This is a genomic window from Bradyrhizobium betae (assembly GCF_004123905.1).
Classification (GTDB): domain Bacteria; phylum Pseudomonadota; class Alphaproteobacteria; order Rhizobiales; family Xanthobacteraceae; genus Bradyrhizobium; species Bradyrhizobium betae_A.
Genome location: NZ_MZXW01000041.1, coordinates 114,193 through 171,863, shown reverse-complemented (window position 1 = coordinate 171,863; position 57,671 = coordinate 114,193). Strand labels below are relative to the sequence as shown.

The 57,671-nt window shown below is 63.7% G+C and carries 46 protein-coding genes (2 of these 46 only partly in view); 25 read left to right on the top strand and 21 right to left on the bottom strand.

Features of this window, described 5'->3' with window-relative positions:
• The 4 genes from B5V03_RS30035 to B5V03_RS30020 form a co-directional block, all read right to left on the bottom strand.
• A protein-coding gene (locus tag B5V03_RS30035; protein ID WP_206736203.1) for a L,D-transpeptidase family protein crosses the window boundary here: on the bottom strand, positions 1-748 show its start. Its footprint begins 749 nt before the window's first position; the window shows 748 of its 1,497 coding nt (coding positions 1-748); its start codon is at positions 746-748; the stop codon falls past the left edge of the window.
• A gap of 488 nt (positions 749-1,236) precedes the next feature.
• The gene (locus B5V03_RS30030; RefSeq protein ID WP_129274002.1) at positions 1,237-2,199 is read right to left on the bottom strand and encodes an acetyl-CoA carboxylase carboxyltransferase subunit alpha; all 963 of its coding nucleotides are present in this window, start codon (positions 2,197-2,199) and stop codon (positions 1,237-1,239) included.
• 188 nt (positions 2,200-2,387) lie between these two features.
• Positions 2,388-3,362 (bottom strand): site-specific tyrosine recombinase XerD, encoded by a 975-nt coding sequence (xerD, locus tag B5V03_RS30025; RefSeq protein WP_129274001.1) that lies wholly within the window; start codon positions 3,360-3,362, stop codon positions 2,388-2,390.
• A 17-nt stretch (positions 3,363-3,379) separates the two neighbouring features.
• Positions 3,380-3,526, bottom strand: coding sequence for a histidine kinase (locus B5V03_RS30020; protein WP_092030859.1), 147 nt, complete (start codon positions 3,524-3,526; stop codon positions 3,380-3,382).
• A 182-nt stretch (positions 3,527-3,708) separates the two neighbouring features.
• Here B5V03_RS30020 and B5V03_RS30015 point away from each other — a divergent pair, with 182 nt between their 5' ends.
• Genes B5V03_RS30015 through B5V03_RS30005 form a run of 3 tightly spaced genes read left to right on the top strand, consistent with a single transcriptional unit; the run spans position 3,709 to position 6,811 of the window.
• The gene (locus B5V03_RS30015; protein WP_129274000.1) at positions 3,709-4,332 is read left to right on the top strand and encodes a shikimate kinase; all 624 of its coding nucleotides are present in this window, start codon (positions 3,709-3,711) and stop codon (positions 4,330-4,332) included.
• Complete coding sequence (aroB, locus tag B5V03_RS30010; protein ID WP_129273999.1) at positions 4,329-5,477, top strand: 3-dehydroquinate synthase; 1,149 nt, start codon at positions 4,329-4,331, stop codon at positions 5,475-5,477. The genes B5V03_RS30015 and aroB overlap by 4 nt, the downstream gene beginning before the upstream one ends.
• Positions 5,478-5,506: 29 nt before the next feature.
• Positions 5,507-6,811 carry an HlyC/CorC family transporter gene (locus B5V03_RS30005; RefSeq protein WP_129273998.1) on the top strand — a complete coding sequence of 435 codons (1,305 nt, stop codon included), beginning with the start codon at positions 5,507-5,509 and terminating at the stop codon, positions 6,809-6,811.
• 38 nt (positions 6,812-6,849) lie between these two features.
• Here the strand turns inward: B5V03_RS30005 and B5V03_RS30000 are convergent, their stop codons facing one another.
• Positions 6,850-7,119: a BolA family protein gene (locus tag B5V03_RS30000; protein ID WP_129274133.1), complete on the bottom strand. Its 270-nt coding sequence runs from the start codon at positions 7,117-7,119 to the stop codon at positions 6,850-6,852.
• 105 nt (positions 7,120-7,224) lie between these two features.
• On the opposite strand from B5V03_RS30000, the gene B5V03_RS29995 reads away from it, so the two are divergent.
• A complete protein-coding gene (locus tag B5V03_RS29995; protein WP_129273997.1) occupies positions 7,225-7,863 on the top strand; it encodes a J domain-containing protein in 639 nt (212 codons plus the stop codon).
• Between the two features lie 50 nt (positions 7,864-7,913).
• Here B5V03_RS29995 and B5V03_RS29990 read toward each other — a convergent pair whose 3' ends face one another.
• The gene (locus tag B5V03_RS29990; RefSeq protein ID WP_164988380.1) at positions 7,914-8,840 is read right to left on the bottom strand and encodes a response regulator; all 927 of its coding nucleotides are present in this window, start codon (positions 8,838-8,840) and stop codon (positions 7,914-7,916) included.
• The gene (locus tag B5V03_RS29985; RefSeq protein WP_129273996.1) at positions 8,824-12,195 is read right to left on the bottom strand and encodes a hybrid sensor histidine kinase/response regulator; all 3,372 of its coding nucleotides are present in this window, start codon (positions 12,193-12,195) and stop codon (positions 8,824-8,826) included. The genes B5V03_RS29990 and B5V03_RS29985 overlap by 17 nt, the downstream gene beginning before the upstream one ends.
• A gap of 168 nt (positions 12,196-12,363) precedes the next feature.
• Between B5V03_RS29985 and urtA the strand changes: the two genes are divergently transcribed.
• The 9 genes from urtA (at position 12,364) to B5V03_RS29940 (ending at position 24,623) form a co-directional block, all read left to right on the top strand.
• Positions 12,364-13,623: an urea ABC transporter substrate-binding protein gene (gene urtA, locus B5V03_RS29980; protein ID WP_129273995.1), complete on the top strand. Its 1,260-nt coding sequence runs from the start codon at positions 12,364-12,366 to the stop codon at positions 13,621-13,623.
• A gap of 133 nt (positions 13,624-13,756) precedes the next feature.
• Positions 13,757-14,683, top strand: coding sequence for an urea ABC transporter permease subunit UrtB (gene urtB / locus B5V03_RS29975; RefSeq protein WP_129273994.1), 927 nt, complete (start codon positions 13,757-13,759; stop codon positions 14,681-14,683).
• A gap of 17 nt (positions 14,684-14,700) precedes the next feature.
• A complete protein-coding gene (gene urtC, locus B5V03_RS29970) occupies positions 14,701-15,843 on the top strand; it encodes an urea ABC transporter permease subunit UrtC (RefSeq protein ID WP_164988379.1) in 1,143 nt (380 codons plus the stop codon).
• A 64-nt stretch (positions 15,844-15,907) separates the two neighbouring features.
• Positions 15,908-16,663: an urea ABC transporter ATP-binding protein UrtD gene (gene urtD, locus B5V03_RS29965; protein WP_129273993.1), complete on the top strand. Its 756-nt coding sequence runs from the start codon at positions 15,908-15,910 to the stop codon at positions 16,661-16,663.
• An 11-nt stretch (positions 16,664-16,674) separates the two neighbouring features.
• Positions 16,675-17,364, top strand: a complete 690-nt coding sequence (urtE, locus tag B5V03_RS29960; protein WP_129273992.1) for an urea ABC transporter ATP-binding subunit UrtE — start codon at positions 16,675-16,677, stop codon at positions 17,362-17,364.
• Positions 17,365-17,391: 27 nt separating this feature from the next.
• Entirely contained in the window at positions 17,392-18,621 is a 1,230-nt protein-coding gene (gene fmdA, locus B5V03_RS29955; protein ID WP_129273991.1) for a formamidase, read from the top strand.
• A gap of 90 nt (positions 18,622-18,711) precedes the next feature.
• The gene (locus tag B5V03_RS29950) at positions 18,712-19,089 is read left to right on the top strand and encodes an FmdB family zinc ribbon protein (protein ID WP_129273990.1); all 378 of its coding nucleotides are present in this window, start codon (positions 18,712-18,714) and stop codon (positions 19,087-19,089) included.
• Positions 19,090-19,133: 44 nt separating this feature from the next.
• Positions 19,134-20,174 carry an aliphatic amidase gene (locus B5V03_RS29945; protein WP_129273989.1) on the top strand — a complete coding sequence of 347 codons (1,041 nt, stop codon included), beginning with the start codon at positions 19,134-19,136 and terminating at the stop codon, positions 20,172-20,174.
• Between the two features lie 492 nt (positions 20,175-20,666).
• Positions 20,667-24,623: an autotransporter outer membrane beta-barrel domain-containing protein gene (locus tag B5V03_RS29940; RefSeq protein WP_164988378.1), complete on the top strand. Its 3,957-nt coding sequence runs from the start codon at positions 20,667-20,669 to the stop codon at positions 24,621-24,623.
• A gap of 3 nt (positions 24,624-24,626) precedes the next feature.
• Here the strand turns inward: B5V03_RS29940 and B5V03_RS29935 are convergent, their stop codons facing one another.
• The 5 genes from B5V03_RS29935 to B5V03_RS29915 all read right to left on the bottom strand — a co-directional run bounded on the left by B5V03_RS29935 (position 24,627) and on the right by B5V03_RS29915 (position 32,215).
• Positions 24,627-25,457, bottom strand: coding sequence for an MlaD family protein (locus B5V03_RS29935; RefSeq protein WP_129273987.1), 831 nt, complete (start codon positions 25,455-25,457; stop codon positions 24,627-24,629).
• 155 nt (positions 25,458-25,612) lie between these two features.
• On the bottom strand, positions 25,613-27,826 hold the full coding sequence (locus B5V03_RS29930; RefSeq protein ID WP_129273986.1) for an acetate--CoA ligase family protein: 2,214 nt from the start codon (positions 27,824-27,826) through the stop codon (positions 25,613-25,615).
• 238 nt (positions 27,827-28,064) lie between these two features.
• On the bottom strand, positions 28,065-29,045 hold the full coding sequence (locus tag B5V03_RS29925) for a glycosyltransferase family 2 protein (protein ID WP_129274130.1): 981 nt from the start codon (positions 29,043-29,045) through the stop codon (positions 28,065-28,067).
• 124 nt (positions 29,046-29,169) lie between these two features.
• The gene (locus tag B5V03_RS29920; RefSeq protein ID WP_129273985.1) at positions 29,170-29,739 is read right to left on the bottom strand and encodes a class GN sortase; all 570 of its coding nucleotides are present in this window, start codon (positions 29,737-29,739) and stop codon (positions 29,170-29,172) included.
• A 211-nt stretch (positions 29,740-29,950) separates the two neighbouring features.
• Complete coding sequence (locus tag B5V03_RS29915; protein WP_129273984.1) at positions 29,951-32,215, bottom strand: marine proteobacterial sortase target protein; 2,265 nt, start codon at positions 32,213-32,215, stop codon at positions 29,951-29,953.
• A 185-nt stretch (positions 32,216-32,400) separates the two neighbouring features.
• Here B5V03_RS29915 and B5V03_RS29910 point away from each other — a divergent pair, with 185 nt between their 5' ends.
• Together B5V03_RS29910 and B5V03_RS29905 are read left to right on the top strand one after the other, a co-directional pair.
• Entirely contained in the window at positions 32,401-33,162 is a 762-nt protein-coding gene (locus B5V03_RS29910) for a helix-turn-helix transcriptional regulator (protein ID WP_164988377.1), read from the top strand.
• A 54-nt stretch (positions 33,163-33,216) separates the two neighbouring features.
• Entirely contained in the window at positions 33,217-34,662 is a 1,446-nt protein-coding gene (locus B5V03_RS29905; RefSeq protein WP_129273983.1) for a glycosyltransferase family 2 protein, read from the top strand.
• 50 nt (positions 34,663-34,712) lie between these two features.
• On the opposite strand, the gene B5V03_RS29900 is transcribed toward B5V03_RS29905, so the two are convergent.
• Positions 34,713-35,933: an ABC transporter substrate-binding protein gene (locus tag B5V03_RS29900; protein WP_129273982.1), complete on the bottom strand. Its 1,221-nt coding sequence runs from the start codon at positions 35,931-35,933 to the stop codon at positions 34,713-34,715.
• Positions 35,934-36,020: 87 nt separating this feature from the next.
• Positions 36,021-37,571 (bottom strand): acyl-CoA synthetase, encoded by a 1,551-nt coding sequence (locus B5V03_RS29895; protein ID WP_129273981.1) that lies wholly within the window; start codon positions 37,569-37,571, stop codon positions 36,021-36,023.
• Between the two features lie 270 nt (positions 37,572-37,841).
• Here B5V03_RS29895 and B5V03_RS29890 point away from each other — a divergent pair, with 270 nt between their 5' ends.
• From B5V03_RS29890 to B5V03_RS29855, 8 genes are all read left to right on the top strand, one after another.
• Positions 37,842-38,978, top strand: coding sequence for an acyl-CoA dehydrogenase family protein (locus B5V03_RS29890; RefSeq protein ID WP_164988376.1), 1,137 nt, complete (start codon positions 37,842-37,844; stop codon positions 38,976-38,978).
• A 133-nt stretch (positions 38,979-39,111) separates the two neighbouring features.
• The gene (locus tag B5V03_RS29885) at positions 39,112-40,278 is read left to right on the top strand and encodes an acyl-CoA dehydrogenase family protein (RefSeq protein ID WP_129274128.1); all 1,167 of its coding nucleotides are present in this window, start codon (positions 39,112-39,114) and stop codon (positions 40,276-40,278) included.
• Positions 40,275-40,931 (top strand): glutathione S-transferase family protein, encoded by a 657-nt coding sequence (locus B5V03_RS29880; RefSeq protein ID WP_129273979.1) that lies wholly within the window; start codon positions 40,275-40,277, stop codon positions 40,929-40,931. Before B5V03_RS29885 ends, B5V03_RS29880 begins: the two co-directional genes overlap by 4 nt.
• Positions 40,932-41,105: 174 nt before the next feature.
• Positions 41,106-41,906 (top strand): helix-turn-helix domain-containing protein, encoded by an 801-nt coding sequence (locus B5V03_RS29875; RefSeq protein WP_129273978.1) that lies wholly within the window; start codon positions 41,106-41,108, stop codon positions 41,904-41,906.
• Between the two features lie 197 nt (positions 41,907-42,103).
• On the top strand, positions 42,104-42,970 hold the full coding sequence (locus tag B5V03_RS29870; RefSeq protein WP_129273977.1) for a 3-keto-5-aminohexanoate cleavage protein: 867 nt from the start codon (positions 42,104-42,106) through the stop codon (positions 42,968-42,970).
• Positions 42,971-43,084: 114 nt separating this feature from the next.
• Positions 43,085-44,701, top strand: a complete 1,617-nt coding sequence (locus tag B5V03_RS29865; RefSeq protein WP_129273976.1) for an acyl-CoA carboxylase subunit beta — start codon at positions 43,085-43,087, stop codon at positions 44,699-44,701.
• Positions 44,698-46,686 carry an acetyl-CoA carboxylase biotin carboxylase subunit gene (locus B5V03_RS29860; protein WP_129273975.1) on the top strand — a complete coding sequence of 663 codons (1,989 nt, stop codon included), beginning with the start codon at positions 44,698-44,700 and terminating at the stop codon, positions 46,684-46,686. The genes B5V03_RS29865 and B5V03_RS29860 overlap by 4 nt, the downstream gene beginning before the upstream one ends.
• Before the next feature lie 205 nt (positions 46,687-46,891).
• A complete protein-coding gene (locus tag B5V03_RS29855) occupies positions 46,892-47,698 on the top strand; it encodes a hypothetical protein (RefSeq protein WP_129273974.1) in 807 nt (268 codons plus the stop codon).
• Here the strand turns inward: B5V03_RS29855 and B5V03_RS29850 are convergent.
• From B5V03_RS29850 to B5V03_RS29820, 7 genes are all read right to left on the bottom strand, one after another.
• Entirely contained in the window at positions 47,670-48,656 is a 987-nt protein-coding gene (locus B5V03_RS29850) for an ABC transporter ATP-binding protein (RefSeq protein ID WP_129273973.1), read from the bottom strand. The genes B5V03_RS29855 and B5V03_RS29850 overlap by 29 nt on opposite strands.
• Positions 48,653-49,657: an ABC transporter ATP-binding protein gene (locus B5V03_RS29845; RefSeq protein ID WP_129273972.1), complete on the bottom strand. Its 1,005-nt coding sequence runs from the start codon at positions 49,655-49,657 to the stop codon at positions 48,653-48,655. The genes B5V03_RS29850 and B5V03_RS29845 overlap by 4 nt, the downstream gene beginning before the upstream one ends.
• Positions 49,657-50,550, bottom strand: coding sequence for an ABC transporter permease (locus B5V03_RS29840; RefSeq protein ID WP_129273971.1), 894 nt, complete (start codon positions 50,548-50,550; stop codon positions 49,657-49,659). The genes B5V03_RS29845 and B5V03_RS29840 overlap by 1 nt, the downstream gene beginning before the upstream one ends.
• 9 nt (positions 50,551-50,559) lie before the next feature.
• Positions 50,560-51,507, bottom strand: coding sequence for an ABC transporter permease (locus B5V03_RS29835; protein ID WP_129273970.1), 948 nt, complete (start codon positions 51,505-51,507; stop codon positions 50,560-50,562).
• A 30-nt stretch (positions 51,508-51,537) separates the two neighbouring features.
• Positions 51,538-53,136, bottom strand: a complete 1,599-nt coding sequence (locus tag B5V03_RS29830) for an ABC transporter substrate-binding protein (protein WP_129273969.1) — start codon at positions 53,134-53,136, stop codon at positions 51,538-51,540.
• Between the two features lie 161 nt (positions 53,137-53,297).
• Positions 53,298-54,848, bottom strand: coding sequence for an AMP-binding protein (locus B5V03_RS29825; RefSeq protein ID WP_129273968.1), 1,551 nt, complete (start codon positions 54,846-54,848; stop codon positions 53,298-53,300).
• Between the two features lie 19 nt (positions 54,849-54,867).
• Entirely contained in the window at positions 54,868-56,022 is a 1,155-nt protein-coding gene (locus B5V03_RS29820) for an iron-containing alcohol dehydrogenase (RefSeq protein WP_129273967.1), read from the bottom strand.
• 427 nt (positions 56,023-56,449) lie between these two features.
• Here B5V03_RS29820 and B5V03_RS29815 point away from each other — a divergent pair, with 427 nt between their 5' ends.
• Complete coding sequence (locus B5V03_RS29815; protein WP_164988375.1) at positions 56,450-57,655, top strand: efflux RND transporter periplasmic adaptor subunit; 1,206 nt, start codon at positions 56,450-56,452, stop codon at positions 57,653-57,655.
• Positions 57,652-57,671: the beginning of an efflux RND transporter permease subunit gene (locus tag B5V03_RS29810; protein WP_129273965.1), read on the top strand. It continues 3,148 nt past the right edge of the window; 20 of the gene's 3,168 nt are visible here — the first part of the coding sequence; its start codon is at positions 57,652-57,654; the stop codon falls past the right edge of the window. The genes B5V03_RS29815 and B5V03_RS29810 overlap by 4 nt, the downstream gene beginning before the upstream one ends.

The following is a 57,671-nucleotide window of genomic DNA, read 5'->3' as shown; positions in this document are numbered from 1 at the left end:
CATAGGCCGGGCACTTTGCCGAGGCGTCGAACACCGGATCGCGCTTGGCGTCGGGCGCCTTGGCTGCGTCGAAGACGTACTTCTTCTCGCAGAAATCGACCTTCGGCTCCTGCCGCGTCACCTCGAAATGATCATAGCCTTCCTTGATCATCTTCCAGAACGGCATGTTCGGATTGTTCCGGTGCTTGGCCATGTTCACCGGCGTCATCTTGAACGGATAGGCCTGGAGCTGGAACGCCTTCTGGCCGCCGAAGAAGGACTCGCGGCCGAGTGAATAGATCTCGGCGATCTGCTCGTCCGTCATCGCGTAGCAGCCGCGTGAAGAACAGTCGCCATGCACCATTAGCTGCGAGCCGCTGCGCCCCAAAGCCTTGTCGAAGGCGTTCGGATAGCCCGTGTTGAACGAGAGGTAATAGGCCGACTGCGGATTCATCTGGCTCGGATTGATCGAGTAGAACCCTTCCGGCGCCTGGCGGTCGCCTTCGCGCACCTTCGGTCCGAGATCGCCGGACCAGCGGCAGATCGGATAGGTTTTGAGCAGCACGAACTGGCCGTTGCGAGCCTGCTTCCAGACCTCGAGCTCGGCCTCCTGCTTGAACAGGCGCACCAGGATCGGCGATTGCAGATCCATGTCCTTCTCGACCATCGCGGCGAGAAGCTTTGGCGGCACAGGCTGGTTGGCCTTGGCGTTGGTCGCGAGCGAAACCTGGTCGGTATCGCAGCCGGCCAGCAGAACACTGGCCGTCATCAGCGCAACCGAAGCCAAGAGCGCGCGAGCAAGCGAACGAGAAATCAAGATGGACCCCACACCGTGCCGGGCATCGCGCCAACCCCAATCTCGAAGCATGATCCGACCGGACATCCGGACCCGTCGTGACGGGCTTTTTTTAAGACCACGCTCCAGCGCTTATGCCCTGAAGCCATTGATTAAAATTCTAACCTCTGGGTCATGTGGTCGCAACCCGAGCTGGGATCACGAGCCCGTTGGCCCAGTGGCATGGTCAACGAAGACTAAATGGACGCGACTTTGGGCCGTACTTGGGCCTTTTGGCCAAACCGGTACTGAGATCGCTGATTTGGGCAAAAAAAGGGTTAATGCGGGGTTACCGGGGCGCTCTGGGGGAGGTCTCGTAGGTGGGCAAAGCGAAGCGTGCCCACGACTTCCTTCCGCCCGACAGTTCAGTGGGCACGGCGCTTTGCGCCTTTGCCCACCCTACGGCACCGAATCCAGCCGAATCAGCCCAGTTTCCGGCCGATATCGAGGAATTTCTGCCGCCGCTGCTTGCGGATGGCGTCGCCGTCGAGGCCGCGCAGCTCGTCGAAGGCTTTCGCGATGGCATCGCCCGTGGTGGCGATCATGGCGGCGGGGTCGCGATGGGCGCCGCCGACCGGCTCCTTCAAAATGCTGTCGATCACCCCGAAGCGGAGCATGTCCTGGGCGGTGATCTTCATGTTGTTGGCCGCTTCCTGCGCCTTGGAGCCGTCGCGCCAGAGGATGGAGGACGCCGCCTCCGGCGAGATCACGCTATAGATCGCGTGCTCCAGCATCAGGACCTTGTTGGCGGTGGTGATGGCGATGGCGCCGCCGGACATGCCCTCGCCGGTGATGATGGCGACGTTCGGCACCGTCAGCGCCATGCAGGCATCGGTCGAGCGCGCGATGGCTTCGGCTTGTCCACGCTCCTCGGCGCCGATGCCGGGATAGGCGCCGGCGGAATCGGCGAGCGACAGCACGGGCAGGCCGAACCGCTCGGCCATCTCCATCAGCCGCACGCATTTGCGATAGCCTTCCGGCCGCGCCATGCCAAAGTTGTGCTTGATGCGACTCTCGGTGGAATCGCCCTTTTCCTGGCCCATCACGCAGATCGCCTCGCCGCGGAAGCGGCCGAAGCCGGCGACCAGCGCCTCGTCCTCGCCGAACTTGCGGTCGCCGGCAAGCGGGGTGAATTCGGTGATCAGGCCCTTGATGAAATCGTTGAAATGCGGCCGCTGCGGATGCCGCGCCACCAGCGTCTTCTGCCACGGCGTCAGGTTCAGATAGAGGTCGGCCAGCGCCTGCGCCGCCTTGTCCTCGATCCGGCCGATCTCCTCGGCAATGTCGGTGCCGGAGGCGGCCAACGTGCGCAATTCGTCGACCTTGGAGTCGAGCTCGGCGACGGGCTTTTCGAAGTCGAGATAGCTGCGCATCTGATCTGGCATCAACTCAATATAGGGGGACGGGGCTTGAGAGCGAAGCGAGGTTGAGGTCGCGGAAAGAAGTGTAGCTTCTTCAATGAGTTGGCTTGTGTGCTCGTGGCAGCTCACCAAATCATCCGTGAGGTCCCGGCTCTTTCTGCGGAGATGTGGCCGAAGTCAAGGCGGTTTCGCCCGCCGCTGCACGGCGGCGGCTACTTCTCCGCCAGCGGGTGCAGGTCGCGCACCAGGCTCTTCAGCCGCTCCTCGACCACATGGGTATAGATCTGGGTGGTCGAGATGTCGGTGTGGCCGAGCAGCGTCTGCACGATGCGCAAGTCGGCGCCATTGTGCAGCAGATGGCTGGCAAAGGCATGGCGCAGCACGTGCGGGGAGACCAGGCGGGCCTGTAGCCCCGAGGCGACCGCGAGCTCCTTGAGGTCGCGAGCAAAATGCTGCCGCGTCAGATGTCCGCTCTCGCCGAACGAGGGGAATAGCCATTTCGAGGCGGCGAGGCTGTCTTTTTTCTTCTCCGTCTTCGCGGCTTCCGTCGCGCCGAGATAATCCGCCATCGCCTGCCGCGAGGCCTCGTTGAGCGGCACCAGCCGTTCCTTGTTGCCCTTGCCGCGCACCACGATCATGCGCGCGTCGCGCTTGGCGGCCGTGCGGGGCAGCGCCACCAGCTCGGAGACGCGCAGGCCTGTGGCGTAGAGCACTTCGAGCAGGCAATACAGCCGCAAGGCGCGCAGCCGTTTGGAGGGCGAGGCATCTTCCGCCTCGCTCAGTTCCTTGGCGCAGCGGAGCATGCGGTCGACATCCGCGATCGACAGCACCTTTGGCAGGCCGCGGCCACGCTTGGGACCGGACAGGATCGCGGCGGGGTCCTCGGTGCGAATCCGCTCGTTCAGCAGGAACCGATAGAGATGCCGCATCGCCGACAGCCGCCGCGCGACGCTGGTGGATTTGAAGCCGCGGGTGTCGAGATCGGCGAGATAGTCGCGCAGGGTCTGCGTCTCCGCATCCGCGAATGTATGGCCGACACGGCCAAGAAACTCCGAGAAATCGGTGAGGTCGCGGCGGTAGGCATCGAGCGTGTTGGGGCCGGCGCCTTGTTCCGCCGCGAGCATGTCGAGGAACAGGCCGGTGAGTTTTGTGTCTGAGGGCTTGTTAGCGGAAGATTTGGCACGCATGCCCCGCAAGCTAGCTCCTATTTCTTGAGAAACTTATCCGGCGGGATCGTCACCGTCATTTCCCGCGACTTCGGACTGACGAAGTTCGCCAGCGCAAAGACCACGCCATAGACGATGCCGGCGATCACGGCGACGGCCGTCAGGAAGCGGAACAGGCTGGGCATCGTGCTGGGTCTCGGTCGGGGTCTTGGTAGGGGGTCTTGGCGGGCAAATTAACTAATGAAATCATCCAACATGTTCGCCGTTTCGTGGCAAGAGTCCTCTGGCGAGGGTCCCTTTGGGGTCGTATAGGTGGCCAAAGGGCGCCGCCTCTGGCGGCACATTGAGCGAATCCAGAGCAAGGTTCATGTCCGACGCCGCGCTGCCGATCCAAGCTTCGCCTGAGGCCGACATCCTGTCGGCGCTCGGGGCGCGCTCGATCGTGCTCGTCGGCATGATGGGGGTAGGCAAATCCACCATCGGCCGCCGCCTGGCTCTCAGGCTCAAGCTGCCCTTCGTCGACGCCGACACCGAGATCGAGGCGGCGGCCGGCATGACCATACCGGAGATTTTCGAGCGCCACGGCGAGGCGCATTTCCGCGACGGTGAGACCCGGGTGATCGCGCGCCTGCTCGACGGCGGGCCCATCGTGCTGGCGACCGGCGGCGGCGCCTTCATGCGCGAGGAGACGCGGAGCCGGATCGCGGCCAAAGCGGTCTCGATCTGGCTCAAAGCAGACCACGACGTCATCATGCGCCGCGTCCGCCGCCGCGCCGACCGCCCGCTGCTCCAGACCGCCGACCCCGAAGGAACCGTGACGCGCCTGCTCACCGAGCGCGAGCCTGTTTATGGCAAGGCCGACCTCACCATCGCCTCGCGCGACGTGCCGCACGACAGAATCGTCGACGAGACCATCGAGACGCTGCGCGCCCATCTTTGCAGCGAACAGGCCGCCCCACCACCTGCCGACGTCGCGAGTGCCGTACGATGACTGCGCCCTTGAAACATTCCGACCCTGTCAACGTCGACGTCGCGCTCGGCGATCGCGCTTATGACATCGTCATCGGCCGCGGCGTGCTGGCCTCGCTCGGCGAACGGGTCGCAGCGTTACGCCCCGGTGTGCGCACGGCGATCGTGACCGATCGCACTGTCGCGAAATACTGGCTCGAGCCGACCGAGGCCTCGCTCGCGGCCGCCGGCATTCCGACCTCGCGCGTCGTCGTCGAGGAAGGCGAGATCTCGAAAACCTATGCCGGCCTCGAAAAGGTCAGCGAGGCCCTGATCGCGGCCAAGATCGAGCGCAACGATCTCGTCATCGCGCTTGGCGGCGGCGTGGTCGGTGATCTCGCCGGCTTTGCGGCGGCGATCCTGCGGCGCGGCGTCGATTTCGTGCAGGTGCCGACCTCGCTGCTGGCGCAGGTCGATTCCAGCGTCGGCGGCAAGACCGGTATCAACTCGCCGCAGGGCAAGAATTTGCTCGGCGCCTTCCATCAGCCGGTGCTGGTCATCGCCGACACCGCCGTGCTCGACACGCTGTCGCCGCGGCAATTCCGCGCCGGCTATGCCGAAGTTGCCAAATACGGCGTACTCGGCGACGAAGCCTTCTTCACCTGGCTCGAAAAGAACCATTCCGACATTTTCAAGGGCGGTTCGGCGCGCGAGCACGCAATCGCGACCTCCTGCCGCGCCAAAGCTGGCGTCGTCTCGCGCGACGAGCGTGAGACCGGCGAGCGCGCGCTGCTCAATCTCGGCCACACCTTTGGGCACGCGCTGGAAGCCGCGACCGGATTCTCCGACCGTCTGTTCCACGGCGAGGGCGTTTCGATCGGCATGACGCTGGCGGCGCAGTTCTCGGCGAAGCTCGGCATGATCGGCGAAGCCGAGGCGGCGCGCATTGAGCGGCATCTCATCGAGGCCGGCCTGCCGACGCGTTTGCAGGACATCGCGGGCTTTGCGCAGGAAGGGCTTGCGGATGCCGACGCGCTGATGGCCCTGATGGCGCAGGACAAGAAGGTCAAGCGCGGCAAGCTTACCTTCATCCTGCTGGAGGCCGTCGGGCGCGCCGTCATCGCGAAAGACGTCGAGCCGACTCCTGTGCGCGACTTCCTGAAAGAGAAGCTCGCGCAAAAGGCCTGAAACGCGGCTGAACTTCTGTTGAGTGCCTCATGGACTGGCTTGGCTTCACCATCGTCATTCTCTGCCTGCTCGTCTCGGGCTTTTTTGCCGCGAGCGAGACCGCGCTGACCGGCGCCTCGCGCGCCAGCATGCTGCGGCTCTCCAAGCAGGGCAATCACGACGCCGACGTCGTCTCCCAACTGCTCGACATGCGCGAGCGCTTGATCGGCGCGCTGCTGCTCGGCAACAACATCGCCAATATCAGTGCCTCAGCGCTCGCCACCAGCATCTTCACGGGCTGGTTTGGCGATGTCGGCGTGCTCTACGCCACCGGCGTGATGACCGCGCTGGTCGTGATCTTCGCCGAGGTGCTGCCGAAGACCATCGCCATCAACGCCCCCGATCGCATGGCGCTTGCGGTCGCGCGCCCGATGCGGCTGACGATGTACGTGCTGGGCCCGCTGCTGCGGATCGTGGAAGTCATTGTCCGCCTGTTGATGCGGCTGTTTGGTTTGGCCGGCGAGCACCAGGCGATCCTGTCGCCGACCGAACGCCTGCGTGGCGCGGTCGACTTGCTGCATCACGAGGGCAAGGTCGAGAAGCAGGACCGCGACATGCTCGGCGGCCTCCTGGACCTGCGTGAGCTCCAGGTCTCCGACGTCATGATCCATCGCACCGAGATGATGATGATCAACGCCGATCTGCCGCCGGAAGATCTCGTGCGCGAGGTGCTGGCGACCGAATACACCCGCATTCCCCTGTGGCGCGAGAAGCCGGAGAACATCATCGGCGTGCTCCACGCCAAGGATCTTTTGCGCGCGATACGGGCGTCGGACGGCGATACCTCGCGTATCGACGTCTCTACCATCGCGCTGCCGCCCTGGTTCGTGCCGGAGATGCGGCCCGTGTCCGAGCAGTTGAAGGCATTCCGCCGGCGAAAAACCCATTTCGCGCTCGTTGTCGACGAATACGGCGAAGTTGAAGGTCTTGTGACGCTGGAAGATATTCTGGAGGAGATCGTCGGCGACATCTCCGACGAGCACGACGTCGTGGTCGCCGGCGTGCGGGCCCAGCCGGACGGCTCGGTCGTGGTCGACGGCTCGGTGCCGATCCGCGATCTCAACCGTGCCATGGACTGGCACCTGCCCGATGAAGAGGCAACGACGGTGGCCGGCCTCGTCATTCACGAGGCGCGCTCGATCCCCGACCGCGGCCAGAGCTTTACGTTCCACGGCTTCCGCTTTCGTGTCCTCCGCCGCGAACGCAACCGCATCACCGCGCTCCGTATTTCACCGGTGCCGCGTGATGCCGAGATGGAAGAGGCCAAGCCGAGGCGGGCGGGGACGTCGTTTTGATTTCTTTCCTACCTCCCTGGAGGGGGAGGTAAGAAAGATCAACCTTCCCCTGGCGCCTGCGCGTGGATCGCCAGCGCGTGCACGCTGCCGGAAAGTTCCGCGGCCAGCGCCGCATTTATCATGCGGTGGCGGTCGACCCGGCTCTTCCCTTTGAAGGCGGCAGACACGATATAAACCCGGAAGTGTGTCTCGCCGCTCGGCCGATGGCCGGCATGGCCCTCGTGCAAATGTGACTCGTCGACGACCTGGAGGCTTTCCGGCGTGAAAGCTTCCTGCAACTTGTTGCTGATAGTGTCTTTCATAACCATGAGGGCCATTAAGGCGCGTCGTCGCACCCCGTCAATGCCCGGGGTTGGTAGCTAATTGCAATGTCAAGACTTGAAGGTTTTTGCATTGCGTAGTCAAAGTTGGTCATGCCGATCGATTCATCAAAGTTCTTCGACTCCATCCGCGTGAAGCCGAAAGGCAAGCAGCCGGAGGTGAAGCCGCGCGACACCGTGGTCAATTGCGAATGGACCGGGTGCCAGAACAAGGGCGCCCATCGCGCGCCCAAGGGGCGCGATAACCAGCGTGAGTACTGGCACTTCTGCCTGAACCACGTGCGCGAGTACAACCAGAACTACAATTTCTTCTCCGGCATGAATGCGGACGCCGTCGCACGCTACCAGAAGGATGCGCTGACCGGCCACCGTCCGACCTGGAAGATGGGCGCCAATGGCGGCGTCAAGAAGGGCGCGGAAGCCGAGATCAATGGCGCCTTCGATCCGTTCAGCATGTTCCAGGAGCTCAACGGCCGCACCGGCTGGCGGAAGGGTCCAGAGGCCACCCAACCCAAGGCCGAGACGCGCAAGGTGATGAACGCCGAGCGCAAGGCGCTCCAGGTCATGGGTCTCGGCCCCGATTCCACGCTCGCCGACGTCAAGAGCAAGTACAAGGCGCTGGTCAAGCAGCACCACCCCGACGCCAATGGCGGCGACCGCTCCACCGAGGACCGCCTGATCGAGATCATCAAGGCGTATAATTATCTGAAGACGGTGGTGCGGGAGGCCTAAGGTCTCCAGCCAAACTCGCGGTGTCGTTCCCGACGCGCTCTCACAGCGGGCTACGAATTCCTTCTCGTCGCATTCGTGGCAATCGCCGCCGCCGCGGTCCGGTTCTCCACGCCGAGCTTGGCGTAGATCTGCTCGAGATGCTTGTCGACCGTGCGCGGGCTCAATCCCAGAATCTGCGCGATGTCGCGGTTGGTTTTGCCCTTGCTGAGCCAGGCCAGCACTTCGCCCTCCCTCGTGGTGAGGCCCAGCTCGCTGGTGAATTCGGGCGGTAGCGTCGTGCCGGCTTCCTTGGAGAGCCGCAACAGAAATTCGTTCGGCGCGGTTTCGCCCATGTAGTAGAAGCGGAGTTGCGGATTGTCGGGCAGTGTCGCGGCTTGCGACTTCGCGCTGCCCTTGCCTTTCGCCTGTTCCAGCCATTGCAGCAGCGAGGGCGGCAGGACGAAGTCGTCGGCCTGCGCGCCGTGATGATCGGCCAGCAGTTTTTGCGCCTGCGGCGTCGCCCAGAGGATATTGCCCTGGCGGTTGACCGCGAACAGGAAGCGGCCGGAGACGTCGAGCGCGGCACGCGCGCTCTGGGTCAACCGGGCATTACCGAGATGGACGCGGATGCGCGCCAGCATCTCCTCGATCACGATCGGCTTGGTCACATAGTCGACGCCACCGGCGTCCAGCCCGCGTACGATGTGCTCGGTCTCGGCGAGGCCCGTCATGAAGATCACTGGGACATTGGCAAGGCCAGCGTCGCGCTTGAGCCGGCGGCAGGTCTCGAATCCGTCGATGCCGGGCATCACGGCGTCCAGCAGTACGATGTCCGGCGTGATCTGGTCGACAATGCGCATCGCGGCCGCGCCGTCGAGCGCCACCATCACGGTCATCCCCGCGCCGTCGAGCGCGTCGGTCAGCAGCCGCAACGTCTCCGGCGAGTCGTCGACAACGAGCGCGACGTCACGCTTTTTCGACTCAGTGTTCATACGCATGCAACGTCTTCAATGTGGCCATGTACTGGTCGAGATCGAAGCGGTCGACCAGCGATCGCATCTGCGCGACGAAGTCGGCATGTTCAGGATGCTCACCGCCGATCTCGTCCAGCTTCAACTGGATAGCCTTGACGTAGCCGATCTGACCGAGTCCGATCAGCGCCTCGATGTGCCGCACCGGCGGCCTCGATCCGCTTTCTGGCCGCCAGAACGGCGCCGTGATCTCGTCCGAGCCGTATTGCCATTCGAGCTTGAGAAGCTGGCGAATGCTTTCCAAAAGCCGCGGAATGTCGATCGGCTTCATCAAATAGCCGTCGTGGAAGGGCTGCGCCAGCGGCGTGCCGTGGGCCTCGAGCGCGCTCGCCGACACCATCAGGATGCGCGCCTGGTGATGGCCGTTGGCGCGCAGCGTCTCCGCGACGGTCCAGCCGTCCATACCCGGCATCGAGATGTCGAGCAGGAATAAATCGGGCCGGCAATGCTGCGCCAGCGCCAGGCAGCCGGGGCCGTCAGGGGCGCTGAGCAGGATGAAGCCGAGCGGCGTCAGCACCTCACGCAGGAGGTCGCGATGAACGGGGTCGTCGTCGGTGATGAGGATGGTCTTGCGCGCCCCGTGATAGCCGGAGACCGGCGCCTCCACCGGCGCGATGCGCTGCGGATTGGTGACCTCCGACAGCAGCATCTTGACCTTGAAGGTGCTGCCGCGGCCAACCGTGCTGGCGACCTTGATGTCGCCGCCCATCACGCCGGCGAGCAAACGGCTGATCGTAAGCCCGAGACCCGTACCGGTCTGTGGCTGGGAGGCACCGAGCGCACCGCGCTCGAACGGCGCGAAGATGCGTTCGAGATCGTCGCTCTGGATTCCCGGGCCGGTGTCGATCACTTCGAACTCGGCAACGGGGCTGCGATAATGCACCACGAACTGCACGCTGCCGGTCTGGGTGAACTTGATCGCGTTGGAGAGCAGATTGATCAGCACCTGACGTAGCCGCTTCTCGTCGGCATAGACCACGACCGGCAAATGCGCCGGCCGCTTGAACACGAAGTCGACCCCCTTGGCGGCGGCCTGAAGACGGAACATGCCGACGAGCTGGTCGAGGAAGTCGCTGAGACGCACCTCGTCGCGCGACAGGTACAGCCGTCCCGCCTCGATCTTGGAGATGTCCAGGATTCCGTCGATCAGACCGGAGAGGTGATCGGCGCTGCGGCGGACGACGCGGACCTGATCGCGCGGCTTGGTGTTGAGCGTCGCGTCCTGTTCGAGCAGCTGTGCATAGCCGCTGATGGCATTCAGCGGCGAGCGCAGCTCATGGCTAAGGCCCACGACGTAGCGGCTCTTGGCGAGGTTGGCGGATTCGGCGACCTCCTTGGCGCGCTGGAGCTCGGCATCGGTGCGCTTGTGTGCGTCGATCTCCTGGATCAGAAGCGTGGTTTGACGCTTGGTCTCGGCCTCCGCCGCACGACGGCTCTGCTGCGCCAGCACGAACAGCCAGGCCACCACGCCGATGATGATGCTGAGCGAGAAGAACACCTTCCAGAGCACGTTGGAGACGAGCATGTTGTCGCCATGCACGCTCGCCGAAGTCTGGAGATAGATCAGCCCCAGCACCAGCGCGACAAGCCCGGCCGAGACGACGAACACGCCAATGTAATGCCCGAATTGCGAGTTGATCCGCTGATAGATCGGCTGCGGCAAAATCCTGCTGAGTGCGTCGGCGAATTGCACCTGCGCGCGCGCATGCGGTTTGCAGAGGTCGTGACAGCGTGCATCGAGCGAGCAACAGAGCGAGCAGATCGGACCGGCGTAAGCGGGACAGGACGTCATGTCCTCCGGTTCAAAACTGTGTTCGCAGATACAGCACTGGATCGATTCGATATTCGCCCAGCTCCGCTTCGGCTTGCGCGCGATGTAGTATTTTCCGTCGGTGAGCCAGGCGATGACAGGTGCGGTGACGAAGGCGACCGTCAGCGCGACGAAGGCGGCGAGTGCCTTCATGGTCGGGCCGAACAGCCCGTAGAACGCCGCGATCGAGACGATGATCGCAAGCGTCATCGCGCCGACGCCGACCGGGTTGATGTCGTAGAGATGGGCGCGCTTGAACTCCATCTGCGGTGGCCGCAGCCCAAGCGGCTTGTTGATGACGAGATCGGACACCAGCGCGCCGACCCAGGCAATCGCGACGTTGGAATAGAGCGCCAACGTCTGCTCCAGCGCCTTGTAGACGCCGATCTCCATCAGCAGCAGCGCCACCATCACGTTGAACACCAGCCACACCACGCGCCCGGGATGGCTGTGCGTCAGGCGCGAGAAGAAGTTCGACCAGGCGATCGATCCGGCATAGGCGTTGGTGACGTTGATCTTGAGCTGCGACAGGATCACGAAGATGCCGGTCAGCGCCAGCGCGAGGTCCGGCTCCGACAGCACGTATCGAAACGCCACGAGATACATATGCGCAGGCTCGGCAGCTTCTTCCGGCGGCACGCCGTGGCTGAGCGCAAAGAAGGCGAGGAACGAGCCGGCTAGAAGTTTGAGCGCGCCCAGCACGATCCAGCCCGGTCCCGCGCTCATCAGCGCAATCCACCATGACGTCCTGGAGGTCCGGCGGTCGCGCGGCAGGAAGCGCAGGAAGTCGACCTGCTCGCCGATCTGCGCCACCAGCGAGAACACAACCGAGGAGGCCACGCCGAACAGCAGCAGGTCGAAATGGCCGCCGAGGTCGCCGTGCTCGCCGGCGAATTTGTGCCATTCCGTGAAGGAGTGGGGGTTGGCCCACGCGATCGCGCCAAAGGGCAGGATGTGCAGGATGATCCAGATCGGCTGTGTCCAGAGCTGGAAGCGGCTGATCAGCGTGATGCCGTAGGTCACGAGCGGGATGATCGCGACAGCGCTGATGAGGTAGCCGATCGGGCGGGGGATGCCGAGGCACATCTCCAGCGCGGTCGCCAGGATCACCGCCTCGACCGCGAAGAAGATGAAGGTGAAGGAGGCGTAGATCAGCGAGGTGACGGTGGACCCGATATAGCCGAAGCCGGCACCGCGGGTGAGCAGGTCAATGTCGATGCCGCATTTGGCGGCATAATAGGCAATCGGAACGCCGCAGCAGAAGATGATAGCGGAGACGACGAGAATCGCGGCGGCGGCGTTGGTGACGCCGTAATTGAGGGTGATGGTGCCGCCGATCGCCTCCAGCACCAGGAAGGAGATCGCGCCGATCGCGGTGTTGGCGACGCGGGCGGCGGACCAGCGTCGCGCGCTCTTGGCGGTGAAGCGCAGCGCGTAGTCTTCCAGCGTCTGGTTGGCGACCCATTGGTTGTACTGGCGCCTGACGCGGTCTATTCGCTGCCGCCCTGCCACTCGAACCCCACTTCCGAACTAGCCGCTTCCCTCGCAAATCCCGTACCAAAAGCCTACGTCGGTATTTTGCGGTGCAGTATACGCGATCTTGCGTATGCTTGCGCTGCACAAATTCGAGCCATCCTCACGGCACCAATCGCGTGTCCTCGAACAAACAGTGGGGTGCTCATGTCAGACCAAGAAACCAAGGGCCTGTTGTCGCCGCTCCGGCGCAAACTATTGATGGGAATGGCCGCCCTGCCGGCCATCACGATGCTGCCGAAGGCGTCGTTTGCGCAGGCCCCGGCGACCTCGGCGGTCAACACCACCGGCCTCGCGGTCACCGACACCGAGGTCACGGTCGGCATCCTGCACTCTGCGACCGGCACCATGGCGATCTCCGAGACCGGCTCGATCGAAGCCGAAAAGCTCGCCATCGAGCAGATCAACGCCATGGGCGGCGTGCTCGGGCGCAAGATCAAGTTCATCCAGGAAGACGGCGCCAGCGACTGGCCGACTTTTGCGGAAAAGGCCAAGAAGCTGCTCGTCAACGACAAGGTCGCGGCGATCATGGGCTGCTGGACTTCGGCCTCGCGCAAGGCCGTATTGCCGGTCATGGAGCAGTATAACGGCATGCTCTATTACCCGACCTTCTACGAAGGTCTCGAGCAGTCCAAGAACGTCATTTACACCGGCCAGGAAGCGACCCAGCAGATCCTCGCCGGCCTGAACTGGATCGCCAAGGAGAAGGGCGCAAAATCGTTCTTCTTCATCGGCTCCGACTACATCTGGCCGCGCACCTCGAACAAGATCGCGCGCAAGCATGTCGAGAACGTGCTGAAGGGCAAGGTCGTCGGCGAGGAGTACTACGCGCTCGGCTCGACCCAGTTCAACTCGGTCATCAACAAGATCAAGCTGACCAAGCCCGACGTGATCTTCACCGACGTCGTCGGCGGCTCGAACGTCGCCTTCTACAAGCAGCTCAAGGCGGCCGGCATCGACCTCTCCAAGCAGGCCCTGCTGACGATCTCGGTCACCGAGGACGAAATCGACGGCATCGGCGGCGAGAACATCGCGGGCGCCTATGCCTGCATGAAGTACTTCCAGTCGCTCGACAATCCCAACAACAAGACCTTCGTGCCCGCGTTCAAGAAGATGTGGGGCGAGAAGACCGTGATCGGAGACGTCACCCAGGCTGCCTATCTCGGCCCGTGGCTGTGGAAATTGACGGTCGAGAAGGCCGGCTCCTTCGACGTCGACAAGATCGCGGCGGCCTCGCCCGGCGTCGAGTTCAAGGGCGCGCCGGAAGGTTACGTGCGCATCCACGAGAATCATCACCTCTGGTCGAAGACCCGGGTGGGACGCGCCAAGCTCGATGGTCAGTTCGAGCTGATCTTCGAGACCGCCGATCTCGTCGAGCCGGATCCGTTCCCCAAGGGCTACCAGTAAGAGACGCGGCATCAGTCGCCGTTTCCCTCAAAGACCAAGCCGCTCCCTGGCGTGGATTGCAAGTCCATGCCCAAGACCCCCGCGTCGCGAACCTGCTCGCGACGCGGGACCTTATCCCTGACGGAGGACATCGATGTTCGGCGACTATTCGATTGGTGACCTTGGCTCCATCTTCGTCATGCAGGGATTTGCAGGGCTGATTTTGTTTTCGGTCTACGTGCTGATGGCGCTCGGTCTTGCGATCATCTTCGGCCAGATGGGCGTCATCAACATGGCCCATGGCGAGTTCATGATCCTCGGGGCCTACGTCACCTGGATGACCTCGAATCTGTTCCAGACCTATTTGCCGAGCCTGTTCAGCGGCTACTTCTTCCTCGCGATGATTTTGGCCTTTGTCGCATCCGGTGCGCTGGGAATGCTGGTGGAATGGGTGCTGATACGGCACCTCTACAAGCGCCCGCTCGATACGCTGCTGGCCACCTGGGGCCTCAGCCTGATGCTCCAGCAGGCCTATCGCTCCGTGTTCGGCGCGCGAGAGGTCGGCGTCGAGCTGCCGCAATGGATGCTCGGCTCGCTGCACGTCACCGAGAGCATCGAGGTGCCGATCAACGGCGTCTTCGTGATGTGCCTCACCGTGCTGATCACGATCGCCGTCGCCTACGTGATGTACAGATCGCGCTGGGGCCGCCAGGTGCGCGCCGTGGTGCAGAATCGCATCATGGCCGGCGCGGTCGGCATCAACACCGAGAAGGTTGACCGCTACACCTTCGGGCTCGGTTGCGGCATCGCCGGCGTTGCCGGCAGCGCCTTCACCATGATCGGTTCGACCGGGCCGACGTCGGGCCAGCTCTACATCGTCGACACGTTCCTTGTCGTCGTGTTCGGCGGCGCCGCGAGCCTGCTCGGCACCATCGCCTCGGCCTTCTCGATCTCGCAAACGCAATCGACGCTCGAATTCTTCCTGTCGGGCTCGATGGCCAAGGTGCTCACGCTGCTCGCTGTCGTCGGCATCCTGATGCTGCGGCCGCAGGGCCTCTTCGCCCTCAAAGTCCGCAAATAACGGGAAGCAGGCAAGTCATGATCATCAACTCGCGCTTCTTCAATCGATCCGAGCTCATGGGCTTCATTGCCCTGGCCGCCGTGCTGTTCGTGATCCTGCCGCTGACGCTGGATGTGTTCCGCCTCAATCTGGTCGCGAAATATCTGACCTACGCCTTTGTCGCGCTCGGCCTCGTGCTGTGCTGGGGCTATGGCGGCATCCTGAGCCTGGGGCAAGGCGTGTTCTTCGGTCTCGGCGGCTATTGCATGGCGATGTTCCTCAAGCTGGAGGCCTCCAGCGTCGAGAACACGAAAATCCAGTCGACGCCCGGCATCCCGGACTTCATGGACTGGAACCAGATCACGTCCCTGCCGCTGTTCTGGCAGCCATTTCACAGTCTCACCTTCACCATCCTCGCCATCATCCTGGTGCCCGGCCTATTCGCGCTGATCATCGGCACCGCGATGTTCAAGCGCCGCGTCGGCGGCACCTATTTCGCGATCATCACCCAGGCCGTCGCTGCCATCCTGACCATCCTGATCGTCGGGCAGCAGGGCTATACGGGTGGCATCAACGGCATGACCGATCTGCGCACGCTCAAGGGCTGGGACATCCGGCCCGACCACGCCAAGGTCATCCTGTACTTCGTCGAGGTGGTGCTGCTGTTCGCCTGCATCGGCATCGCGCAGTTCATCCGCCTCACCAAGCTCGGCCGCATCCTGGTCGCGATGCGCGAGCAGGAGGACCGCGTCCGCTTCTCCGGCTACAGCGTCGCCAACTTCAAGATCTTCGCCTTCTGTATGGCCGCGATCTTCGCCGCGATCGGTGGCGCCATGTTCGCACTCAATGTCGGTTTCATGTCGCCGTCCTTTGTCGGCATCGTGCCGTCGATCGAGATGGTGATCTACACCGCGGTGGGCGGGCGCATGTCGATCTTCGGTGCGATCTGGGGCGCCATCCTGGTGAATTTCGCCAAGACCAGCCTGTCGGAATCCTTCCCGCAACTCTGGCTGTTCGGCCTCGGCGCATTGTTCATCGCGGTCGTGCTCGCCTTCCCGAACGGCCTGTCCGGGCTCTGGGCCGATTACGTGCAGCCGCGCATCGACCGGCTGTTCGCCTCGCGCAAATCGAAGGCGGGCTGGAAGGACAATTCGGTCGCCGACGGCGCACCGGCAGAGTGAGGAGACCATCATGCTCGTCGGTCATCACGATGCCGATGCCACACCGGCAATGAGGAGATAGATCATGCTCGTCGGCCATCAGCCCAAGGAATTCCTGCTCGCGGTCTCCGGACTCACCGTCTCGTTCGACGGGTTCAAGGCGGTCAACGATCTCTCCTTCTACGTGGAAGAGAACGAGATCCGCGTCATCATCGGTCCGAACGGCGCCGGCAAGACCACGGTGCTCGACCTGATCTGCGGCAAGACCAAAGCCACCTCGGGCTCGATTCAGTTTCGTGGCAAGGAGCTTACGAAAATGAGGGAGAACGAAATCGTGCAGACCGGTGTCGGTCGCAAATTCCAGACGCCGTCGGTGTTCGAGGACCTCACCGTGTTCGAGAACCTCGAGATCTCGTTCCCCCGTGGCCGCACGGTGTTTGGCTCGTTGACCTTTCAGCGCGACCAGCAGGTGAAGGACCGGGTCGAGGAGGTCGCGGAGATGATCTTCCTCAAGGACAAGCTCAATACCTTCGCCGCGGAGCTCAGCCACGGCCAGAAGCAGTGGCTCGAGATCGGCATGCTGCTGATCCAGGACCCGGACCTGCTGATGCTCGACGAGCCCGTTGCCGGCATGAGCGTGTCCGAGCGCGCCAAGACGGCCGAGCTGCTCAACCGCATCATCAAGAACCGCTCGGTGCTGGTGATCGAGCACGACATGAAGTTCGTCGAGGACATCGCGCACAAGGTCACCGTGCTTCACCAGGGCCAGATTCTCTCCGAAGGTACCATGGAGAAAGTGAAGAACGATCCCAAGGTCGTTGAAGTGTACCTGGGCCACTGAGGAGAATCTCAATGCTGGCAATTTCAGACCTTCACGTCGCCTACGGCCAGAGCGAGGTGCTGCACGGCCTCAACGTCAAGGTCGCCGCGAACGAGATCGTGGCGATCATGGGCCGCAACGGCATGGGCAAGACCACGCTGATGAAGTCGCTGATGGGCATTTTGCCTACGAAGAGCGGCTCGGTGAGCATGGACGGCGCCGAGCTCGGCAATTTGCCGAGCTACGAGCGGGTCGCCAAGGGCCTCGCCTATGTGCCGCAGGGTCGCATGATCTTCTCCACCATGACGGTGAAGGAGAACATCGAGACCGGGCTCGTCGTCTCCGGCGGGACCGAAGTGCCAGCCGACATCTACGAGTTGTTTCCGGTGCTGCTGGAGATGAAGGGACGCCGCGGCGGCAATCTCTCCGGCGGACAGCAGCAGCAGCTCGCGATTGCGCGTGCGCTCGCGACCAAGCCGAAGGTGCTGCTGCTGGACGAGCCGACCGAAGGTATCCAGCCGTCGATCATCAAGGAGATGGCGCGCACCCTGAAGCGCATCCGCGACGAAAAGGGGCTCTCGATCGTCGTGTCCGAGCAGGTCCTGAGTTTTGCGCTCGATATCGCCGACCGTGTGCTGGTGATCGAGAATGGCGAGATCGTCCGCGACGATCCGCGCGACGCCGTCGATGCCGCGCAGGTCTCGAAATATCTGTCCGTCTAACCAACCGTGTAAAAGGGGAGCTTCTCGATGCCAGAGACACTGATCAAGGTCGATCTCACCAAGTCGGCTTACGAAAATGACATGGTGCATAACCGCTGGCACCCCGACATCCCGATCGTGGCCTGGGTCAATCCCGGCGATGACTTCATCATCGAGACTTATGACTGGACCGGCGGCTTCATCAAGAACAACGATTCCGCCGACGACGTGCGCGACATCGATCTCTCGATTGTGCATTTCCTCTCCGGTCCAATCGGCGTCAAGGGCGCCGAGCCCGGCGATCTCCTCGTCGTCGATTTGCTCGACGTCGGTCCGCTCAAAGAAAGCCTCTGGGGTTTCAACGGCTTCTTCTCCAAGCAGAATGGCGGCGGCTTCCTCACCGACCATTTCCCGCTGGCGCAGAAGTCGATCTGGGACATCAAGGGCCTCTACACCTCGTCGCGCCATATTCCCGGCGTCAACTTCGCCGGCCTGATCCATCCCGGCCTGATCGGCTGTCTGCCCGATCCGAAGATGCTGGACACCTGGAATAAGCGGGAGGCCGAGCTGATCTCGACCAACCCGACCCGCGTGCCCGGGTTGGCCAATCCGCCGTTCGCGCCGACCTCTCATGGCGGCCGCGCCAAGGGCGACGTCAAGGACAAGATCGGCGCCGAAGGCGCGCGCACCGTGCCGCCGCGCGAGCACGGCGGCAATTGCGACATCAAGGATCTCTCCCGCGGTTCGAAAATCTACTTCCCGGTCTATGTGCCGGGCGCCGGTCTCTCGATGGGCGATCTGCACTTCAGCCAGGGCGACGGCGAGATCACCTTCTGCGGCGCGATCGAGATGGCCGGCTGGCTGCATCTGAAGGTCGAGGTGATCAAGGACGGCATGGCGAAATACGGCATCAAGAATCCGATCTTCAAGCCGTCGCCGATCACGCCGAACTACAAGGACTATCTGATCTTCGAAGGCATCTCGGTCGACGAAGCCGGCAAGCAGCACTATCTCGACGTCACCATCGCCTATCGCCAAGCCTGCCTGAATGCGATCGAATATCTGAAGAAGTTCGGCTACTCTGGCGCCCAGGCCTATTCGATCCTTGGCACCGCGCCGGTTCAAGGCCACATCTCCGGCGTGGTCGACGTGCCCAACGCCTGCGCCACGCTATGGCTGCCGACGGAAATCTTTGACTTCGACGTGATGCCGTCGGCGGCAGGACCCATCAAGCACATCACCGGCGATATCCAGATGCCGATCTCGCCGGACAAGTAATCCCTGCGCGACGGGATGCGGGACGGCGCCTCTGTGCCGCCCCGCATCCGCCGCGGGAGTTCTCACAGGCAACAGCGTAGGGATGATGCGATGCCGGTCTATGAATATCTCTGTGACGATTGCGGTCCGTTCAAGGATCTGCGCCCGATGGCGGAATGCGACGATCCGCAAAGCTGCCCGCATTGCGAGACGATGGCGCCCCGCGTCATCCTGACCGCGCCGAATTTCTTCTGCATGCCGGCCGATAAGCGCAAGGCGCACGCCGTCAACGAGCGCAGCACGCACGCGCCGCAGACACTCGCGCAATACAAGGGGTCGCACGGCCCTGGCTGCGGCTGCTGCTCCACCGGCAAGACTGTGAAGGACAAAAGCTCGTCGGACAAGAAAAAGCCAGCGCGGCTGGTGACCAAGACCAGGGGCGGCGCCAAGGGATTTCCCACCGCGCGCCCCTGGATGATCAGCCACTAACGCAAGCGACGACCTCAAGCCAATAAAAGACAGGAGCGCCCAACATGCTTCACGGTGATATTTCCAGCAGCAACGACACCGTCGGCGTCGCGGTGGTCAATTACAAGATGCCCCGCCTGCACACCAAGGCCGAGGTGCTCGACAACGCCCGCAAGATCGCCGACATGCTGGTGGGCATGAAGACCGGCCTGCCCGGCATGGATCTCGTGATCTTTCCGGAATACTCCACCCAAGGCATCATGTACGACTCCAAGGAGATGTACGAGACAGCCTGTGCGGTGCCCGGTGAAGAGACCGCGATCTTCGCCGAGGCCTGCCGCAAGGCGAAGGTGTGGGGCGTGTTCTCGCTGACCGGCGAGCGCCATGAGGAGCATCCGCACAAGGCGCCCTACAACACCCTGATCCTGATGAACGACAAGGGCGAGATCGTCCAGAAGTACCGCAAGATCATGCCGTGGGTGCCGATCGAAGGCTGGTATCCTGGCAATTGCACCTATGTCTCGGACGGGCCGAAAGGCATGAAGGTCAGCCTGATCATCTGCGACGACGGCAATTTTCCGGAGATCTGGCGCGACTGCGCCATGAAGGGTGCCGAGCTGATCGTGCGCTGCCAGGGCTACATGTATCCGGCCAAGGAACAGCAGGTCATGATTTCCAAGGCGATGGCGTGGGCCAACAACGTCTATGTCGCGGTCGCCAATGCTGCCGGCTTCGACGGCGTCTATTCCTATTTCGGCCACTCCGCGATCATCGGCTTCGACGGTCGGACGCTCGGCGAGTGCGGTGAAGAGGATTACGGAATCCAGTACGCCCAGCTGTCGAAACATCTGATCCGCGATGCGCGCCGCAACGGCCAGTCGCAGAATCATCTCTACAAGCTGGTCCACCGCGGCTACACCGGCATGATCAATTCCGGCGAAAGCCCGCGCGGCGTCGCGGCGTGCCCGTATGATTTCTACAAGAACTGGATCGCCGATCCGGAAGGCACCCGCGACATGGTCGAGGCGATGACCCGCTCGACGCCGGGGACCGCGGAATGTCCTATCGACGGCATCCCGAACGAGGCGGCGGCCAGCAATTACTGAAGCCCGGACCGCCTGATCGGATTGGACGGAATCGTGCTCTGGTTGCGAATAGGGCTCGAATGACCGTTGCGCGGGTACAACACCGGGCCCAAAAGTTCCCTTTTTCCGGGCAACACGGCAAGATTCGGAAACATGCCCGCAAAACTACGGAACACGACGTGCTAACCATCGCCCGGTTGTGCCGTAAGGCGCAGGTGGCGTTGGGGGTGTGGCGTGCCGATTCAGTTGCGAGCTGGCGAACGCGATCGGCTGGGCAGAAGCGCCGCTTCATTTCCGCTCATTTTGGCGACCACTGCGATAGCTTATCTTGGATTTGGCACGGCCGCAGAGGCGCAGAGCTATACGTGGGGAGGCACCGGCAGTTCGACCGCCACGACCGACTATCAACTGACAACCAATTGGTCCAACCCGCCTACGGGAGCGCCGCCATCATCCGCGGGGCAGGCCGCAATTTTCGGTGCAACCGGATCCGCATCTGTCGTGACCGGTTCCGTGTCACCAGATTCCTGGACCTTCAGCACCAATTCGCAGTCCTACACGATCAGTGGCGGTGCGGTGACCTTCAGCCAGGCTGGCGCGAGTGGTGGCATCACCAACAATGCCAACGCTGGCCAGACGATCTCCATCGCGAATAATATCGGCGAGGCGGTGGCCGGTGTTCAGCTGCATCAGGCGGGATCCAGCACACTGGTCCTGACCGGGGCGAATACCTACACCGGCGGCACGACGATCAGCGCGGGCACGCTGCAAATCGGCAACGGCGGCACCACCGGCTCCATCGTCGGCAATGTGCTGAATAATGGCGCGCTGGTCTTCTCCCGATCCGACTCCCTGGTCTTTGACGGTGTGATTTCCGGCAGCGGCTCCGTGGCCCTTCAGAACGCATTCGCGGGCTTCACCGTTCTGACGGCAAACAATACCTATACCGGCGGTACGACGATATCGTCGGGTGTATTGGTGCTCGGCAGCGGTGCCGGCGGAGCTACCAGCGGCAGCATTGTCGGCAACGTCCTGAACAATGGCCTGCTCACATTCAATCGATCGAACGACATCGTCTTCGACGGGGTCATCAGCGGGAATGGCGGTGTCAGCAAATTCGGTGCTGGCGTGCTGACGCTGACGGCAGACAGCACCTATTCCAGCGGAACGGTGATTGCGGCAGGCACCTTGCGGCTCGGCAATGGCGGGACCAGCGGGAATATCGGATCCAGTAGTGTCAACAACGGCGGCACGCTGGCCTTCAATCGCTCCGACACCTTGACGTTCAACGCGGTCATCAGCGGGACCGGAAATGTCGTGCAAATGGGCTCCGGGACCACGGTGCTGGGCACGGGCAATTCCTATTTTGGCGGGACGACCATCGCGGCGGGGACGTTGCAAGCGACGAGCGACACCTCGATTTCGAGTGGCGCCGTAACGCTCAACGGCGGCACGTTCCAGGTCGACGGCTTCAGCAACTTGACCTTCGCGAATGCTTTCAAGGTCAATACGGCCGGCGGCGCCATCGACAACAACGGCACCGTGCTGACGCTGGTGGGCCTCATCAGCAACGGCGATGGCGACACCGGTGTGCTGAAGGTGACAGATTCCAGCGGCGGCTTTGGCACCACGGTCCTGTCCGCGCCGAACACCTACAGCGGGGGGACCAAGGTCATCGGTGCCACCCTCCAGGTGACCAACAATCAATCGGCGGGCACCGGCACCATCACGCTGGAATCCGGCCTGTTCCAAGCCGATGGCTTGAGCGATCTCACCATTGGCAACAATTTCAAGATCAACGGTGGTGGCCCTGGCGGCGCCATCGATTCCAATGGCACGACGTTGACGATCGCCGGAAATATCTCGGACGGTGTCGGAGCGGGCATGCTCACGGTGCTGGACAATTCATTCGGGGGCGGTGTCGTCGTGCTCACGGGCACGAATACCTACACCGGCGGCACTTTCATCTGTTCCTGCGCGGCGCTGCAACTTGGCGACGCGGGCCACACCGGCAGCATCGTCGGTGCTGTCACCAACGAGGGCTTCTTCAGAATCGTCAATGCCGACACGTCGGGCATCACGACGCTATTGAACGATTTTTTCGGTACGACGCAGTTCCTCAACGCGACCTCCGCCAGCTCTATGGTGATCACCAACAACGGGCAGGTGTATTTCGGCGATCCGCTGGGGGGCGGGACCGACACCGCCACGGCCGGACGGGCGACCATCATCAATGATGGCGGCTTGACCGGCTTCTTTGGACGGACCAATGCAGGCACGGCCACCATCACCAACCAGAATGGTGGCGGCACCGCATTTCTCGAGCAATCCTCGGCCGGCTCGGCAACGATCGTCAACAAGGATTCGAGCGGGACCGTGTTTGGTACACTGGCCGGAACCGATACCGCGACCGCCGGCAACGCAACGATCATCAACGAGGCCAATGGCCTGACCAATTTCGGCGCGTTCACGACGGCCGGCAACGCCACGATCATCACCAAGGACGGTGGCGAGACCTCGTTCTTCGACAATTCCACCGGCGGTACCGCGCGTTTCATCACGACTGGTACGGGCATCGTTGACTTCGGCAACAGCTTAGGACCGAACAGCGACGGCCGCATCACGGCCGGATCGATCGAAGGCAGCGGCTTCTATTACATCGGCGGCGGCAATACCCTCGTCGTCGGCGGCAATAATCTGTCGACGGAAGTCAGCGGCGTCATCGGCGATTTCAATCCCTGCGGATGCGGTCCTGCCGGCCCCGGCTCACTGGAAAAGGTCGGCGGCGGGACGCTGATCCTGTCCGGTACCAACACCTATACGGGCGGCACCAGCGTGAATGGCGGTGTGCTCCAGGTCGATGGCACGATCGCTGCCTCCAGTCTGACCACGGTAAACGCCGGTGGCGCGCTCACCGGCACCGGTGTGGTCGGCGACACGCAGGTCGCGAGCGGCGGCATTTTTGCGCCGGGCTCGGGTACGCCGCGCTCCAGCATCGCCGTTCAGGGCAGCCTCGCATTCCAGTCCGGCGCGCTCTATCTCGTGACGCTGAGTTCGACCAGCTCGAGCTTTGCGGCCGTCACCGGCAACGCCGTGCTGAACGGTACAGTCGTGGCGTCGTTCCTGCCGGGAAGCACAGTGCTGCGGCGATACACGATCATGCAAGTTGGCGGAACCTCGAGCGGAAATTTCGCCGGCGTTGCCGCCTCGAGGGGCCTCGTCGGCACCACCACCGTGGGGGCCGGCGTCGTCTATCTCGATTTCGCGCTCGATTATGGTGCGAAGAACAATCTCAGCGTCAATCAAAACAACGCCGCTACTGCCCTACAGGATTTCTTCAAGGCCAATGGCGGCTTGCCGGCGCTCTATGCCGGGCTCTCGCCGTCCGGCCTGACGCAGGCCTCCGGCGAATCCGCGACGGGCTCGCAGCAGACCACGTTCAACGCGATGAACCTGTTCATCAGCCTGCTGACCGACGTGTTCGGCTCGGGGCGCAGCGGCACGCCTGGCGCGACGCCCTATGCCGATGACACGGACGCGTACGCCGCGACCGGCAAGAGCGCGCGCGACAGGAACGCGCGCGATGCCTTCGCCTCGATCTATCGCAAGGCGCCGCCCACGGGCTTCGAGCAGCGCTGGGACGTCTGGGCAGCCGGCTATGGCGGCTCGCAGACCACCGACGGCAATACCGCTCTCGGCTCGAACAACACCAGGAGCAGCGTCTATGGCACGGCCGTTGGCCTCGATTACCGCTTCTCGCAGTCGACGATCGCCGGTTTCGCGCTCGCCGGCGGCGGCACCGGCTTCAACGTCAACGGGCTCGGCTGGGGCCGCTCCGACCTGTTCCAGGCCGGCGCCTTCGTGCGTCACACGGCCGGTCCGGCCTACATCACGGCTGCGCTGGCCTATGGCTGGCAGGACGTCACCACCAACCGCGTCGTCACAGCCGCCGGCGTCGATCAGTTGCGCGCGCAGTTCAACGCCAACGCGTTCTCGGGCCGCGTCGAGGGCGGATACCGCTATGCCACGCCGTGGATTGGCCTCACGCCCTATGCTGCGGCCCAGGCCACCTTGTTCAGCCTGCCGAACTATTCGGAGTTCGCGGTGGTCGGCAGCAACAATTTCGCGCTCAACTATGCCGCCAAGGACGTGACCAGCACGCGGACCGAGCTTGGCTTCCGCACGGACAAGTCATTTGCTGCCGCCGGCGGCCTGATGACCCTGCGAGGCCGCCTCGCCTGGGCGCATGACTTCAATCCTGATCGCACCGTCGGCGCGGTGTTCCAGACGCTGCCGGGCGCGGCCTTCGTCGTCAACGGCGCCGCTCAGGCGCGCGATTCGGCGCTGACCACGGCGGCGGTGCAGATGAACTGGATGAACGGCTGGTCCGCGTCGGCGACCTTCGAGGGCGAGTTCTCGAACGTCACGCGCTCCTACGCCGGCAAGGGCGTCGTCCGCTACGCGTGGTAGGCTCTACCGCTTGGGCTGCGCAGGCTTGCGTGGTGGCCGCGGGGCGGCGGCGGGCGCGGGCGTTCCGCTCATCTTGTTGGCGGCCTCGCTGACATCGAGCAGCATCTTGCGGCCGTCTTCGAGGAAGCTTGCCGATTTTTTCTTCATGGTATCGGCAAGCTCGTGCAATCCCTTGATCTTCTCGAACAGCTCGTCGGCCTTGCCGTCGACGAAGCCGGGCACCACGCCCTCGATCTTGGTGACGGCCTTGTCGAAGCCCGCGAAGGCGGTGTCGACCTTTGCCATGACAGAATCGATCTCGCCGCCCTTGCTCCTGAGATCTGCGGTATAGTTCTCGAACGTGCGCAGACCCTCCTTGATCGCAGGGGCGTTGCTGACGATCGTGCGATCGACACTGTGCAGGGTGTCGACGATGGTTTCGGCGTCACTGAGATCGGCGGTCAGCACGGGGATGCCGTCCGAGTCCAGCGGCACTGGCGGCGCGGAGGGCGCTCCGCCGATCAGCGAGACCGCGGCAACGCCGGTGAGGCCCTGGAATTCGATGCCCGCCACGGTGTCCTTGCGGATCGGCGCGGCGTTATCGAGCGACACCAGCGCCACGACCTTGCGCGGATTGTCCAGCTTGATCGACAGGATCTGGCCCGCCGGCACGCCATCGAAATTGACCGGTCCCCCGCGGCGCAGGCCGCTGGCGGAACCGCCTTCGAAGACGACGCGCAACTGGCTGCGGCTCTGGAGCGCGCGCCATTTCTGCACGCCAAGCAGCCCGCCGAACGCCACGGCGATCACCGCCAGCGTCGCCGTCCCGATCACCAGATTGCTCGCGCGTGCCATGCGGTTGAGTCTACGGCCAAAGCGGGGAAGTGGGAAGAAGGCCGCAATGGTACGTAGGGCGGGTTAGCGAAGCGTAACCCGCCATTTTCTCGTCAAACGCTGTGCAAACTGGCTGATTACGCTGCGCTATTCCGCCCTACAGGACCTACGCGACATCAATGTCCGGCGGCGCGTTTTGCCGCGGCGTTGTTCAGCACGATCAGCGCGTCGACAGCCACGCCCGTCTTGGTGTTGATCAGGAACGGATTGATGTCGATCGAGGCGATCCGGTCGCCGGCATCCACGATCAGATTGGACAGGCCGACCAGCGCTTTCACGGCGGAAGCTTCGTGCAGGGCCGGCTTGCCGCGATAACCACGCATCTTGATACCGGCCTTGGTCCGGCCGATCAGAAGGCGCGCCTCGGCCTGGTCCAGCGGAGCGCCGGCGAGCGCGACGTCCTTCATCAGCTCGATGTCGATGCCGCCAGTGCCGAACAGCACGACCGGCCCCATCTCGGCATCGAGCGAGGCGCCGACCACGAGCTCGAGATCGGCCTTGACCTGCTGCGCGATCAGGATGCCGTCGAGCTTTGGCTTGCCCTTCAGCTTGTTGACCCGCGCGGTGATATCGGAAAATGCCTTCTTCACCTCGGCCGCGCTGTTGAGGTTCAGCACCACGCCGCCGATGTCGGATTTGTGCAGGATCTCGGCGCTGACGAGTTTTGCCACGACCGGAAAGCCGATCTGCTTGGCGATCTTCACCGCCTCCGGCGCCGTCTGCGCGATCGCTTCCTTCGAGATCGGGATGCCATAAGCCTTCAGGAGCTTCTTCGAGGCGACCTCGTCGAGTGCGGCGCCGGTTGCAGACTTCAACGCCTTCTCCAGCACGGCACGCGCGGCCGGCTTCGAGCTCGAGACGATGTCGGGCACCTCCTTGCGCAGCTTGGCATAGGCGAGTAGCGATTTGATCGCGGTGACTGCGCGGTCCATGCCCTGCATTACCGCGAGATGCGGCAGCGATTTGCGCAAGCCCTTGGTGAACTCGGTGAAACCGATCGACATCGCGCTGACATAGATCACGGGTTTTGCGGCCTGGCTCGCCATCTCGTCGACGATGCGCAAATTGCGCTCGCGCAGTTCGTGCGGCGCCTTGGGCAGCTCGGCATCGACGATGACGATGTCGATATCGGGGTCGTCGATCATCAGCTTGATCGACTTCATATAGACGGAGGGATCGACCACAGCGGCAAAGCCGGCGTCGAGCGGGTTGCCGACGATCGAGCCCGGCCCGAGCATTTTTGCGAGCTCCGAGCCGACATGCGGGCTCAGCGGCGCAAAGTTCAGGCCTTCGGCATAGAAGGCGTCAAGCAGCATGCCGCGCTTGCCGCCTGATAGCGTGACGGCAGCGAGCCGGTCGCCTTTGGGCACGGCAGAGTGGACGAAGCATTCGGTGGTCTCGATCAGCTCGTCGAGCCCGCCGACCCGGATCACGCCTTCGCGCGTCGCGATGGCATCGAACGTCTCGATCGAGCCTGCGAGCGCGCCGGTATGCGCCATCGCGGCGGCGCGGCCGCCCTCGGATGCGCCGAGCTTGAGCGCGATCACCGGTTTGCTCGCGGCGCGCGCCGCCTTGCAGGCATCGCGAAAGGCCTTGGTGTTGCGAACGCCTTCGAGATAGACGACGATCACCTTGATGCTCGGATCCTCAGCGAAATAGCGCATCAGGTCCGGCGTCTTGAGCCCGGTCTCGTTGCCGGTCGTGACCATGTAGCCGACGCCGACGCCGCGATCCTCCAGCGCCTGGCGGATCGCCATCACGATGGCGCCGGATTGCCCGGCGATCGCCACCGCGCCCTGCTCCATGGTGACGATGCGGTCGTCGATATTGGTGAATAGCTTTTCGCCGGCGCTTAGATTGCCGAGGCAATTCGGCCCCGTGACTGCAAGGCCGGTCTCGCGCACCGCCGCTTGCAGTTCAGTGGCAAGCCTCTGGCTCTCCTCATCCTGCAACTCGCTGAAGCCCGAGGTGACGATGGTGGCCGAACGCGCACCCGCCGCGGCGGCGTCGCGGATCACCTGCACGGCAAAGCGCGCCGGCACCAGCACCAGCACGTGATCCGGCTTTTCCGGCAGGCTCGCAAAATCCTTGAAGCACGGGACGCCCCAAATGGTCTCGCGCTTGGCGTTGACCGGATAGAGCCCGCCCTCGTAGCCATACTTGACCAGGTTGTTCCAGATCCGCTCGGCATAGTTGCCGGGCTTGTCGGTCGCGCCCACCAGCACGATGTTGTGCGGATGCAGCATGGCGTGGATGCCTTTGACGACGTCACTGGCGTCGGGCGGTGGAGACCACGGGCGAGGAGAAAGGGCGGTCACTCGGGCTTCCATGGCGCTTCCTCAGCTTTTGTTCTTGTTGTAGCGCGCTGTCATGCGCCGGGTTCAGGCAGGGCTGATCGTAATGAGCTCCATGCCGCGAGGCGGAATGGATGAGACGTTGCGATAAGGCTAGCATCACCAGACTTTTGGCGAAAGTGCGAACGATCCGGTGAAGTGCCAGGGATCCGCGCGACCGTTCTCCAAATGGCGCGAGCGCCCGCACCTCGTGGCGTCGCTGATCCCGGCCTGCTCAGTAGCGTAGCAGGCTCAGCTTGTAGGCGTAGTGATAGGCCAGTTGCTTGGCGAGGTAGGATGCGATGGCGCGGCGGATCTGCAGTTGTGTCGGATCGAAACCAAGAGCGCGACGCCGCAAGATGCCCATCTCCTTGACGCCGACCGCGTAGGTTGCGGCGGTCTTCTGGGCATCATGGATCCGGAAGCAGGCGAGGAATCGCGGCAGGCGGACGAACTTGAATCCCGCGGCCTGCGCCCGCAGGATGAAGTCCCAGTCCATCGCATAGTGAAAGCTCTCGTCGATCGGTCCGATCCCGTCCCACACGCGCCTGCGCCAGAACATCGTCTCCTGCGGAATATAGTCGGCATATTGCAGCGTCTTGCCGTCATGCGGCGGCAGCACGGCACGCCCGACCTCGAGCCCCTCGCGATCGACGAAGACGCGATGGCCATAGACGACGTCGACGTCGGGATGAGACGCGAAGTAGTCGGCGACATAGGCCAGCGTCCCCGGCAGCAGCATGTCGTCGCTGTTCAGGTAGGCCATGATCTCGCTGTCGGTGCCGGCGAAGCCGAGATTGATGGCGTTGGATTGGCCCTTGTCCGGCTCGCTCGTCCAGCTGATGCCGTCGCCACGGCTCTTCAACAGATCGATCGTGCCGTCGATAGAGGCGCCATCCTGCACGTGATAATACAGGTTCGGATAGTTCTGGCTGACGATGCTGTCGATCGTGGCGCCGAGATATTGCGCATGATTGTAGCAGGGCGTGACCATCGCGATCCGCGGCGCATTTGCCGGCGTTGGCGGTGCGGGCGGGAACGCGGTCAGGTTGAGCAGACGCGGCGGATATTGCTCGAAGGTCCATATCGGCGGGCGGCGCCAGAGGCCTCGAAGCGAGGAGCGTCTCTGCCCGGCGGCAATGAGATCCAGATTCCTTTCCAGGAGCGCGATTCGGTTTTCCAGCTGTTCGAGACGCTGCCTGTACTCGTCCATTATTGCTTGCCCCGAAAGCTGCGGCGTCAAAAGATCAATCGGTCATTCTTATAGGTCTGCGGGCGACGGCGCCGGTTCAGTGGATCCATCAACGCGGTTCCCGGCCGTTTGACCTGATTGCGAACCGCTATTCATCGGTTCCGATCAGGGTGGCATGCAGGATGTAGCGCTCCGGGCCGGGCGTGAGGGCGTCGAACGGCCAGCAGGTCGTGAGCACGAGCTCAACATCTTGCGTTGCGGGATCGATGCCTGACTCATCAAAACGAACGACCCCGGAGGAATCAGCGCGATAGCGAAAGTGCTTACCGTCACTGCGCGTGACATCGATTGCGTCACCAATGGCAACATTCCGCAAGAACCGGAAATGTGTGTCCCGATGCGCGGCATATACCGCAATGCCGCGTTCGCCCGCATCAACCGTTCGGTTGAGATGGCCGGGTCCGAAGGCGAGCGCCTGGCCGCTCGTGCCTTCCAGCACGATGGCGCTGGCGCCGATCCGCTTCACCTCGATCCGCGCGACCGGCCAGGTATCGGCCCACGACCACGGTTTGACCACCTGGCCTGTGGCAATGCTCCTGTCGAATGCGCGCTCCAGCAGCAGCTGCGCGAGCCAGGCTTTTGCATGGATGTAGGCGCCGTCGCCGAACAGGAGGAGGCCGACGAGCGCCAGAACGAGAGGAGAGATGAGGCGGGGCATTGTGCCAATTTTCGTCATTGCGAGCCAACGGGTCCGCGCGAAGCATCGGCCCGATGACCGGCTCCGCGAAGCAATCCAGAGCCTTTCCGCGGAGGCAGCCTGGATTGCTTCGCTGCGCTCGCAATGACGGGGGAAGAAAAAGGCGCGCGCGGCCGTTGGTGTGGGACGGGCAGCCGCGCGCGCTAACAGAGGAGTTCGGGGGGCTCCTCTCTCAAGCGGCGTCAGTGAGCAAGGTCTGACGTCGGTTGAACACGAACAGGATCAGGGCGAGCATGATCAGGATCAGGCCTGCGATCATCTTCAGCTCGGCCGAGGTTGCAGTCTTCGGCAGGCGGATCGCATCGGGCGTAGCGGGGGTCGGCCGCCTTGCAGCCGGCTGGCTGCGCGCATCGGCATGACGTTCGCGCAACTGCGTCGGCGCTTGCTGCGGCCGTTCGCCAAGGACCTTCTCGAAGTCCCAGCCGGCCGGCAGGTTGATCGGCAACTCGCTGAGCTTGAGCGGCGCGCCCTCGGGACGGTTCGGCGTCTTGTCGACCGCGATAAGGCTGGTCAGCCGCGTGACGATCTGATGGTCGAGCGCCAGCGCCAGGATCGCCTTGTCGGAGTCGTCAGGCGTCATCTCGCGTAGGGTGCGCGCGACCTCAGCATCGCCGATCTTGCGCCTGGCCCAGAGTTTTGACAGGCCCTTGCCTTCGGCGGCATTTTGCAGCGGCAGCGTCACCGACCACGGGCGGTCGCCGACGTGTCCCTTGATTTCGAGCGAGCCGGCGAGCTTGTCGAGCTTGGCCGCCAGCACCAGCGGTTCGTCGCGATAGACGTCGGGAATGATTGTTGGCGTCACATCGGCCTTGGCTTCGGAGAATTTTGCGCTGAGGCCTGTTACCGCCGGGTTCTCCAGCTTGGCGAACAGGCCGCGCATGCGCTCCTCGACCTGCTCGACCGAGCCGATATGGGTGAAGGCGCCGCGGCCGAGCTCGGAGGCGCGCGTCATCAGGTAGGTGTTGGGTGCGGAGCCGATGCCGACCATGAAGACGCGCGAGCGGCCGCGCATCGACGTGACCGTCTCGAACAATTGCTGCTCGTTGCCGATTGCACCGTCGGTCAGGAATACGATTTGGCGGATCATGCTGGTGTCGCCGAGCTTGTCGGTCAGCGCGGCGCGCATCGCCGGCACCATCTCAGTGCCGCCGCGCGCCTGCAACGCGCTCACGAAAGAGGTTGCCTCGCCGACATGCGCGGCATCCGCAGGCACGGAGGCCGGAAACAGCACATCCAAGGTGTCGTCGAAACGGATGACGTTGAAGCGATCGCTGGGCTGGAGGCGGCCGAGGGCATAGAGCAGGCTCGCCTTGGCCTGCACGATCGACGTGCCGCCCATCGAGCCGGAATTGTCGATCACGAACACCACCTCGCGCGGCAGCGGCTTCCGCGTCGCCTGCTCGGCGCTGGGCGGGGTGACGAAGGCGAGCAGATAATCGGCATCGCCGACATGTTCGCGGAACAGGCCGACCGACGGCGCTTTCTCGGCGGCCGGCCTCCAGGTCAGCTCGAAATCGCGGTCGGCCGGCACCGCGCCGTCGGCAAGCGTGACGATCCGCGTCGTGTTGTCAGGGTTTTCCGTCTTGACGTTGTGGTGGTGGCTCCTGACCTCGCCGAGCGCAAAGCCGGCCTTCAGGCGCACCGTGATGCTGGTCGGATTGACCGGCGCATTCTTGGCGGGGTCCAGCACGGGCGGCGAGATGCGATCACGATCCGGCACAGGGTTCGACGCCGTCGCACCCCAGCCGGAGCCGTCCTGGCGGAAGTCGACGCTCTGCACGATCGGTGCCGGATTGTAGCGCGGAGCGACCACCAGCGGCAGGCGTAGCGAATATTCGTTGCCGGATTGATGCACCGGCTCCTGATATTCGATCTGCACCAGCACGGTTTCGCCGGGACCGATATTGGCGACCGAATTGGTGAAGATGTTCGGCCGCTCCTGCTCGGTCAGCGCGGCTTTCTGGCCGGCGCGGCGCGCCTGCTCGTAGATCACGCGGGCCTGCTGCCGCTCCTTGATGTCGCCGACGATGACGCGGTCGCCGACCACCATCTTCAGCGTATCGACCGCGCCATTGCTCGCGAGCGGGTAGACATAGGTGGCCTCGACCCAGTCCTTGGTCGGGTTGCGGAAGATCTGGGTGACGCGGGCGCGCAGCGTCGGGCCCGATACCGTGATATCGACATCGGTGCCGAGGCGGATCGCTTCGGTATAGGCGCCGTCTTCCTTCAGCAGCAGGCTGCCGGATTTGGCATCGCCGGGCTGGAGCAGGCTGGCCTGCTCGGTCGTTGCCGACCAGCCCGGCTCGAAGCTCACCAGCAAGGCGATGAAGGCAACGAGGAGCATGGCAACGCCCTGCGCCAGAAGGAACACTCCGATCACGATGAGCCGTCCCAGCCAGGGGTGTTGGTTGCTGTCGACCGCGTCGTAATTGCTCATTTGGCCTGCTCCCGAAGGGTGTTTGACGATGGCGAGCATCCATCCGGAGAGCCTGCTTTCGCGAGCAGAATGATCGGCAATGTTCCGCCGCGGCCGGCCCGGCGGGCCGCCGCCGGGGCGGCCATGTACGGTTTTGTGCTGGCTTGTCCGCCCTGCTAGACTGGCGTCCCAAGGCAGGGCTGACGATGCAGACGCAGGACGACAAGCAGCTTTCGGACGAGCAGAGCCGCGAGATCGCCGAGACCATCCGCGAGGAGCTAGCCAGGCGACGAATTTCCCGGCAGGCGCTGGCCGAGCAGGCCAAGCTCAGCCTGTCGACGCTGGAGAAGGTGCTCGGCGGCCGCCGGCCGTTCACGCTGGCGACGACGGTGCGGCTGGAGCAGGCGCTGGGTGTGTCCTTGCGCAAGAGCGCCGTCGTGGTGACGCCTCCGGCTGCAAACGATGTCGCACCCGACAGCCTCGGCTCCTACTCGCATCGCGCCGTGACCTGGATCGAGGATGTCTACATCACGCTGCGGCCGTCCTTCGGCGACAAGGACGCGATCTTCGCCTACCGCACCGAGATCATCTGGGAGCCGAAGGTCTCCTCACTGGTGTTCCGCGAGGGCGAGCGCACCGATGCGGCCTACGAGCACACCGGCGAGGTCGCGGTCCCGCATCAGTCCGGTTTCATCTACCTCGTCATCATCAAGCACGGCCAGCATCGCGTGATCACGGTCTCGCGGCCGACGGTCGCAGGCGAGATGTACGGCATCATCTCGACGCTCCGCGCCGGCCCGGGCTCGCAGCTGACGCCGATCGCCGCGCCGATCGCCTATGTGCCCGCACGAAATATTATCGATCCTGCCGTGGGCCGGATCGCATCCAGCCACGCAAATTACAAATTGTATCGGGATCACCTTCGCCGCACTGTTGACGAATCTTTTGCGTTATTTCTACCGGCCTAGACCTTCCGCCTGAGTCGGCGACCCGAGCGATCATGTTGAGGAGTGAGACCCGGCATGAGTCTCGACCGACCCACGTTCTCCGTCATCATCCCGCTTGACGATCATCGCGGGCAATGGCGGCAATCCTGGCTCGGGTGGAAATCGCAGACTGTCGACACCTCCCTGTACGAGATCATTCTCGTCGTGCCGCCGGACGCCATGCTTCGCTCGGATATCGAACAGCTCGTCGGCGACGAAGCTCGTCTCGAATACAGCGAGTCCCATCATGACATCGAGTTGAGCGCATTCGGCGCAGCGAAGGCTCGGGGAAACCATCTGTTCTTCACGGAATCGCACTGTCGTCCCGAGCCCGACGTGCTCGAACTCTGCTTGCGCGCCATCGAAGATCATCCCGATTGGTCGGGCTTCTCCTGCCGCTCGATCCCGATCTGCCATAACGCTTTGTCGGAAGCGGAAGCTGCGATGTACCAGTCCGATATCGAGTTCGGCATGAAGCAGCATCCATGGCTCAAGGTCCTCGACCAGTGCTTCGTGACACGACGCGACATCTATGAGGAATGCGGCGGCCTGCGCACGGATCTCGGCCATTTTGCCGAATGGGTGCTCGCTGCCAGCTATTATGCACGCGGTCACGTCATCGGCTATCTGGACGAGGCTCGTGTCCATCATTACTACGTCGGCCGGCTCGACGAGCTAGAGAAGTTCACGCTCGATTTCGTGCGGGGCGAGATCCGCTATCTCAGCGAGGCACGCCGCGATCCCGGCAGCGAGTTGCTCGACATTCCGATCGAATGGAGCGAACGGGACAAGCTCGATTCCGAGATCGCCCGCAATGCGCTGAGTGCGCTCGTGCGCTACAGTCTCGCGGGCTGGGGCTGGAAGCGGCCGGGGGAAATGCTGCGGGCATTCCGGCGGTGGGCCGCGCCTGCGCTTCTCAACGACCTTCGCGCGCGCATAGCGGCGCGCATCGACGTCGTGCAAGCGCGCACGATGCTGACCGTACTGATCACAGTCGGGAGCAGCGCCGCTGCCCGGCGATGGATGAAGCGGTATGTTGCATCGCTGATCCGGCTTCAGAGGCTCGATTATATCCGCAGCATTTGCGCGGGGCACGCAACGAGACTGTTCGGTGACAATGTTCTCGCGCAGATCGGGTTTCATTGCAGGGAATCGTCAGCGGGCCACACGTTTCGCTGGAGCGAGCCACAGGCTGCCGTTCGCGTCGCGGGAGTTTCCGCGCGCAATATCGTACGCATCCAAAGCCCGGCTCTTCGTGGGCCTCTGGATCGGATCGGCGTGTATTTCTATCTCGACGGTACGCCCGTGGACCCTGCCGCAATCGTGGTCGGTCACGACAGTTTTATGCTGCGCCTTGATCTGCCGCTGTCGGGTATCGCCGTCCTTGCATGGGCATGCCCGGCATTCAACGGCGTCGGCGACGCGCGTCGTCTTGGCCTGCCCATCGCGGCCATCGATGTCGAACGTGCCGAAAACGAATAGCGGCGCTACGGCCGCTATTCTGCACTTTCGGGCGAGTACTGTAAGTCGGACTAGCCGCCGGTTTCGGCGCTGATGATATCGCCGAACAGCTCCCACTGGCCCTTCTTGAACCGCCACATCTTGAGCTGCTCGATCGGCGCGAAGTCGGTGGACGAGGTGTTGATCTTGATTCCGGGGATCAGCGTGTCGGGGACGAAGTCCTTCAGGCTCGCGGCCTGCTTCATCACGTTCTCGCGGGTCAGATTGTCGCCCGACTGCTTCAGCACCTGCACCATGGTCTGTGCTGCAGCATAGGCGTACACCAGATTGGCGTCCGAAATGTTCGCGCCGGGCATGTACTTGTCGATGAAGGTCATGAATTTCTTCATGCCCTCGTCGTCCTTCCACTGCGGATCCGACGCATCCTTCAGATAGCCGGCCGACAGCACGCCTTCCGAGGCCTCGAGTCCGGCCGGCTTCATCACCGCGCCGATCGACACCGAGACGTCCGTCATCAGGTGCATCGGCTTCCACTCCAGCTCCGCGATCTTCTTGATGGCTTGCGCGGCAAATTTCGGGGTTGCGATGTTGACGAATACATCGGCGCCGGTGCCCTTGAGCTTGACGATGTGGGCATCGATTGACGGCTCCGACGTCTCGTAGCTTTCTTCAGCGACGATCAGCTTCGAGGCCTTGTCGCCGAACACGTCCTTGATACCGGCGAGGTAGTCCTTGCCGAAATCGTCATTGGCATAGAAGATCGCGACCTTCGCGTCCGGCTTCTCCTTCAGAATGTACTTTGCGAAAATTTGCGCCTCGACCCGGTAGCTGGGCTGGAATCCCATGGTCCAGGGAAAATTCTTCGGGTCGTTCCACTTGCTGGCGCCGGTGGCGAGGAAGAGCTGCGGCACCTTCTTGGAATTGTGATATTTCTGCACGGCGGTCTGGGTCGGCGTGCCTAGCGCGTTGAAGACGAGGAACACCTCGTCGCTCTCGATCAGCTTGCGGATCTGCTCCACGGTTTTCGGCGGCGAGTAGCCGTCGTCGTAGGAGATCCAGTTGATCTTGCGGCCGTTGATGCCACCCTGATCGTTGATCATCTTGAAATAGGCTTCCTCGGTCTTGCCGATGACGCCGTAGGCGGACGCAGGGCCCGAATAGGCCTCGACATTGCCGATCTTGATCTCGGTGTCGGTGACGCCGGTGTCGTACGCCTTCTGCGCATATGCGGATTGGGTCGCAAGCAGCGTCAGCGCTGTTGCTGCGGCAAGGAGGTGGAGTTTCCTGTTCATGAAAATTCCTTGGGTTTTCTCTGAGGTTTCTTCTGGGTTGAAGCAGGCACGTCAGAAACGAAGAAGCGCCCGCAAGGGGCGCTTTGGTCAGGCGATGGCGACTTTCTTGTCGACTTCCGAGGTCACCGAAAATTCCTTGCGCAAGGTCGGCTTGTGGATCTTGCCCGTGGCGTTGCGTGGCAGCGCATCGACGAACCGGATCTGGCGCGGGCATTTGAAGCGCGCGAGATTGGCCGCGCAATGCGCGAAGACGTCCGCCTCGGTCAGCCGCTGGCCCGGCTTGACCGCAACGATGGCGAGGCCGACTTCACCCCATTGCGGATCTGCAATACCGATCACGGCGGCTTCCGCAATGGCAGTGAGCTGATGCAGGACGTTCTCGACCTCGGCCGGATAGACATTCTCGCCGCCGGAGATGTACATGTCCTTCCAGCGGTCGACGATGTAGTAGAAGCCTTCTTCATCGACGCGCGTGGCGTCGCCGGTGTGCAGCCAGCCGTTGGTGAAGGACGTCTTGTTCGCCTCCGGCCTGTTCCAGTAGCCGGGCGTGATGTTCGGCCCCTTCACCCAGAGTTCACCGAGTTCGCCGACGCTGGCATCGCTGCCGTCGGGGCGCACGATGCGGACTTCAGTGTGCAGCACGGGTTTGCCGGCCGAGCCGGCCTTGCGGGCTGCATCCTCACGGTCGAGCACCAGCACGGCCGGCGAGGTCTCGGTCATGCCGTAGCCCTGCTGGAGCGCGACGCCGCGCGCCTCCCACACTTTCAGCAGCGGCACCGGCATCGGCGCGCCGCCGACACCGCCGACGATCAGCCTGCCAAGGTCAGTCGTTGCGAAGGCCGGATGCTGCGCCATGAACTGGTAGATCGCGGGCACGCCGAAGAAGACATTGATGCCCTGCGCGGGATCGTTGATCAGGCCGAGCGCCGTGCCGGGATCGAAGGCGCGCATGATCATCACGGTGCCGCCGGCATGCAGCACCGGATTGGTGTAGCAATTCAGCCCGCCGGTGTGGAACAGCGGCAGCACGGTGAGCAGCACCGAGGCCGGTCCGATACAGGCAGGACCTCCGAGGTTGACGCAGTTCCAGAAGGTCATGCCGTGCGTGATGGTCGCGCCCTTCGGATGACCCGTGGTGCCCGATGTGTACATGATGGTCGAGACATCATCGAGCGTGACCTCTTCGATGCGGTCGAGCGGTTTTGCTGCGGCGATGCCGCCCTCGTAAGAGCCGCCCGGTCCAAGCAGCAAGCTCGTGCCAATGCCGCACAGTTTCGCCACTGCAAGCGCCGTCTCGGCGAGATCGGTGTCATGGATCATCACGTCAGGCGCGCAGTCGCCGGTGATGAACTGAAGCTCGGGAACGGTGAGGCGGGTGTTCAGCGGCACGAAGATCGCACCTAACCGTCCGCAGGCGAACTGCACCTCCAGCGTATCGGTGGTGTTCAGCGCCAGCACCGCGACGCGGTCGCCGCGCGAGACCTTGAGGGTGTCACGGAGGAATCCCGCCAGGCGTGAGATGCGCGCATCGAGCTGCACATAGGTGAATCGGCGCCCGCTCGCGAGATCGATCACTGCAAGCTTATCAGGCGTGCGGCGGCCATAATGGACAATCCAGTCGTAGTAACGAACGGCCAAAAATCCCTCCCTCGGCGGTCTGGTGCCGCCTCTCGTCCCTATTGCCGTGCACCATGCCCGGCGTGACCCAGGGGCCAGCCGGAGTTTGTGCATCGACGTCTCTTTTTTTGTTTCGGAGTTGGCCTGCGAGGGGCGAAAATCGTCTTGCGTTGAGTTGCTAGGCCAGGGCCGGTCGGAGCGGCTCTCGTGGATCAGCCACTCCGCGCAAGTGAGCCGCCAAAGTTCCGGCCATGGTGAATGAGACGAATCCGTCCGCGAGGCGAGAGTGCGATGAAGAGCCCGTTCTATACCGCCGAGCACGATGCCTTCCGCGATGTCATGCGCCGCTTCGTTGACAAGGAGATCGCGCCGTTCGCCCATGAATGGGATGAAGCCGGTGAATTCCCGCGCGTGCTCTATCGCAAGGCGGCCGGGATCGGCCTGTTGGGGCTCGGATTTCCCGAGGAATATGGCGGGATCGCCGCCGATCAGTTCATGAAGATCGTGGCCAGCCAAGAGCTGGCGCGCGCCGGGGCCGGCGGCATCAGCGCCAGCCTGATGAGCCACACCATCGGCTCGCCGCCGATCGCACGGGCGGCACGTCCGGAGGTGAAGGCGCGCGTGCTGCCGCAAGTGCTTGCCGGCGAGAAGATTTCCGCGCTCGCCATCACCGAGCCGGGCGGCGGTTCTGACGTCGCGAACCTGCGAACCCGGGCGCGGCGGGACGGTAATCACTACGTCGTGAGCGGCGAAAAAACCTTCATCACCTCGGGCGTGCGCGCCGACTATCTGACCGTTGCGGTGCGCACCGGCGGCGAGGGCGCCGGCGGCGTCAGCCTGCTCCTGATCGAGGGGAATTCGCCCGGCCTGTCGCGCACAAAACTGAAGAAGATGGGTTGGTGGGCCTCCGACACGGCGACACTGCATTTCGATGACTGCCGCGTGCCGGCCGAAAACCTGATCGGCGAGGAAGGCCAGGGCTTCAAGATCATCATGCAGAACTTCAACAGCGAGCGCATGGGCATGGCGGCGGGTTGCACGGCCTTTGCACGTGTCTGCCTGGACGAAGCCATCGCCTACGCCAGGGAGCGCAAGACTTTTGGCAAGCCGCTCGCCCAGCATCAGGTGATCCGCCACAAGATCGTCGACATGGCGCAAAAGGTCGCGGCGTCGCAATCGATGCTGGAGCTGTTGGCGTGGCGGCTGGAGCAGGGCGAGAGCCCGATCGCGGAAATCTGCATGATGAAGAACCAGGCGACGCAGACGATGGCGTTCTGCGCCTCGGAAGCCGTGCAGATTTTCGGCGGCGCCGGCTTCATGCGCGGCATCAAGGCCGAACGCATCTACCGCGAGGTCAAGGTCAACGCCATCGGCGGCGGCACCGAGGAGATCATGAAGGATCTGGCGTCGCGGCAGATGGGGCTATGAAATTCTCCTCCGTCATGCCGGGGCTTGTCCCGGGGATCCACGTTCTTGCTGCCGACTGACAAAGACGTGGATGGCCGGGACAAGCCCGGCCATGACGAACACATCAGAGAGATCGAGAGCTGAGCTGATAAAAATGCTGTTCACCGCCGACCACGACGACATCCGCCGCTCCTTGCAAAAATTCATCGCCAACGAGATCAACCCTCATGTCGATGAATGGGAGAGGGCCGATATCTTTCCGGCGCACGAGCTGTTCAAGACAATGGGCAGCCTCGGCTTCCTCGGGTTGAACAAGCCGGTCGAGTTCGGTGGCTCGGGCCTCGATTACTCCTACGCGCTGATGATGGCGGAGGAGTTGGGTGCCATCACCTGCGGCGGCGTGCCGATGGCGATCGGGGTGCAGACCGACATGGCGACGCCGGCGCTGGCGCGCTTCGGCTCCGACGAGGTGCGGCGCGAATTCCTCAGCCCCTCGATCTCCGGCGACTACGTCGCCTGCATCGGCGTCTCCGAGCCGGGCGCGGGCTCCGACGTCGCCTCGATCAAGACCAGCGCCAAATCCGACGGCGACGACTACGTCATCAACGGCGGCAAGATGTGGATCACCAACGGCACCCAGGCCGACTGGATCTGCCTGCTGGCCAACACCGGCGACGGGCCCGTTCACCGTAACAAGTCGCTGATCTGCGTGCCCATGAAAGCCAAGGGCGTCACTGTCGCGCGAAAACTCGACAAGATGGGCATGCGCTCGTCGGACACCGCGCAGATCTTCTTCGACAATGTCCGCGTGCCCAAGCGCAACCGGATCGGCGAGGAGGGCAAGGGCTTTACCTACCAGATGGTCCAGTTTCAGGAGGAGCGTCTCTGGGGCGCGGCCGCCTGCCTGAAGGCGCACGAATACATCATCGATCAGACCATCGAATACACGCGCAACCGCAAAGCCTTCGGGAAGTCGATCCTCGACAACCAGGTCGTCCACTTCAAGCTCGCGGAAATGCAGACCGAGGTCGAGCTGCTCCGCGCGCTGATCTATCGCGCCGCCGAGCAATTGGTCGCCGGCGAGGATGTGACGAAGCTTGCGACCATGGCCAAGCTGAAAGCCGGCCGGCTCGGCCGCGAGCTCACCGACGCCTGCTTGCAATATTGGGGCGGAATGGGCTTTACCAACGAGACGCCGGTCAGCCGAGCCTATCGCGACAGCCGCCTGACCTCGATCGGCGGCGGTGCCGACGAGGTCATGCTGATGGTCCTGTGCAAGATGATGGGTACGCTGCCCGGCAGCAAGGGAAATGCTTCATGATTACGCTCTATCACTGCGACGCCGCGCGCTCGTTTCGTCCGCTCTGGATGCTGGAGGAGATGGGGCTGCCGTACGAACTGAAGATGCTGCCGTTCCCGCCGCGGGTCTTCGCCAAGGAGTACCTCGCGCTCAATCCGCTGGGCACGATTCCCTTCATGGTCGACGGCGAGACGAAGATGACGGAATCCTCCGGCATCTGCCACTATCTCGGCATCAAGCACGGCCCGACGCCGCTGATGGTCGGGCCGGAAGATCCCGCCTATGGCGCCTTCCTGAACTGGATGTATTTTTCCGACGCCACGTTAACCTTCCCGCAGACGCTGGTGCTCCGCTACACCCAGCTCGAGCCGGAGGAACGCCGCAATCCGCAGGTCGCCACCGATTACGCAAAATGGTTCTTAGGGAGACTGCGCGCCGTCGAGGCAGCGACCGCCAATGCCGAAACATTGTGCGCGGGCCGCTTCACCGCCGCTGACATCGTGATCGGCTACGCCCTGCGTCTCGCAGACAATATCGGGCTCGCCAAGGATTTTGGGCCAAATGTCGCGGCCTATTGGGCGCGATTGCAGCAGCGCGATGGGTTCAAGCGCGCGGTTGCTGCGGAGCAAAAGGCCGGCGCCGAGCAGAATGTTGCGCCGCGCGTGAGGGCGTAAGCCGGCGAAGGCTGGGACTATTGTCTCATAACGGTTCCGGACGGCGCAGCGCCCGTCCTGAACTGGCGATGTTTTGCGCTCCATGACAGCGCTATCGCGCCGTGACAGCGCCCAAATTTCCGCTAAGGTGACCTCCGTCCGCAGCGGCCAAAGAGCCGCGCGAGGAGGATCCCCATGGAAGATAACGGTCGCGAATCCGACCATCTGATGCTGATCACGCCGGAGCGGGTTTTCTACGCCGGCCTGCTCGGTCGCCCCCGCAAGCGGACCCCCGGCTGTTGCCATGTCTATGTGGCGGTGAAGGGCAATTTGCACCTGACCATCGACGACGTCCTCGCCACCGGCGAGCTGTTCGTCACCCTGCCCAACCAGCGCCATTCCATCGCCGGCGACTACCGCACTGCAATCAGCGTGACGCTGGAGCCGGAAAGCATGCCTGATGGCGTCATTGAGGCCCTGGCCGAGCGGCTGATGGGACCGGACCGTGCGGTCTATGCCCGCAAGATCCTCGCCGCCTACACGCTGCTGCGCCAGCGCCGCTATGGCGACATCACCACCGCCGAATTCGACGAGATGTGCTTTGGCGAGGCGTTGCCCCGCCGCGTGCTCGACCCGCGCGTGACCCGCGCCGTCGCCCGCATCGGGCGCTTCTCCGGCGAGCCGGTGACAGCGGATACCTGCGCGACTGAGGCAGGCCTCTCGGCTTCGCGCTTCCTGCATCTGTTCAAGGAAGAGACCGGCATCTCGTTCCGCTCCTTCCGCGCCTGGAAGCGTGCGCGGCATCTGCTGCACTTCGCCAACCAGGACCTCAACCTCGCCCATCTCGCGCAGGATATCGGCTATCCCGACTCCACGCATTTCAGCCATTCGATCCGCCGTTTCTACGGATTGAAGCCGCGCGCGATCTTCGTCGGCTCGCGGGATCTTGCGATCTATCGCAGCACCGAGACGGTGCGGCTCGCGGAGGCGAGCTAGCACCGCTCTCGCAGGGTGGGCAAAGGCGCTCTTGCGCCGCGCCCACCACCTTTCGGCAATTGGCAAAGATGGTGGGCACGCTTCGCTTTGCCCATCCTACGATAGCCGTGCCTTCCAGCTTCTCCGCGCAAGAAGCCGCATGCCGCGCGTCACATGATCGCAAGCGTTGAATTCTCAACGTGCGAGACATTACTGGCATGAGCGACAAGGCCGTCATCACCTGCGCGCTGAACGGCGTGCTCACCGATCCGAAGCAGCACAATGTGCCTGTGACGCCCGAGCAGATGGCGCGCGAGGCCCGGGCTGCGTTCGATGCCGGCGCGTCCGTCATGCACATCCATCTGCGCCAGCAGGCGCCCGGCAAGGGGCATCTGCCGTCCTGGGAAGTCGCCGTCAGCAAGGAAATTCAGCAGGCGATCCGCGAGGCCTGCCCCGGCGTGATCATCAACCACACCTCGGGCGTCTCAGGGCCGAACTACAGCGGCGCGCTCGATTGCATCCGCGAAACAAAACCGGAGATTGCCGCCTGCAACGCCGGGTCGCTGAACTATCTGAAGGTGAAGGCCGACAATAGCTGGGCCTGGCCGCCGATGATGTTCGACAACGCGGTCGAGAAGGTGAAGGACTATCTCGACGTCATGAACGCGGTCGGCACCATCCCCGAGTTCGAATGCTTTGACGTCGGCATCGTCCGTTGCGTCGGCATGTATCATCAGGTCGGCATGTATAAGGGTCCGCTCGAATATAATTTTGTGATGGGCGTTGCCTCCGGCATGCCGTCAGATCCGGATCTTCTGCCGATCCTGATCAAGCTGAAACGCCCCGAAGCGCATTTTCAGGTCACCGCGATCGGCCGCGAGGAGATCTGGCCGCTGCACCAGCGCTGCGCTGAGCTCGGTGGTCATCTGCGTACCGGTCTCGAGGACGCCTTCTATCTCGCCGATGGCAAGAAGGTGACGTCGAACGGTCAGCTGATCGAGGCCATTGCCGCTTGCGCCCGCCGTGCCGGCCGCGAGATCGCGTCTCCGGCCGAGGCGCGGAAGATCTTTGGGACGAACAGGTAAGGTATCGCCTCACCCGTCATTGCGAGCGAGGCGAAGCAATCCAGAATCTTTCCGCTGAAGAAGTCTGGATTGCTTCGTCGCGTCGCTCCTCGCAATGACGAGCAGGATAGAGTCATGTCCATTCTTGAAAACACCATTTCCCCCGGCAGCGCCGGCTACCACGCCAACCGCGACGGCATGCTCGCGCTGATCGACCGCATGCGCGCGCTGGAAGAGCGCACGCGTAGCGCATCCGCCGCGGCAAAAGATCGTTTCCACAAGCGCGGACAGCTGCTCCCGCGCGAGCGCGTCGCGCTGGTGCTCGATCCCGGCGCGCCCTTCATCGAGCTGTCCACGCTCGCCGGCTACATGTTCGACGTGCCGGATGCGGCCAAGAGCGTGCCCGGCGGCGGTGTCATCGCCGGCATCGGCTTCGTCTCGGGCATCCGCTGCATGGTCAGCGCCAGCGATTCCGGCATCGATGCCGGCGCGCTCCAGCCCTACGGCCTCGACAAGACGATCCGCGTGCAGGAGCTCGCGCTGGAGAACAAGCTGCCTTACGTCCAGCTCGTCGAAAGCGCGGGCGCAAATCTCTTGCGCTACCGCGTCGAGGATTTTGTCCGTGGCGGCAACATCTTTCGCAATCTCGCGCGACTCTCCGCGGCGGGGCTGCCGGTCGTCACCGTCACGCACGGTTCGTCCACCGCGGGCGGTGCTTACCAGACCGGCCTGTCCGACTACATCGTCATGGTCCGCGGCCGCACCCGCGCGTTCCTCGCCGGGCCGCCGCTGCTGAAGGCCGCAACCGGCGAGATAGCCACGGAAGAAGAGCTCGGCGGCGCCGAGATGCACACCCAGGTCTCAGGCCTCGGCGACTATCTCGCCGAGGACGACCGCGACGGGCTGCGCATCGCGCGCGAGATCATGGCGGCGCTGGAATGGGAGCGGCCGGGCAGGGCCGCGTCGGAATTCAAGCCGCCGCGCTATGACCAGGACGAGTTGCTCGGCATCATGCCGATGGACCACAAACGCTCCGTGGATATGAAGCAGGTGATCGCGCGCATCGTCGACGATTCCGACTTCACCGAGATGGCGCCGAATTACGGCCCGGCCACCGTCTGCGGCCATGCCCGCATCGAGGGCCAGGCGATCGGCATCATCACCAACAACGGTCCGCTCGATCCCGCCGGCGCCAACAAGGCGACGCATTTCATCCAGGCCTGCTGCCAGACCCGTACGCCGATCCTCTATCTCAACAACACCACCGGCTACATGGTTGGCAAGGCTTACGAAGAAGCCGGCATGATCAAGCACGGCTCCAAGATGATCCAGGCGGTGACGTCGGCGACGGTGCCGCAGATCACCATCTATTGCGGCGCCTCGTTCGGCGCCGGCAATTACGGCATGTGTGGCCGCGGCTTCCATCCGCGCTTCTGCTTCTCCTGGCCCAACGCCAAGACCGCCGTGATGGGTGGCGAGCAGGCCGCCGAGACCATGGCGATCGTGACCGAGGCCGCCGCCGCACGCCGCGGCAAGCCGGTCGAGAAAGAAAAGCTCGATGCGATGAAGGCCCAGATCGTCAGCGTATTCGACGGCCAGATGGACGTGTTCTCGACCAGCGCACGCGTGCTCGACGACGGCGTGATCGACCCGCGCGACACCCGCGCGGTGCTGTCCGAAGTGTTCGCGATCTGCCGCGAGGGCGACGGGCGGACACTCCAGCGCATGCAATTCTCGGTGGCCCGCCCATGAGGAACGGATCAGTGCAGCACCGGTCGTTCTACAAAGTCCTGGTTGCCAATCGCGGCGAGATTGCACTGCGCGTGATGCGCAGCGCGCGGCAGCTCGGCCTCGGCGTCGTCGGGGTCTATTCGGAGGCGGATCGCGATGCGCTTCATGTGAAGCAGGCCGATCAGGCCGTGCGGATCGGCGAAGCCCTGCCGGTGCAATCCTATCTCAACATCCCCGCGATCATTGCGGCAGCCAGGGCCAGCGGCGCGGATGCGGTGCATCCGGGCTACGGCTTCCTCGCCGAGAACGAAGACTTTGCGCAAGCCTGCAAGGATGCCAGCCTCGTTTTCATCGGCCCGTCGCCGCAGGCGATCGAGGCGATGGGCAACAAGGCCGGCGCCAAGGAGATCATGAAGAAGGCCGGCGTGCCCGTCGTCCCCGGCTACCAAGGCGCTGACCAGAGCGACGATGTCATGCTGGCGGAGGCCAAAAAGATCGGCTTCCCCGTGATGATCAAGGCGGTCGCCGGTGGCGGTGGTCGCGGCATGCGGCTCGTCACCGAGGCCGCTTCGTTCCCCGATTCACTGCGCAGTGCGCGGTCGGAGGCGAAAGCCGCGTTTGGCGATCCCACCGTGATCCTCGAGCGCGCCATCCAGAACCCGCGCCACATCGAGATCCAGGTGTTCGGCGACAGCCACGGCAACGCCATTCATCTCGGCGAGCGTGATTGCTCGGTGCAGCGGCGGCACCAGAAGCTGATCGAGGAGGCGCCGTCGCCCGCGGTGACGCCCGAGTTGCGCGCGAAAATGGGTGAGGTCGCCGTCGCGGCCGTGAAGGCATTGCGCTACGAGGGCGCGGGCACGCTGGAATTCCTGCTCGATCAAAGCGGCGAGTTCTACTTCATGGAGATGAACACGCGCCTCCAGGTCGAGCATCCCGTGACCGAGGCGATCACCGGGCTCGATCTCGTCGAGCTGCAGCTGCGCGTCGCGCGTGGCGAGGCGTTGCCGGTGAAGCAGCAGGATATCCGCTTCTCTGGCCACGCCATCGAGGTGCGGCTGTGCTCGGAAGACGCCGCGCAAGACTTCATGCCGCAGTCCGGCCGCATGGCGCGCTGGCAGGTGCCGGATGGCATCCGCGTCGAGCACGCGCTGCAGTCGGGCTCGGAGATCCCGCCGTTCTACGATTCGATGATCGCCAAGGTGATCAGCCGCGGCGCGAGCCGCGAGGAGGCGAGGGGACGGCTGATCGTCGGCCTCGAGCAGCTCACGGCGTTGGGCGTGACGACCAATCAGGCGTTCCTGATGTCGTGCCTGCGCCATCCCGGTTTCGCCAAGGGCGAGGCGACCACGGCGTTCATCGGCGCGCATCGCGACGCGTTGCTTGCGCCGCGTGCGGACGCAGCATTCGATACGGCGTTGGCGGGTCTGTTGCTCTATGTCGCCAGTCCGCGCGCGCCGTCATGGCGTAGCGGGCGGAGCCTGTCGGCAACTTTCCCTCTGCCCGCGAAGATCGAGGTCGCCGGTCAGACGCACGAGCTTGAAGTCACCCGAGAACGCGATGGCAGTTACACCGTCGCCACCGACGGCCGCCCGGACAAATTCGAGATCGACCATCTCGATGCTGACGCCATCCGCTTCCGCCACGACGGCGTGATGGACAGCGCAAAATTCCTGCGCGACGGCGATCGGCTCTACCTCCAGCATCGCGGCATCCCGCTCGCGGTCATCGATCTCACCCTCGCTGCACCGAAGGCCGCCACAAGCAATGGCGGCGACGGCAAGGTGCGCGCCGCCATGAACGGGCGCGTCGTTGCCGTCCTCGTGAAGCCGGGCGATCGCGTCACCGCCGGCCAGCCGGTGTTGACGCTGGAAGCGATGAAGATGGAGCACCTCCACAAGGCCGGCATCGACGGTGTGGTCACTGCGATCGACGTCGCCGAGGGCGAGCAGGTGACGACGGGCAGGGTCGTGGCGGTGATCGGGGCCGATCAGAAGACGGGTTAGGGCATGTTCCGGGTAGGCCGCGCCAAGTCTCCGCTACGCTAAAAATTCCCAATGATTTCAACGCCATTTTGTCCCCGCCCGGCGCGGGCTGCCTCAAGCTTTCCGAGCGACGGGTGCTGATCGGCGAAGTATATTGAACATTGTTCAATCTCTAGGTATAAATATTGAACGATGTTCAATTGCCGCGTGGCGACCAGCAAGTTGTATGCTGACGACCACACGCCCGGAGATCGATGCCATGCTCCTGTCAGTGTCCCCTCGTCTCACGTTCGCCCCGCCGCAGACTCGCGAAAAGTATCTGATCGGCACGTTATTCGTCCTAACGCTGGTTGCCCTGCTGGCGCCGGCGTTGCCTGCCTCCGCATGGCATACGCCGCATTTCGTCGACACCCGGACGTGGCTGGGTGTACCCAACGCCGGCGACGTGCTCAGCAATCTTCTCTTCCTGGCGATGGGCGTCTGGGGCCTGGCGCGGCTGCGTGCCTGCCGCGATGCGCCCGTGGGTGCAGGTTGTCTCTTCGTGGGCCTGATCCTCACTTGCATAGGGTCGAGCATCTATCATCTCGATCCCGACGCGCCGCAGCGGCTCGTGGCCGATCGTCTCGGCATGGCAGTGGCGTTCGCGGGTTTTCTCGGCATCGCGACCAGCGAACGCATCAGCGTGCGCGCTGGCAAGGCGGTGGTGGTGCTGGTGACGGCTGCGGGCCTGCTCGCGGCTTGGGTGGCCTACAATAATCTCACGCCATGGGTGGTCGTGCAGTTCGGCGGCATGGCGGTTGCCGTGGGATTGGCGCTGACCCGGCCCCGCCCTGGCGCGCTTGGCGTGCCGCTCGGCGCCGTGATCTTCTTCTATGTGCTGGCAAAGCTCTTCGAGCTGGGTGACGTGACCATCTTCGAAGCGACCGGGCACATTGTCTCGGGCCACACGCTCAAGCATCTGGCCGCCGCGCTTGCGGCGTGGCCGGTGATATGGGCGTTGCGGCCTACTGGCCGCGCCCCGTCCCCTCATTGAGCAGACACGCCACTTGATGCGCATCGCCGGCGTCCACCAGCGCCGGCCGTTCGGTCCTGCACCGCTCCATCGCAAACCGGCAGCGGGTGTGAAACGCGCAACCCGGCGGCGGATTGACCGGGCTCGGCACGTCGCCGTCGACCAGCGGCGCGAGCTTCTTCGCAAGCGGGTTGGCGACCGGCACGGAAGCGAGCAGGGCCTGCGTGTAGGGATGCCTGGGATTGCGGAACAGCTCGTCCTTGTCGGCGATCTCGACGATGCGGCCGAGATACATCACCGCGACGCGGTGGCTGATATGGGCGACCACGGCGAGGTCATGCGCGATGAAGAGATAAGAGAAGCCGTGCTGCTTTTGCAGGTCGATCAGCAGATTGATCACCTGCGCCTGAATCGAGACGTCGAGCGCGGAGACCGGTTCGTCGCAGACGATCAGGCGCGGCCCCAGCGCCAGCGCGCGCGCGATGCAGATGCGCTGGCGCTGTCCGCCGGAAAATTGATGCGGGAAGTTGCGCATCTGGTCTGGCCGCAGGCCCACCTGCTCGAACAGCTTTGCGGTACGCGCTTCCAACTCCTTGCCGCTTGCGAGCCCGTGCACGGCGAGGGGTTCACCGACAATATCGCCGGCGGTCATGCGCGGATTGAGCGAAGCAAAGGGATCTTGAAATACGATCTGCATCGAGCGCCGATGCGGTCGCAGCGCAGACTTGGAGAGACGGGTGATGTCCTCTCCGTCAAGGCGGATCTGGCCCGAAGTCGGCTCGACCAGCCGCAGCACGCTGCGCGCCACCGTCGATTTGCCGCAGCCGGATTCGCCGACAAGGCCGAGCGTCTCGCCGGTATGAACCGAGAATGAGACGCCGTCGACCGCGTGCACGGTGCCGACCTGCCGGCGCAACACGCCGGCGCGCACCGGATAATGCTTCTTGAGATCGGTGACTTCGAGCAGCGCTTCGGTCATGCCACCTCCGCCACTTCGTCCGCGCGCCAGCAGGCGGCGAGGTGGCCGCCACCCCAATCGGCCAGCGGCGGATATTCTTCGCAGCGTTTGATCGCGAGCTTGCAGCGCGGCGCAAAGGCGCAGCCTTTCGGCAACCGCACCAGCGACGGCACGGTGCCGGGAATTTCGTTGAGCCGCGCCTGGACCGGAACACCTGACGCCGGCACGGCCGGGATCGAGGCCATCAGCCCGCGCGTGTAGGGGTGCTTTGGATCGGCGAATAGCGCTTCGACGGTGGCTTCCTCGACCTTCCGTCCGGCATACATCACGATCACACGCTGCGCGGTTTGGGCTACGACGCCGAGATCGTGCGTGATCAGCACGAGGCCGGTGCCGAGCTCCTTTTGCAGGTCGAGGATCAGCGCCAAAATCTGCGCCTGGATGGTGACGTCGAGCGCGGTGGTCGGCTCGTCCGCGATCAGCAGCACCGGCCGGCAGGCCAGCGCCATCGCGATCATCGCGCGCTGGCGCATGCCGCCGGAGAGCTGGTGCGGGTATTCCCGCGCACGCCGTGCCGGCTCGGGGATGCGCACCAGTCGGAGCATCTCGACCGCGATGTCGCGGGCCTCTTTGGTTGACAAATTCCGATGCAGCCGCACGGCCTCGACGATCTGGTCGCCGATCCTCATCACCGGATTGAGCGATGTCATCGGCTCCTGGAAAATCATGGAGATGCGGTTGCCCCTGACAGCGCGCATCTCGGCTTCATCCAGCGCCAGCAGATCGGTGCCTTCGAGCGACACGGAGCCGCCGACGATGCGGCCGGGCGGGTCCGGCACCAGCCGCATCAGCGAGAGCGCGGTGACGCTCTTGCCGCAGCCGGATTCGCCAACAATCGCCAGCGTCTCGCCGCGCCTCACGGTGAAGGAGATATCGTCCACCGCCCTAAACAGGCCGGAGTTCGTGAAGAACACCGTCTTCAGGTTCTTCACCTCGAGCACGAGATCGAATTCTTTTGCCATCAGCCGCGCTGCCGGGGATCGAGGATGTCGCGCAAGGCGTCGCCGAACAGGTTTGCGCCGAACACGGCGAGGCTGATGGCGATGCCCGGAAAAATCACCAGCCACGGTGCGGTGCGGACATATTCGGCGGCGGACTCCGACAGCATGCGACCCCATGACGGATAGGGTTCGGGAATGCCGAGGCCCAGGAACGAGAGCGAGGCTTCTGTCAGGATGGTCGAGCCGAGTTGCGCGGTCCCGAGCACGATCAGCGGCGCCAGCGTGTTCGGCAGCACGTGGCGTAGCGCGATGCGCACCTCGCTCATGCCGATCGACTTGGCGGCCTCGATGAATGGCAGCTCGCGCAGCGCCAGCGTGTTGGCGCGGATGACGCGCGACACGGTCGGGATCAGCGGAATTGCAATGGCGATGATGACGTTCGGCAAGGACGGGCCGAGTGCCGCTGTCATGATCAGGGCCAGCACCAGCAGCGGCAGGGCCTGCAAAACGTCGGAGACACGCTGGAATACGAGATCGACCCAGCCGGAGAGATAGCCCGAGGTCAGCCCGACGATGACGCCGATGGCGCCGCCGAGCGCGGTCGAACCGATCCCGACCGCCAGCGAGATCCGCGCGCCGTGGATGATGCGGCTGAACACGTCGCGGCCGAAGGAGTCCGTCCCCATCCAGTGCGCCATGCTTGGGCGCGCCAACGCGCGCGCAGCGTCGATCGTCAGGGGATCGTAGCGTGCGATGAAGTCGGCAAAGATCGCCGTGAGCACGAACAGCGTCATGATGACGAGCCCGGCCGCGCCCAGCACATGCCGCTGCGCGAGGAACAGCACGCGCCGCCAGCCGCCGGTCGCATGCGCCCCGGCGCGTCTCAGTTCAACGTCATAGTCGATCGCGGCCAAACAGCTCTCCTAATCCGTATACCTGATCCGCGGGTCGAACACGGCGTAGAGCATGTCGACGATGAAATTCGCGCTCACCACCACGACGGCAATCAGCATCACGAGGTTCTGCACGATCGGATAATCGCGCCAGCGGATCGCTTCGACCAGGAAGCGCGCGACGCCGGGGATGTTGAACACGGTTTCCGTTACAATGAGGCCGCCGATCAGGAACGCGGCCTCGATGCCGATCACGGTGATGACGGGCAGGATCGCGTTCTTCAGCGCGTGGTGATAGTTCACCGCCGCGTCGGATGCCCCCTTCGCGCGGGCGGTGCGGATATAGTCCTGTCGCAGCACCTCCAGCATCGAGGATCGCGTGATGCGCATGGTCAGCGCGGCGCTGCGGAAGCCGACGGCGGCGGCGGGGACGGCGTAGGTCGCGAACGCCTCGAGCCAGGTCTGCGGATTCGGGTTGAAGATCGGTATCTGGCCGAACATCGCCACCGACGCGGTGAGGATGAGCAGGCCGAGCCAGAACGAGGGCAGCGACAAGCCGCTGAGGCTGACGACGCGTAATGCGTAGTCGAGCCGCGTTCCCTGCTTCACCGCGCTGATGACGCCCAAGGGAATGCCGATCGAGGCCGAGAACAGCAGCGCAAGGCCGGCGAGCCGAGCGGTGATCGGAATGCGCGGCAAAATTTCCTGAAGCGCCGGCTTCTCCGAGACATAGGAGTAACCAAAGTCGCCGCGCAAAAAGCCGCTGATCCAGTGCCAATATTGCACGATTAGCGGTTGGTCGATGCCGAGTTCCTTCTCCAGATTGGCCTTGTCGGCGGGATCGACATAGCCGGCTGCCGCGAACAGGATGTCCACGATGTTACCGGGGACGATACGCAGCAGGAAGAAGATGACGACCGAGATCCCGAACAGGGTCACGAGCATCAGGAACAGGCGCCGCACCAGATAGGCAAACATCCCGCGCCCTCCCGTCGAGCCGTCAGCGCGCTACTTGTCCATCCAAACGTCTTCGTACCGGTACCCATTATACGAGCTGTTCGACATCACAGTCACGCCCTTCACATAAGACTGCCAGCAGGAGCCGGTGCGCGCGTGAAAAATGATGGGGCGGGCGACGTCCTCCTGCAACTTCTTGTCGATGTCCCACACCAGCTTCTTGCGCTTGCCGACGTCGGTCTCCTGCGACTGCACGTCGAACAGCTTTTCGATCTCCTTGTTGCAGTAATTGGTGTAGTTGCGCTCGGAGCCGCAGGAATAGTTCTCGTAGAAGGACTGGTCGGGATCGTCGACCGCGTTGCCGGTCAGGTTGAGCCCGAGCATGTAGTCCTTGCGTGCGATCTTCGGGAACCAGTTCGCGGTTTCGACCACGTCGAGCTCGCCGTCGATATAGATGCTCTTGAGCTGGTCGATCAGGATCACCGCGGGGTCGCGGTAGACCGGGATGTTGCGGGTCGAGACCTTCACGGCGAGGTGCTTGTCCGGCCCATAGCCGGCCTTCTGCATCAGCTTCCTGGCCTCCTCGCGGTTGGCGTTCACGTCGGGGCCGTAGCCGGGAATGCTCTCGAGCATCTCCTTCGGCATTGCCCAGAGACCAGCCGGAGCCGGCTCCATGGTGCCGCCGACGTCGCCCTGGCCCTCGAACATGATCGAGATGAAGGCCTTGCGGTCGAGCGACAGCGCCATGGCGCGGCGGATGTCGATATTGTCAAACGGCGGTGCGGACGAATTGACGATGATGTTGGTCGCGACATTGTTGGGCTCGACCACGCAGACCGCGTTCGGCGCCTGAGATTTCACGTCCTTCAGCAAGGGAATGCTGACCTCGGTCGGGAACGCCATGTCGAACTTGCCGGCGACGAAGGCGAGGATCGCGGTCGAGCGGTTCGGGATGATGGTGAACTCGATACCGTCGAGATAGGGCCGGCCCTTGCGCCAATAGTCTGTGTTCCGCGTCAGCTTGATCGATTCATTGGCCTTGAACTCGACGAACTTGAACGGGCCGGTGCCGATCGGATGCGTGCGCATGTCGCCGGGCGAAACGTGGCAGGGATAGACGGGCGTGTAGCCCGAGGCGAGCAGCGCCAGCAGCGACGGCTGCGGCCGCTTCAGGTTGAACGAGACCTCGAGATCGCCGTTGGTCGAGATATCGTTGACCTGATCGTACCAGGTCTTGCGCGGGTTCTGCCGGAATTTTTGCTGCGACTTGCCCATCAGCATGTCGAAGGTGCACTTCACGTCGGCGGAGGTGAACGGCTTGCCGTCGTGCCATTTCACGCCCTGGCGCAGCTTGAAGGTCAGCGTCTTGTTGTCGCTCACCCAGGCCCAGCTCTCGGCGAGCTCCGGGACGATATTGTCCATCCTGTTCTGGGCCTCGTCCTGCTTGTAGATGACGAGGTTGTTGAAGACAGGCATGAAGGGAACATTGAGCGAGTAGGTCGCGCCTTCATGGATCGAGGCGTTGCCGGGGCTGTCGCGGTGATACATCCGCAGGATTCCGCCCTGCTTGGGCTCGCCGGCGAATGTGACGGTCGAAATCGCCAGCAAAGACAGCGCCGCCATCGCGGCGAGCGCCCGAACGCTCCGCATCCTCGTCCTCCCAGACATCGGCCTTTGTGGCCTGTTTGCCCGGACGATAGCGACGCCCGCGCAGCGAGGCAACCGGCAAGGGCAGCGCTGCTCTCGACAATTCGGATGACGGAAGGCCGCCATGGGAGAGTGCGGGTGCGAACGCGCTGAGCGGCGCGCTCTCAAACAATCCGCGACGTCTTGTTCCCCCAGTACCGATCCCTGAGCAGCCGCTTGTACAGCTTTCCCGTCGGCAGCCGCGGCAACTCCTTTTCGAAATCGACCGAGCGCGGCACCTTCTGCCGCGACAGTGATGCCCCGCAGAAGGCGATAAGCTCTTCGGCGAACGCTGGCCCCGGCACCACGCCGGGCATCGGCTGCACCACCGCCTTCACCTCCTCGCCCAGATCGGGATTGGGCACGCCGAACACGGCGGCGTCCGCGACCTTCGGATGGGTGATCAGCAGATTTTCGCATTCCTGCGGATAGATGTTCACCCCACCGGAGATGATCATGAAGGTGGCGCGGTCGGTCAGGTACAGGAAGCGATCCTCGTCGACATAGCCGACGTCGCCGACCGTGCTCATGCTGCCGTCGGCCGAGCGCGCCTCTTTGGTCTTCTCGGGGTCGTTGAAATATTCGAATGGCGATCCGGTCTTGAACCAGACCTGGCCGGGCGTGCCGGTCGGGCACGGCTTCATGTTCTCGTCGAGAATGTGGAGATCGCCGAGCAGCACCTTGCCGACGGTGCCGCGATGAGCGAGCCATTCCTCGCTGTTGCAGGCGGTGAAGCCGAGGCCTTCGGTCGCGCCGTAATATTCGTGGATGATCGGACCCCACCATTTGATGATGTCGTCCTTCACCAGCGCCGGGCAGGGTGCGGCTGCGTGGATCGCGATCTCCAGCGACGACAGATCGTAGCGGCTCCGCACCTCTTCCGGCAGCTTCAGCATGCGCGAGAACATCGTCGGCACCAGCTGGGTGTGGGTGATGCCCCATTTCCCGACGAGCTGGAGGTAACGCTCTGGATCGAACGTCTCCATGATGATGACGGTGCCGCCCATGCGGATCGTGAGGTTCACGGCCGCCTGCGGCGCGGAATGATAGAGCGGCGCCGGCGACAGATAGACCATGCCCTCGCGGTAGTGCCAAAGCTTTGTCAGGAAATCGAACAGCGGCAGATTGTGCTTCGGCGGCTCCTCCGGCAGCGGCCGCAAGATGCCTTTCGGCCGACCCGTCGTGCCGGATGAATACAGCATGGCGGTGCCAAGCCATTCATCCTCAATCGGGGTCTTCGGCAGATCGGCCGTCACGTCCGCAAGGCCGACGATGCGGTCGCTCTCGCCGGGACCGTCGGCGACGATGCAGAGCTTGACGTCGGGGCAGGCGTGGATCGCCTCGCGCGCGATGTCGAGCTTTGCAACGGACGTGATCAGGATTTTTGACTGGCTGTTGACGAGGAGATAGGCGAGCTCGCCTGCGGTGAGGAACGAGTTGATGCAGGTGTAATAGAGACCGGAGCGCTCGCCCGCGCCGCAGGCTTCGAGGTAGCGCGAATTGTTCTCCATGAAAATCGAATAGTGGTCGAGCCGTTTCAGGCCGTGCTTGCGGAACAGGTGCGCCATGCGGTTGCTGCGCGCGTCGAGCTCGCGATAAGTGACGGTCTCGCCGGTCGCCGCCATGATGAAGGCAGGCTGGAGCGGGCGTAGACGGGCATGCTGACCTGGGTACATCAATCCTCCGGCTTTGAGATCATGCGGCAAGAAGCAGAATTTCGCGCACCTGCGCTGGACCGTCGATCTTGCGCGGATTGCGCGGGATCCAGTTCGTGCGCATCGCCTGTTCGGCAATGGCGTCGAAATGTTCCGTCGAGACGCGTACGTCCGACAGGCTTCGCGGCATGCCGAGAGCGCGGATGAAGGCATCGAGCACGTCGGCGGCGTTGTGGCCGGGGAAGCCCATCGCGGCCGCGACGATCATCTGGCGCTCGGCATTGGCACTTGCATTCCAGCGCATCACCGCTGGCAGCATGATGCAGGAGGTGTAGCCATGCGGCACGTCAAAGGCCGCGCCCAGCACGTAGCCGATGCCGTGGCTCGCTCCCATGGGAACGCCGGCGGCCAGCGCGCCCATCGACAGCCAGGTGCCGATCTGCGCATCCATCCGCGCGTCGAGATCGCCAGGATCGGCTTTGACCCGCGGCAGCGCGTCGGCAAGCATCGCAAGCCCCTTGACCGATTGTGCGTCGGCATAAGGATGCGTCTCGCGCGAGCAGATCGCCTCGACGCAATGGTCGACGGCGCGGATGCCGGTGGAGAGAAACAGCCATTCCGGCGTGTGCACGGTGATGCCGGGGTCGAGGATGGTTGCGCGCGGCACCGTCAGCGGATGCCGCAGCATCTGCTTCACATGCGCGCTGCGGTCGGTCACGCCGGCGATGGATGAGAACTCGCCACCGGCAATCGTGGTCGGCACGCTGACCTGACGTACCGTCGGTGCGATCATCTCGGGCGCAACACCCTTGTGCACCCGGATGCGCTCGATGCCGTCGATATTGTCGATGCCGTTGGCAAGACAGAGCTGGACTGCCTTGGCGCCGTCGGTGATCGAGCCGCCGCCGACGGTGACGATCAAATCGGCACCCGCCTCGCGTGCGGCATTGGTCGCCGCGATCACCGCCTCGCGCGGCGTATGCGCCGGCATGGCGTCGAACAGGCCGGCGCAGCGAGCGCCGAGCGCCTGCCTGATCTTCTCGATTTCGTCGGTCTCTCGGTTGAGCGTGCCCGAGACCATCAGGAAGGCGCGGCGCGTTCCCAACCGGTCCATCTGCGCGACGATGGCTTCAGCCGCCGGATGGCCGAACACGACCTCCTCGATCGCGCCGTAAACGACACGTCCCTGGTGCACGCCTGTCCTCCCCGGACAATTCGTCTTTGTTTTTGTAGGGGTAATCTAGCCGAGCCGGCCCTGCCCGTCATGTGCGAAGACGCTGGCGGTCTCGGGACGTCCGCTCCGTCATAGCCGGGCTTGTCCCGACCTCCACGCCCTGCCACGCGGCACAAGGAACGTGGATGCCCGGGCATGACGGGAGCGGAGGCACTCACCGCCGCCCTCCATTCATGAGCCACGCGAATAAGTCCATTCGCACCCCGCCTACTAATCACCGCGTGGGAAGCCGGCTATCTCGCTGTCAACCCGCCATCCGGCCAGGGCGCTCCTCCGAGCGTTGCGCGCGTTTTGGTCTTGAAGAGTTCATCAACTCCACCCATCTTGTGGCGCCCGCGGGTAGAGGCGTATCCTGCATTTTCCGTGGCTTTTGATGCGAGGACCTGGGATGAGCGGACCGGACGGAAGCGAGCCATTTGTGAAAAAGCACGATTTCGTTCAACCTCGGCACATCGCCATCGCCGGCCTTCTCGCCGCAGCCTTTGCGCTCGCGGGTTGCGGACAACCCTCGTCACAAGCCTCCGCACCGCCGCCGGCTCCGGTCACCGTCGCCCAGCCGGTCAAGCGCACCGTCACCGATTGGGACGAGTTCACCGGCCGCTTCGAGGCGGTCGAGGAGGTGCAGGTGCGCCCCCGCGTCGGCGGCTTCGTCAACTCGGTCGAATTCCAGGACGGCGCCATCGTGCACCAGGGCGATCTGCTCTACGTGATCGACCCGCGTCCGTTCGAAGCGGTGGCCGAGCAGGCTGATGGCCAGCTCTCCGACGCGCGCGCCAAGGTGGAACTGGCCAAGCGCGAGCTCGACCGTGGCCTGAACCTGGTCCAGACCAGCGCGGTCTCGGAGCAGGCCGTCGACCAGCGCCGCCAGGCCTTGCAGGCGGCGCACGCGGCGGAGACGCAGGCCGCAGGCGCGCTGAAGGCCGCCCGGCTCAACATCGAATTCACCCACGTGACCGCGCCGCTCACGGGCCGCGTCAGCCGCCATCTCGTCAGCCCCGGCAACCTCGTGCAGGGCAGCGATACCGGCACCTCGACGCTTCTCACCTCGATCGTCGCGCTCGATCCGATCTACGTCTATTTCGACATGGATGAGGCGACCTTCATTAAATACAGCAAGCTGTGGTTCGAAGGCCGCCGCCCGAGCTCGCGCGACACCGCGAACCCGGTGCAGGTGACGCTGGCCGGTGAGACCAAGCCGTCGCATGAGGGCACCATCAACTTCCTCGACAACCGCCTCGACGTCTCCACCGGCACGCTGCGCAGCCGCGCCGTCATCAAGAACACCGATCTGTCGATCCTGCCCGGTCAGTTCGGCCGCGTCCGCCTGATCGGCAGCGCGCCTTATGAGGCTCTGCTGATCCCCGACGTCGCCGTTGCGACCGACCAGTCCCGCAAGATCGTGTTCGTGGTCAAGCCTGACGACACCGTCGAGGCGCGTCCCGTCGTGCTCGGGCCGCTCGATGAGGGCCTGCGCGTGATCCGCGAAGGGCTGAAGCCGGAGGACCGGGTCATCGTCAACGGCATCCAGCGCGCCCGCGTCGGCGCCAAGGTGGCGCCGACTGCTGCTCAGGCGCCGGCCGGTGGCAAGTCATGAATCTCGGCCGTCTCTC

Bases quoted from the DNA above. Each gene is read 5' to 3' on its own strand.
- B5V03_RS30015 (WP_129274000.1), top strand. From the start codon at position 3,709: ATGTCCGACGCCGCGCTGCCGATCCAAGCTTCGCCTGAGGCCGACATC.
- B5V03_RS29845 (WP_129273972.1), bottom strand. From the start codon at position 49,657: ATGGCAAAAGAATTCGATCTCGTGCTCGAGGTGAAGAACCTGAAGACG.
- B5V03_RS30000 (WP_129274133.1), bottom strand. From the start codon at position 7,119: ATGGTTATGAAAGACACTATCAGCAACAAGTTGCAGGAAGCTTTCACG.
- B5V03_RS29835 (WP_129273970.1), bottom strand. From the start codon at position 51,507: ATGTTTGCCTATCTGGTGCGGCGCCTGTTCCTGATGCTCGTGACCCTG.
- B5V03_RS29900 (WP_129273982.1), bottom strand. From the start codon at position 35,933: ATGAACAGGAAACTCCACCTCCTTGCCGCAGCAACAGCGCTGACGCTG.
- B5V03_RS29880 (WP_129273979.1), top strand. From the start codon at position 40,275: ATGATTACGCTCTATCACTGCGACGCCGCGCGCTCGTTTCGTCCGCTC.
- fmdA (WP_129273991.1), top strand. From the start codon at position 17,392: ATGCCAGAGACACTGATCAAGGTCGATCTCACCAAGTCGGCTTACGAA.
- aroB (WP_129273999.1), top strand. From the start codon at position 4,329: ATGACTGCGCCCTTGAAACATTCCGACCCTGTCAACGTCGACGTCGCG.
- B5V03_RS29890 (WP_164988376.1), top strand. From the start codon at position 37,842: ATGAAGAGCCCGTTCTATACCGCCGAGCACGATGCCTTCCGCGATGTC.
- B5V03_RS29870 (WP_129273977.1), top strand. From the start codon at position 42,104: ATGAGCGACAAGGCCGTCATCACCTGCGCGCTGAACGGCGTGCTCACC.
- xerD (WP_129274001.1), bottom strand. From the start codon at position 3,362: ATGCGTGCCAAATCTTCCGCTAACAAGCCCTCAGACACAAAACTCACC.
- urtE (WP_129273992.1), top strand. From the start codon at position 16,675: ATGCTGGCAATTTCAGACCTTCACGTCGCCTACGGCCAGAGCGAGGTG.
- B5V03_RS29905 (WP_129273983.1), top strand. From the start codon at position 33,217: ATGAGTCTCGACCGACCCACGTTCTCCGTCATCATCCCGCTTGACGAT.
- B5V03_RS29945 (WP_129273989.1), top strand. From the start codon at position 19,134: ATGCTTCACGGTGATATTTCCAGCAGCAACGACACCGTCGGCGTCGCG.
- B5V03_RS29995 (WP_129273997.1), top strand. From the start codon at position 7,225: ATGCCGATCGATTCATCAAAGTTCTTCGACTCCATCCGCGTGAAGCCG.
- B5V03_RS29885 (WP_129274128.1), top strand. From the start codon at position 39,112: ATGCTGTTCACCGCCGACCACGACGACATCCGCCGCTCCTTGCAAAAA.
- urtB (WP_129273994.1), top strand. From the start codon at position 13,757: ATGTTCGGCGACTATTCGATTGGTGACCTTGGCTCCATCTTCGTCATG.
- B5V03_RS29990 (WP_164988380.1), bottom strand. From the start codon at position 8,840: ATGCGTATGAACACTGAGTCGAAAAAGCGTGACGTCGCGCTCGTTGTC.
- B5V03_RS29910 (WP_164988377.1), top strand. From the start codon at position 32,401: ATGCAGACGCAGGACGACAAGCAGCTTTCGGACGAGCAGAGCCGCGAG.
- B5V03_RS29950 (WP_129273990.1), top strand. From the start codon at position 18,712: ATGCCGGTCTATGAATATCTCTGTGACGATTGCGGTCCGTTCAAGGAT.
- B5V03_RS29825 (WP_129273968.1), bottom strand. From the start codon at position 54,848: ATGTACCCAGGTCAGCATGCCCGTCTACGCCCGCTCCAGCCTGCCTTC.
- B5V03_RS30030 (WP_129274002.1), bottom strand. From the start codon at position 2,199: ATGCCAGATCAGATGCGCAGCTATCTCGACTTCGAAAAGCCCGTCGCC.
- B5V03_RS30020 (WP_092030859.1), bottom strand. From the start codon at position 3,526: ATGCCCAGCCTGTTCCGCTTCCTGACGGCCGTCGCCGTGATCGCCGGC.
- B5V03_RS29935 (WP_129273987.1), bottom strand. From the start codon at position 25,457: ATGGCACGCGCGAGCAATCTGGTGATCGGGACGGCGACGCTGGCGGTG.
- urtD (WP_129273993.1), top strand. From the start codon at position 15,908: ATGCTCGTCGGCCATCAGCCCAAGGAATTCCTGCTCGCGGTCTCCGGA.
- B5V03_RS29830 (WP_129273969.1), bottom strand. From the start codon at position 53,136: ATGCGGAGCGTTCGGGCGCTCGCCGCGATGGCGGCGCTGTCTTTGCTG.
- B5V03_RS29860 (WP_129273975.1), top strand. From the start codon at position 44,698: ATGAGGAACGGATCAGTGCAGCACCGGTCGTTCTACAAAGTCCTGGTT.
- urtC (WP_164988379.1), top strand. From the start codon at position 14,701: ATGATCATCAACTCGCGCTTCTTCAATCGATCCGAGCTCATGGGCTTC.
- B5V03_RS29915 (WP_129273984.1), bottom strand. From the start codon at position 32,215: ATGAGCAATTACGACGCGGTCGACAGCAACCAACACCCCTGGCTGGGA.
- B5V03_RS29865 (WP_129273976.1), top strand. From the start codon at position 43,085: ATGTCCATTCTTGAAAACACCATTTCCCCCGGCAGCGCCGGCTACCAC.
- B5V03_RS29875 (WP_129273978.1), top strand. From the start codon at position 41,106: ATGGAAGATAACGGTCGCGAATCCGACCATCTGATGCTGATCACGCCG.
- B5V03_RS30005 (WP_129273998.1), top strand. From the start codon at position 5,507: ATGGACTGGCTTGGCTTCACCATCGTCATTCTCTGCCTGCTCGTCTCG.
- B5V03_RS29850 (WP_129273973.1), bottom strand. From the start codon at position 48,656: ATGACCGAAGCGCTGCTCGAAGTCACCGATCTCAAGAAGCATTATCCG.
- B5V03_RS29855 (WP_129273974.1), top strand. From the start codon at position 46,892: ATGCTGACGACCACACGCCCGGAGATCGATGCCATGCTCCTGTCAGTG.
- B5V03_RS29930 (WP_129273986.1), bottom strand. From the start codon at position 27,826: ATGGAAGCCCGAGTGACCGCCCTTTCTCCTCGCCCGTGGTCTCCACCG.
- B5V03_RS29920 (WP_129273985.1), bottom strand. From the start codon at position 29,739: ATGCCCCGCCTCATCTCTCCTCTCGTTCTGGCGCTCGTCGGCCTCCTC.
- B5V03_RS29815 (WP_164988375.1), top strand. From the start codon at position 56,450: ATGAGCGGACCGGACGGAAGCGAGCCATTTGTGAAAAAGCACGATTTC.
- urtA (WP_129273995.1), top strand. From the start codon at position 12,364: ATGTCAGACCAAGAAACCAAGGGCCTGTTGTCGCCGCTCCGGCGCAAA.